The organism is Hymenobacter nitidus, from assembly GCF_020447315.1.
Lineage (GTDB): Bacteria > Bacteroidota > Bacteroidia > Cytophagales > Hymenobacteraceae > Hymenobacter > Hymenobacter nitidus.
Genome location: NZ_JAJADQ010000005.1, coordinates 342,485 through 399,635, shown reverse-complemented (window position 1 = coordinate 399,635; position 57,151 = coordinate 342,485). Strand labels below are relative to the sequence as shown.

The 57,151-nt window shown below is 61.0% G+C and carries 50 protein-coding genes and 1 tRNA gene (2 of these 51 cut by a window edge); 24 read left to right on the top strand and 27 right to left on the bottom strand.

Translation table 11 applies throughout. From position 1 onward, the window contains the following. The 4 genes from LGH70_RS12245 to LGH70_RS12230 all read right to left on the bottom strand — a co-directional run. Window positions 1–337: the 5' portion of an adenylosuccinate synthase gene (locus LGH70_RS12245; RefSeq protein ID WP_226185950.1), read on the bottom strand. The gene continues 935 nt to the left of window position 1, outside the view; the window shows 337 of its 1,272 coding nt (coding positions 1–337); its start codon is at window positions 335–337; the stop codon falls past the left edge of the window. Further along, on the bottom strand, window positions 337–684 hold the full coding sequence (locus tag LGH70_RS12240; protein WP_226185949.1) for an STAS domain-containing protein: 348 nt from the start codon (window positions 682–684) through the stop codon (window positions 337–339). Before LGH70_RS12240 ends, LGH70_RS12245 begins: the two co-directional genes overlap by 1 nt. Then, the gene (locus LGH70_RS12235) at window positions 681–1,154 is read right to left on the bottom strand and encodes a Fur family transcriptional regulator (protein ID WP_262905317.1); all 474 of its coding nucleotides are present in this window, start codon (window positions 1,152–1,154) and stop codon (window positions 681–683) included. Before LGH70_RS12235 ends, LGH70_RS12240 begins: the two co-directional genes overlap by 4 nt. A gap of 149 nt (window positions 1,155–1,303) precedes the next feature. Next, a complete protein-coding gene (locus tag LGH70_RS12230) occupies window positions 1,304–3,511 on the bottom strand; it encodes a RelA/SpoT family protein (RefSeq protein WP_226185948.1) in 2,208 nt (735 codons plus the stop codon). Window positions 3,512–3,842: 331 nt separating this feature from the next. Here LGH70_RS12230 and LGH70_RS12225 point away from each other — a divergent pair. The 4 genes from LGH70_RS12225 (at window position 3,843) to clpX (ending at window position 7,607) form a co-directional block, all read left to right on the top strand. Further along, window positions 3,843–3,924 (top strand) — tRNA-Leu (locus tag LGH70_RS12225). A 101-nt stretch (window positions 3,925–4,025) separates the two neighbouring features. Continuing rightward, the gene (gene tig, locus LGH70_RS12220) at window positions 4,026–5,357 is read left to right on the top strand and encodes a trigger factor (RefSeq protein ID WP_226185947.1); all 1,332 of its coding nucleotides are present in this window, start codon (window positions 4,026–4,028) and stop codon (window positions 5,355–5,357) included. Between the two features lie 115 nt (window positions 5,358–5,472). Then, on the top strand, window positions 5,473–6,180 hold the full coding sequence (locus tag LGH70_RS12215; RefSeq protein ID WP_262904531.1) for a ClpP family protease: 708 nt from the start codon (window positions 5,473–5,475) through the stop codon (window positions 6,178–6,180). Between the two features lie 197 nt (window positions 6,181–6,377). Further along, window positions 6,378–7,607, top strand: coding sequence for an ATP-dependent Clp protease ATP-binding subunit ClpX (gene clpX, locus LGH70_RS12210; protein ID WP_226185946.1), 1,230 nt, complete (start codon window positions 6,378–6,380; stop codon window positions 7,605–7,607). A 154-nt stretch (window positions 7,608–7,761) separates the two neighbouring features. Here clpX and lpxB read toward each other — a convergent pair whose 3' ends face one another. The 4 genes from lpxB to LGH70_RS12190 form a co-directional block, all read right to left on the bottom strand. Further along, on the bottom strand, window positions 7,762–8,871 hold the full coding sequence (lpxB, locus tag LGH70_RS12205) for a lipid-A-disaccharide synthase (protein WP_226185945.1): 1,110 nt from the start codon (window positions 8,869–8,871) through the stop codon (window positions 7,762–7,764). Between the two features lie 149 nt (window positions 8,872–9,020). Beyond that, window positions 9,021–9,437, bottom strand: a complete 417-nt coding sequence (locus LGH70_RS12200) for a 6-pyruvoyl trahydropterin synthase family protein (protein WP_226185944.1) — start codon at window positions 9,435–9,437, stop codon at window positions 9,021–9,023. A gap of 95 nt (window positions 9,438–9,532) precedes the next feature. After that, window positions 9,533–10,540: a FecCD family ABC transporter permease gene (locus LGH70_RS12195; RefSeq protein ID WP_226185943.1), complete on the bottom strand. Its 1,008-nt coding sequence runs from the start codon at window positions 10,538–10,540 to the stop codon at window positions 9,533–9,535. Continuing rightward, window positions 10,537–11,463, bottom strand: a complete 927-nt coding sequence (locus tag LGH70_RS12190; RefSeq protein ID WP_226185942.1) for an ABC transporter substrate-binding protein — start codon at window positions 11,461–11,463, stop codon at window positions 10,537–10,539. The genes LGH70_RS12195 and LGH70_RS12190 overlap by 4 nt, the downstream gene beginning before the upstream one ends. Window positions 11,464–11,651: 188 nt before the next feature. Here LGH70_RS12190 and rfaD point away from each other — a divergent pair, with 188 nt between their 5' ends. Further along, complete coding sequence (rfaD, locus tag LGH70_RS12185; protein WP_226185941.1) at window positions 11,652–12,617, top strand: ADP-glyceromanno-heptose 6-epimerase; 966 nt, start codon at window positions 11,652–11,654, stop codon at window positions 12,615–12,617. A 33-nt stretch (window positions 12,618–12,650) separates the two neighbouring features. Then, window positions 12,651–14,204, top strand: a complete 1,554-nt coding sequence (locus LGH70_RS12180) for an FAD/NAD(P)-binding protein (RefSeq protein WP_348533747.1) — start codon at window positions 12,651–12,653, stop codon at window positions 14,202–14,204. Window positions 14,205–14,402: 198 nt separating this feature from the next. Here LGH70_RS12180 and LGH70_RS12175 read toward each other — a convergent pair whose 3' ends face one another. The 3 genes from LGH70_RS12175 to LGH70_RS12165 all read right to left on the bottom strand — a co-directional run bounded on the left by LGH70_RS12175 (window position 14,403) and on the right by LGH70_RS12165 (window position 16,307). Then, window positions 14,403–14,672, bottom strand: coding sequence for a hypothetical protein (locus LGH70_RS12175; RefSeq protein ID WP_226185939.1), 270 nt, complete (start codon window positions 14,670–14,672; stop codon window positions 14,403–14,405). Window positions 14,673–14,780: 108 nt separating this feature from the next. Continuing rightward, window positions 14,781–15,785 carry a quinone oxidoreductase family protein gene (locus LGH70_RS12170; RefSeq protein ID WP_226185938.1) on the bottom strand — a complete coding sequence of 335 codons (1,005 nt, stop codon included), beginning with the start codon at window positions 15,783–15,785 and terminating at the stop codon, window positions 14,781–14,783. A 111-nt stretch (window positions 15,786–15,896) separates the two neighbouring features. Then, window positions 15,897–16,307 (bottom strand): thiol-disulfide oxidoreductase DCC family protein, encoded by a 411-nt coding sequence (locus LGH70_RS12165; RefSeq protein ID WP_226185936.1) that lies wholly within the window; start codon window positions 16,305–16,307, stop codon window positions 15,897–15,899. 223 nt (window positions 16,308–16,530) lie between these two features. Here LGH70_RS12165 and LGH70_RS12160 point away from each other — a divergent pair, with 223 nt between their 5' ends. The 5 genes from LGH70_RS12160 (at window position 16,531) to LGH70_RS12140 (ending at window position 21,701) form a co-directional block, all read left to right on the top strand. After that, window positions 16,531–16,947 (top strand): hypothetical protein, encoded by a 417-nt coding sequence (locus LGH70_RS12160; protein WP_226185934.1) that lies wholly within the window; start codon window positions 16,531–16,533, stop codon window positions 16,945–16,947. Between the two features lie 237 nt (window positions 16,948–17,184). Next, window positions 17,185–17,841: a hypothetical protein gene (locus LGH70_RS12155; protein ID WP_226185932.1), complete on the top strand. Its 657-nt coding sequence runs from the start codon at window positions 17,185–17,187 to the stop codon at window positions 17,839–17,841. A 114-nt stretch (window positions 17,842–17,955) separates the two neighbouring features. After that, entirely contained in the window at window positions 17,956–19,521 is a 1,566-nt protein-coding gene (locus tag LGH70_RS12150) for an HTTM domain-containing protein (protein ID WP_226185930.1), read from the top strand. 114 nt (window positions 19,522–19,635) lie between these two features. Beyond that, window positions 19,636–20,652, top strand: coding sequence for an MBL fold metallo-hydrolase (locus tag LGH70_RS12145; protein WP_226185928.1), 1,017 nt, complete (start codon window positions 19,636–19,638; stop codon window positions 20,650–20,652). Between the two features lie 182 nt (window positions 20,653–20,834). Further along, window positions 20,835–21,701, top strand: a complete 867-nt coding sequence (locus LGH70_RS12140) for an RES domain-containing protein (RefSeq protein ID WP_226185926.1) — start codon at window positions 20,835–20,837, stop codon at window positions 21,699–21,701. A 13-nt stretch (window positions 21,702–21,714) separates the two neighbouring features. Here the strand turns inward: LGH70_RS12140 and LGH70_RS12135 are convergent, their stop codons facing one another. Beyond that, a complete protein-coding gene (locus LGH70_RS12135; RefSeq protein WP_226185924.1) occupies window positions 21,715–22,413 on the bottom strand; it encodes a Dph6-related ATP pyrophosphatase in 699 nt (232 codons plus the stop codon). Between the two features lie 153 nt (window positions 22,414–22,566). Between LGH70_RS12135 and LGH70_RS12130 the strand changes: the two genes are divergently transcribed. Next, window positions 22,567–23,010 (top strand): hypothetical protein, encoded by a 444-nt coding sequence (locus LGH70_RS12130; protein ID WP_226185922.1) that lies wholly within the window; start codon window positions 22,567–22,569, stop codon window positions 23,008–23,010. A 67-nt stretch (window positions 23,011–23,077) separates the two neighbouring features. Here the strand turns inward: LGH70_RS12130 and LGH70_RS12125 are convergent, their stop codons facing one another. Beyond that, the gene (locus tag LGH70_RS12125; protein WP_226185920.1) at window positions 23,078–23,641 is read right to left on the bottom strand and encodes a DUF4126 family protein; all 564 of its coding nucleotides are present in this window, start codon (window positions 23,639–23,641) and stop codon (window positions 23,078–23,080) included. 84 nt (window positions 23,642–23,725) lie between these two features. Next, window positions 23,726–24,379 carry a flavin reductase family protein gene (locus tag LGH70_RS12120; RefSeq protein WP_226185918.1) on the bottom strand — a complete coding sequence of 218 codons (654 nt, stop codon included), beginning with the start codon at window positions 24,377–24,379 and terminating at the stop codon, window positions 23,726–23,728. Between the two features lie 312 nt (window positions 24,380–24,691). Between LGH70_RS12120 and LGH70_RS12115 the strand changes: the two genes are divergently transcribed. Beyond that, entirely contained in the window at window positions 24,692–25,327 is a 636-nt protein-coding gene (locus LGH70_RS12115) for a hypothetical protein (RefSeq protein WP_226185916.1), read from the top strand. A gap of 157 nt (window positions 25,328–25,484) precedes the next feature. Here the strand turns inward: LGH70_RS12115 and LGH70_RS12110 are convergent, their stop codons facing one another. Continuing rightward, window positions 25,485–27,362 (bottom strand): DUF885 domain-containing protein, encoded by a 1,878-nt coding sequence (locus LGH70_RS12110; RefSeq protein WP_226185914.1) that lies wholly within the window; start codon window positions 27,360–27,362, stop codon window positions 25,485–25,487. Between the two features lie 332 nt (window positions 27,363–27,694). Between LGH70_RS12110 and LGH70_RS12105 the strand changes: the two genes are divergently transcribed. Next, window positions 27,695–28,414 (top strand): 3-ketoacyl-ACP reductase, encoded by a 720-nt coding sequence (locus LGH70_RS12105; protein WP_226185913.1) that lies wholly within the window; start codon window positions 27,695–27,697, stop codon window positions 28,412–28,414. Between the two features lie 127 nt (window positions 28,415–28,541). On the opposite strand, the gene LGH70_RS12100 is transcribed toward LGH70_RS12105, so the two are convergent. Next, window positions 28,542–29,837 (bottom strand): carboxypeptidase-like regulatory domain-containing protein, encoded by a 1,296-nt coding sequence (locus LGH70_RS12100; RefSeq protein ID WP_226185912.1) that lies wholly within the window; start codon window positions 29,835–29,837, stop codon window positions 28,542–28,544. Between the two features lie 243 nt (window positions 29,838–30,080). Here LGH70_RS12100 and LGH70_RS12095 point away from each other — a divergent pair, with 243 nt between their 5' ends. Further along, window positions 30,081–30,407, top strand: coding sequence for a DMT family transporter (locus LGH70_RS12095; protein WP_226185910.1), 327 nt, complete (start codon window positions 30,081–30,083; stop codon window positions 30,405–30,407). Here LGH70_RS12095 and LGH70_RS12090 read toward each other — a convergent pair. Further along, window positions 30,404–30,991, bottom strand: a complete 588-nt coding sequence (locus LGH70_RS12090) for a Crp/Fnr family transcriptional regulator (RefSeq protein WP_226185909.1) — start codon at window positions 30,989–30,991, stop codon at window positions 30,404–30,406. The genes LGH70_RS12095 and LGH70_RS12090 overlap by 4 nt on opposite strands. A gap of 63 nt (window positions 30,992–31,054) precedes the next feature. Here LGH70_RS12090 and LGH70_RS12085 point away from each other — a divergent pair, with 63 nt between their 5' ends. The 4 genes from LGH70_RS12085 (at window position 31,055) to LGH70_RS12070 (ending at window position 37,659) form a co-directional block, all read left to right on the top strand. Then, window positions 31,055–31,591, top strand: a complete 537-nt coding sequence (locus LGH70_RS12085) for a GNAT family N-acetyltransferase (RefSeq protein WP_348533746.1) — start codon at window positions 31,055–31,057, stop codon at window positions 31,589–31,591. Window positions 31,592–31,784: 193 nt separating this feature from the next. Further along, window positions 31,785–35,075 carry a serine hydrolase domain-containing protein gene (locus LGH70_RS12080; protein WP_226185908.1) on the top strand — a complete coding sequence of 1,097 codons (3,291 nt, stop codon included), beginning with the start codon at window positions 31,785–31,787 and terminating at the stop codon, window positions 35,073–35,075. Window positions 35,076–35,177: 102 nt separating this feature from the next. Beyond that, window positions 35,178–35,807: a hypothetical protein gene (locus LGH70_RS12075; protein ID WP_226185907.1), complete on the top strand. Its 630-nt coding sequence runs from the start codon at window positions 35,178–35,180 to the stop codon at window positions 35,805–35,807. A 217-nt stretch (window positions 35,808–36,024) separates the two neighbouring features. Continuing rightward, window positions 36,025–37,659 (top strand): 3-(methylthio)propionyl-CoA ligase, encoded by a 1,635-nt coding sequence (locus LGH70_RS12070; RefSeq protein WP_226185906.1) that lies wholly within the window; start codon window positions 36,025–36,027, stop codon window positions 37,657–37,659. A 368-nt stretch (window positions 37,660–38,027) separates the two neighbouring features. Here LGH70_RS12070 and LGH70_RS12065 read toward each other — a convergent pair whose 3' ends face one another. Both LGH70_RS12065 and LGH70_RS12060 read right to left on the bottom strand, forming a co-directional pair. After that, window positions 38,028–38,588, bottom strand: a complete 561-nt coding sequence (locus LGH70_RS12065) for a hypothetical protein (protein WP_226185905.1) — start codon at window positions 38,586–38,588, stop codon at window positions 38,028–38,030. Window positions 38,589–38,843: 255 nt separating this feature from the next. Continuing rightward, entirely contained in the window at window positions 38,844–40,010 is a 1,167-nt protein-coding gene (locus tag LGH70_RS12060) for an acyltransferase family protein (protein WP_226185903.1), read from the bottom strand. 155 nt (window positions 40,011–40,165) lie between these two features. On the opposite strand from LGH70_RS12060, the gene LGH70_RS12055 reads away from it, so the two are divergent. Continuing rightward, window positions 40,166–40,594 (top strand): Fur family transcriptional regulator, encoded by a 429-nt coding sequence (locus LGH70_RS12055; protein WP_226185901.1) that lies wholly within the window; start codon window positions 40,166–40,168, stop codon window positions 40,592–40,594. Window positions 40,595–40,731: 137 nt separating this feature from the next. On the opposite strand, the gene LGH70_RS12050 is transcribed toward LGH70_RS12055, so the two are convergent. The 6 genes from LGH70_RS12050 to LGH70_RS12025 all read right to left on the bottom strand — a co-directional run bounded on the left by LGH70_RS12050 (window position 40,732) and on the right by LGH70_RS12025 (window position 49,395). Further along, entirely contained in the window at window positions 40,732–42,390 is a 1,659-nt protein-coding gene (locus tag LGH70_RS12050; RefSeq protein WP_226185900.1) for a RagB/SusD family nutrient uptake outer membrane protein, read from the bottom strand. Window positions 42,391–42,429: 39 nt separating this feature from the next. Next, window positions 42,430–45,408 carry a SusC/RagA family TonB-linked outer membrane protein gene (locus LGH70_RS12045; protein ID WP_226185898.1) on the bottom strand — a complete coding sequence of 993 codons (2,979 nt, stop codon included), beginning with the start codon at window positions 45,406–45,408 and terminating at the stop codon, window positions 42,430–42,432. A gap of 426 nt (window positions 45,409–45,834) precedes the next feature. After that, complete coding sequence (locus tag LGH70_RS12040) at window positions 45,835–47,583, bottom strand: glycoside hydrolase family 10-like protein (protein WP_226185896.1); 1,749 nt, start codon at window positions 47,581–47,583, stop codon at window positions 45,835–45,837. Between the two features lie 229 nt (window positions 47,584–47,812). Beyond that, on the bottom strand, window positions 47,813–48,574 hold the full coding sequence (locus tag LGH70_RS12035) for an arylamine N-acetyltransferase family protein (protein WP_226185894.1): 762 nt from the start codon (window positions 48,572–48,574) through the stop codon (window positions 47,813–47,815). A gap of 135 nt (window positions 48,575–48,709) precedes the next feature. Beyond that, complete coding sequence (locus LGH70_RS12030; protein WP_226185892.1) at window positions 48,710–49,021, bottom strand: hypothetical protein; 312 nt, start codon at window positions 49,019–49,021, stop codon at window positions 48,710–48,712. A gap of 65 nt (window positions 49,022–49,086) precedes the next feature. Then, on the bottom strand, window positions 49,087–49,395 hold the full coding sequence (locus LGH70_RS12025; RefSeq protein WP_226185890.1) for a hypothetical protein: 309 nt from the start codon (window positions 49,393–49,395) through the stop codon (window positions 49,087–49,089). 162 nt (window positions 49,396–49,557) lie between these two features. On the opposite strand from LGH70_RS12025, the gene LGH70_RS12020 reads away from it, so the two are divergent. The 4 genes from LGH70_RS12020 (at window position 49,558) to LGH70_RS12005 (ending at window position 53,478) form a co-directional block, all read left to right on the top strand. Beyond that, a complete protein-coding gene (locus tag LGH70_RS12020) occupies window positions 49,558–50,436 on the top strand; it encodes a hypothetical protein (protein WP_226185888.1) in 879 nt (292 codons plus the stop codon). Between the two features lie 70 nt (window positions 50,437–50,506). Further along, the gene (locus tag LGH70_RS12015) at window positions 50,507–51,361 is read left to right on the top strand and encodes a rhomboid family intramembrane serine protease (RefSeq protein ID WP_226185886.1); all 855 of its coding nucleotides are present in this window, start codon (window positions 50,507–50,509) and stop codon (window positions 51,359–51,361) included. A 117-nt stretch (window positions 51,362–51,478) separates the two neighbouring features. Next, window positions 51,479–52,405 carry a T9SS type A sorting domain-containing protein gene (locus LGH70_RS12010; protein ID WP_226185884.1) on the top strand — a complete coding sequence of 309 codons (927 nt, stop codon included), beginning with the start codon at window positions 51,479–51,481 and terminating at the stop codon, window positions 52,403–52,405. Further along, window positions 52,402–53,478: a lipase family alpha/beta hydrolase gene (locus LGH70_RS12005; protein WP_226185882.1), complete on the top strand. Its 1,077-nt coding sequence runs from the start codon at window positions 52,402–52,404 to the stop codon at window positions 53,476–53,478. Before LGH70_RS12010 ends, LGH70_RS12005 begins: the two co-directional genes overlap by 4 nt. 654 nt (window positions 53,479–54,132) lie before the next feature. Here LGH70_RS12005 and LGH70_RS12000 read toward each other — a convergent pair. After that, window positions 54,133–55,164 (bottom strand): hypothetical protein, encoded by a 1,032-nt coding sequence (locus LGH70_RS12000; RefSeq protein WP_226185881.1) that lies wholly within the window; start codon window positions 55,162–55,164, stop codon window positions 54,133–54,135. Window positions 55,165–55,477: 313 nt separating this feature from the next. Beyond that, window positions 55,478–57,151, bottom strand: partial view of a glycoside hydrolase family 31 protein gene (locus LGH70_RS11995; RefSeq protein WP_226185880.1) — the 3' portion only. Its footprint extends 756 nt past the window's final position; only the last 1,674 of its 2,430 coding nucleotides appear in the window; its start codon lies off the right edge, out of view; its stop codon occupies window positions 55,478–55,480.

Genomic DNA, 57,151 nt, shown 5'->3' with positions numbered 1-57,151 from the left:
GGGCACGATGGGAAGGCAGAATTAGCTGAGCCTTCTTGGAGATGTGCAGGTTCTGAGCCCAGTTTACGCCCCTGTCGGTGAGCTTTTGCAGCTCAACCCGGAAAACGACCGGGTCGAGGACCACGCCATTACCGACGACGTTGATGATGTGCGGGTGAAAAATGCCCGATGGAACCTGGTGCAACACATGCTTGAGTCCGTCGAACGTGAGGGTATGGCCGGCATTGGGCCCTCCCTGGAAGCGGGCCACTACATCGTAGGTAGGCGCCAGTACGTCAACAATCTTTCCTTTTCCTTCGTCGCCCCATTGCAGGCCTACAAGTACGTCAACGGGCATTAGCTAGCGGATTTTAGGACTTCGGCGGCTGCCGTTTCGTTTTCAGCAATGGTGAAGATGGCGTTGAGCTTGGTCAGGGCCAGCATCTTGCGGGGGTGGTCGGCAGGGTTGATAAGCACCAGCTCACCGCCGCGGCTGCGGAACTTGGTGAGCAGGGAAACCAGAACGCCGATACCCGTACTGTTGATGTAGCGCACGCCCGATAGGTCAACGGCGCAGAGCATCACAGACTCGCCCAAGTGGTCATCGACGGACTGGAGAAGCTGTTGGGTGTCGGGGCTGCCGATCAGGTCGCCGGAAAGGCGCACGTGGAGGATGCCGTTGCTTACGGTAGATTCAGTTTTCATTCGCTGGCTGCGCGGGCGGCTGCTTTAGCGCGACAGTCGCCACAAACGCCGTAGAGGTTTAAAGAGTGATGCAAGATATGGAAATTCAAAAGCTCCCCGACCATGGTCTGGATGCCGTGAATGCGCGGGTCGCAGAACTCGACGACCTTGTGGCACTCGGTGCAGATGACGTGGTCGTGCTGCCGGTAACCGTAGGACTTCTCGTACTGGGCCAGATTACGACCAAACTGGTGCTTACTGACTAGGCCGTGCTCAACCAGCAGGTCGAGGGTATTGTAGACGGTGGCGCGACTGACCTGCAGGCCCTGCTCCTTCATGCCGGCATACAGTTCTTCGACGTCAAAGTGGCCGGTGCGGGAGTATATTTCTTCCAGAATAGAATAACGCTCAGACGTTTTGCGCAAGCCCTTATTCTCCAGGTAAGCGGTGAAGATCTTCTTTACTTCCTCGAACTTCTCTTTATCCAACATTATGTGACCTTATATATAAGGAGTACCAAAGGTAGTGAAAGCAAGGCGTTTCGAAGCCTATAACCGGCAGAGCCGACCATAGTTATTCCTGACCTTCCTATACTTTCCTGCCAGTTGTACCGCTTAATACTTTTTAAACTTTTTAGTACTTAAGAAGCAAACCGCTCCACCATCAGCACGCCGTTGACCTTAGACAGTCGGTGAATCATCTTGTTGAGGTGGTCGGTATCGTTGACGAACACCATAATCTGTCCTTCGAAGAACCCGTCGTTGGAGTCGATGGTGATGGAGCGCATATTCACCTTAAGACTGTTGGAAATGATGCGCGTCACGTCGTTTACCAATCCCACCCGGTCGGAGCCTTTGATGCGGATGCCGGCCAGAAAAGCCAGTTCCAGCTGGTCGGTCCACTTGGCCCGCACAATGCGGTTGCCGTAGTTCGACATCATCTCCACGGCCTTGGGGCAGGAAGTGCGGTGAATCACGATGCCTTTTTCCGTTTCGAAGCCGAACACGTCGTCGCCGGGAATCGGGTTGCAGCAGGGTGCGATGGTGTAGTCAAACTTCTGGGTCTCCTCCCCTATTACCAGCATATCGGCCCGCACGCCGCGAATCTTCTGCACTTCCTGGTCGAAAGCCTTGGGTTCGAGCATAGAGGGAATGCGCGGCACCTCAATGGCCGGATCGAAGAGGCTTTCCTTGATTTCGCGCCCGTCGAGCTGCCCGAGGGCAATGCGGTAGTAAAAATCCTGGGGGTTGTACATGTTGAAGTGGGCCAACATGCGGTTCAGGTTGTCCTGATTGTTTTCCACCCCGAGCAGTTCCAAGCGCTTTTCCACGATGAAGCGGCCATCCTCGGCTTTGTTGCGCTTGTCGTCGCGCAGCCAGTCCTTGATTTTGGTGCGGGCCTTGGACGTAATAACGTACTGCAGCCATTCTTCGGTGGGGCGCTGCTTCTGAGAAGTTAGGATTTCGACCTGGTCGCCGTTGCGCAACTGGTAGCTCAGGGGCTCGAGCTTCTGGTTGACTTTCGCACCCAGGCACTGCAGGCCGATATGGGTATGAATTTCGAAGGCGAAGTCGAGGGCTGTAGCCTTGTCGGGTAGAATCACCAGCTTGCCCTTGGGCGTAAAGGCGTAGACTTCCTTCACGAACAGGTTCTGACGGAACTCGTCCATGAACTCCAGGGCGCTGGAATTATTGGTTTCGAGCATTTCCCGCACCTTGGCAATCCAGGCTTCGAGCGTCGATTCGGGCTGCACCGAGCCGGTATCCTTGTATTTCCAGTGCGCCGCGTAGCCTTTCTCGGCAATGTCATCCATGCGGCGGCTCCTGATCTGCACCTCCACCCATTGGCCGGTGCGCGACATGACCGTGGTATGCAGGCTTTCGTAGCCGTTGGCCTTTGGCGTGCTCACCCAGTCGCGGAGCCGGTCAGGGTTGGGCTGGTAAAAGTCCGTAACAATGGAGTACACCTGCCAGCAGGCCGCCTTTTCCTGCTCTTGAGGTACGTCCAAGATGACGCGGATGGCAAACAGGTCGTAGACCTCGTCGAAGGTCACGTTCTGCTTGCGCATTTTGCGCAGGATAGAATAGATGCTTTTGGGGCGCCCTTTAATTTCGAAGCCGAAGCCCTGAGCCTTTAGCTCCTCATCGATGGGCGTGACGAACTCCTTAATAAAGCGGTTCCGGGCGCCGCGGCTCTGGCGTACTTTATTGGTGAGGTCGTTGTAGACTTCCGTGTCGGTATACTTCAGGTACAAATCCTCCAGCTCGCTCTTGATGGCGTAGAGACCCAGACGGTGGGCCAGCGGGGCGTAGAGGTAAATGGTTTCGGAGGCAATCTTGAGCTGCTTGTGGCGCGGCATCGAGTCGAGCGTGCGCATGTTGTGCAGGCGGTCGGCAATCTTGATCAGGATGACGCGCACGTCTTCCGACAAGGTGAGCAGCATCTTGCGGAAGTTCTCAGCCTGCTCACTGGTGCCATACTCGAAGACACCGGAAATCTTGGTCAGGCCGTCGACAATCTGGGCCACGCGGGGGCCAAACTCCCGCTCCACGTCCGAAATTTCCCAGGGTGTGTCCTCGACCACGTCGTGCAGCAGGGCCGCCACGATGCTGGTGGTGCCCAAGCCGATTTCCTCGACGGCAATCTGGGCCACGGCCAGCGGATGCAGAATATAGGGCTCCCCGGACTTGCGGCGCATCTCCTTGTGGGCTTCCAGGGAGGTGTTGAACGCCTTTTTGATCAGCTTGGCGTCGTTGCCAGATAAATAGGGCTTAGCGGTACGCAGCAGGCGCCGGTAGTGGCGAAGAATCTCGTTGCGTTCTACTTCGGGGTCAATCAGAGTGGCCATTATGCGGGGTGAAGCTGAGGGCTTCGGTATTTACTACGCTTACGAAAGTACGAAGGCCGGGGCGGGTTTTGCGTCCGGGCTGTATTTATAACAATGCCGAGCAGAAAATCCTTGCAGGCCTTCAACAGACTGAACGCTGTAGTCGGCTTGGCTGCCCGCTGCACGCGAAGCAAAACTGTAGTAACTCTCAACTTGCAAAACTCCGGCTTCCAGCGCTTTACCGGCACCAAAGCCGCTTCTGCCCTACTTTCTACACCGTTTTTACAGCTTGGTTTGAATATTCGCGATGCTTGCGTAGCTTTGCGCCCCCAAGGCAATAGGCCGAGGAACCGCGGATGTGGCGAAATTGGTAGACGTGCCAGACTTAGGATCTGGTGCCGCAAGGCGTGTGGGTTCGAGTCCCTCCATCCGCACAGATTAGTTTTTAACGAGTACCCTGAGCCCTCAACCCACCCGTTGGGGGTTTCTTTTTCGCCTGCCTTTCGATTCGTTTACTTTAACCGACGACCCCGTTTTGAATATCACCCTCGACAAAAACGACGATCAGCTTAGTGCCATCCTGACAGTACACCTGACGGAAGCTGACTACTCGCCCGCCGTGGACGAGAAGCTGAAAGAATACAGCAAAAAGGCACAGATCAAAGGGTTCCGCCCCGGCAAAGTGCCGGTTGGGCTGGTGCGCAAGATGTACGGCAAAGGCGTATTGGGCGAGGAAATTAACAACCTGCTCGGTAAAGCTGTCGACGGCTACATCAAAGACAACAACATCAAAATCCTCGGTGAGCCTCTGCCCGTGCCCAGCGACGTAAATTTTGATACCGATAAGGAGTTCGACTTCAAGTTTGAGCTGGGCCTGCTGCCCGACTTCGAGCTGCCCGCCGACCAGTCCATCACCATCGACCGTCACCAGGTGTCGGTTGACGACAGCACGCTGGAAGAAACCTACGACCAGATCGGTCGTCAGTTTGGCGAAAGCACCAACCCCGAGGTTTCGGAAGAAGGTGATTACCTGTATGGTAAGCTGAAGAAAGGCGACGACGAAGCTTCGGAGCGCCCCGTACTGCTGCCCATCAACAAGGTGAAGAACGGCGCCGACAAGTTCATTGGTGTGAAGCCCGGCGACGTGCTGACCTTCGACCTATCGGACGCTTTCGGCGGCGACGCTTCGGCCATTGCCAGCTTCTCGGGCCATTCCAAGGAAGAGGCGGCCAACATCAGCGGTGACTACACCCTGACGGTGGAGAAAATCAACCGCACCACCAAGCCCGAGCACGACCAGGAGCTGTTCGACAAGGTATTCGGCAAGGACATCGTGACTTCGAAAGAGGAGTTCGACGAGAAAGTACGTGCCACGGTACAGGAGAACTACGACCGCGAGGCTGAAAACCTGATGAACCGTCAGATCATCGACAAGATGGTAGACGCCACCACGGTACAGATTCCCACCGAGTTCTTCAAGAAGTGGCTCGTGCGGGCCAACGCCGGCAAGCTGACGGCCGAGCAGGTAGAAGAGCACTACTCGGACTACGAGAAGGAGCTGAAGTGGTCGATGATCCGCAACAAAGTCGTTGAGGAGCAGGAGTTGAAGGTGTCGAACGACGAAATTGTGGAGCGCACCATGCAGAAGATCATGGGCCAGTTCAACCTGCCCGAAATCAGCGAGGAGCTGCAGGAATCAGTACGCGGCTTCGCCGACAACTACCTGCGCCAGGACAACGGCAAGAACTACGTAAACGAGTACGAAGCCATTCTGGCAGAGAAAGTCATCGAAAACCTGCGCGGCAAAGTTGTTGTTAATGACAACCCGATTTCGGCCGAGGACTTCCGGACTCAGGGTGCCAGCTAAGCCTTAGCCAGCATCTTGGTTTTGTAACCAACAAAAAAGCCCTTACTTGCCAGTCAGGGCTTTTTTGTTGCCCGGCAGGTTTCGTTTCTAATCTTCTCTACCCTACATTTTTCCCATGCTGAATAAACAAGAGTTCCGCAAATTCGCCGTCAAAGGCCAGGGCCTGAGTGGCCTGGGTGTGGACCAGTATCTGAACCACGTGGAAGGCCAGGTGCGCTCCGGAATGATGCTGCCCACGGGCATGACCCGCTCGGTGATTGAGGAACGCCCCACGCGCTTCGCTGAAATTGACGTATTCTCCCGTCTGATCATGGACCGTATCGTGTTCCTGGGCACGCCGGTCGACGATTATATTGCCAACATCATCACGGCTCAGCTGCTGTTTCTGGAGTCGGCTGATGCCAAAAAGGACATTCTGCTCTACATCAACTCGCCCGGTGGCTCGGTGTATGCCGGCCTCGGCATTTATGACACGATGCAGTATGTAGGTCCCGATGTGGCAACCATCTGCACCGGCCTGGCTGCCTCGATGGGCGCCGTACTGCTGGCCGGTGGTGCCAAGGACAAGCGTTCGGCCCTGCCCCACGCCCGCGTCATGATTCACCAGCCCTCGGGTGGCGCGCAAGGCCAGTCGACGGATATCGAAATCACGGCCCGCGAGATTCTCAAGCTGAAGAAGGAACTGTACGACATTCTGGCCAAGCACAGCGGCAAAACCTACCAGGAAATCTACGACAACTCGGAGCGTGACTACTGGATGCGTGCCGACGAGGCCAAAGAATACGGTCTGATCGACGAAGTTCTGGAGAAGAAGACGGCGTAAGCTGCTCGTTTCCGCTTCTTGACAAGCCCTAAAAAGCCCGCTTTCAGTTGACAACCTGAAGGCGGGCTTTTGGTTCTTTTAAGTAGAGGCCCAACCGTTAGCAACTTTTTTTGCTGCGTACGGCGTTTGCGTTTTCGTACCTTTGGGGTGGCTTCGGGTAAAACGAAGCTTTCCTACCTATCCTGAGAGTCCTAGCAATGGCAGATATAACGTGCTCCTTCTGCGGTAAGAGCAAAAAAGATGTCTCGGTCATGATTTCCGGCATCAACGCCCACATCTGTGAGCGGTGCGTGGGTCAGGCCCAGCAGATATTGAACGAGGAGAACAAAATCCGCTCGAACTCCAAGACGCCTAAGTTTAACCTGGTGAAACCCCGGGAAATGAAGGAGTATCTGGACCAGTACGTGGTAGGCCAGGACGAGGCCAAAAAGGTAATGTCGGTGGCGGTATACAACCACTACAAGCGCCTGATGCAGCCCAAAACGGCGGGCAAGGACGAGGTGATGATCGAGAAGTCGAACATCATCATGGTGGGCGAAACCGGCACGGGCAAGACCTTCCTGGCCAAAATGCTGGCCAACATCCTGCAGGTTCCCTTCTGTATTGCCGACGCTACCGTGCTGACCGAAGCCGGCTACGTGGGCGAAGATGTGGAAAGCATCCTGACCCGCTTGCTCCAGGCCGCCGACTACAACGTGGAAGCCGCCGAGCGCGGCATCGTCTACATCGACGAAGTCGATAAGATTGCTCGTAAGAGCGACAATCCCAGCATCACGCGCGATGTGAGCGGCGAGGGCGTGCAGCAGGCCATGCTGAAGCTGCTCGAAGGCACCACCGTAAACGTACCGCCCCACGGTGGCCGCAAGCACCCCGAGCAGAAGATGATTACGGTCAACACCGAGAACATCCTCTTCATCTGCGGCGGTGCCTTCGTCGGCATCGACCGGATCATCAAGAGCCGTCTGAACACCAAGCCGATGGGCTTTGCCAAGACCCAGCTTTCGGAGAAAGTAGATACCAACAACTTCCTGCGCTACGTGACGGCCGTGGATCTGAAGGCTTTCGGCCTGATTCCCGAGCTGATTGGCCGCCTGCCGGTGCTGACTCACCTCAACCCGCTGGACCACGCCACGCTGCGCAAAATCCTGACCGAGCCCAAGAATTCGATTGTGAAGCAGTACAGCCGCCTCTTCGAGATGGAGAATATCGAGCTGACCTTCACCGAGGAAGCCCTGGAGTACATCGTGGTGAAAGCCGACGAGTACCGCCTCGGGGCCCGCGGCCTGCGCTCCATCTGCGAGAGCATCATGACCGACGCCATGTTCGACATGCCTTCGGACGCCGACGCTAAGGAACTGGTTATCGACCTGGACTACGCCCAGAGCAAGTTTGAGAAGTCGCCGCTGAAGCAGCTGCGCGCCGCCTAGAGTTCAATACGAGTCTAACAGAAAGCCCCGTCAGGATATCCTGCCGGGGCTTTCTGTTGTAACGACTCTCCTCAAAATTTGGGTAAATCCCCGACAGCAGGCATTCCGGGTACGGCTACAGGTTTGCCAGCCAATGATGCGGCCTTGCTCTCCCCTACTTTTTCAAATATCCCACCATCAGCTCGGCGGCTTTTTTGGCGGCGTTGTTGCGGCCCAGCTTCTCCTGCAGTTCGGCGTAGCCGGCTTTTTGTTGGGCAATAAACTCTTCGTCCTGCAGCACCTTTTTGAGCTCGGTCACGAGGTTGCGGGAGTTAAAGTCGCCCTGGATAAGCTCTTTCACGACTTCCTTACCGGCAATGAGGTTGACCAAGGAAATGTAGGGCACCTTGATAACGGCCTTGCCAATGGCGTAGGAAACGGCGCTGGTGCGGTAGCACACCACCTGGGGCACGTTGAACAGGGCCGTTTCGAGCGTGGCCGTGCCGCTGGTAACCAGGGCTGCTTTGGCATGGGTGAGCAGGTCGTAGGTTTGCTCGAAGACGATGCGGACGTTGTTGCGCTCGAAGTTAGCGTAGTAGTTCCGGTCGAGGTTTGTTACGCCGGCCACCACGAACTGGTAGTCCAGAAACGGTGGGATGATAGCCGTCATTTCGTAGAGCATCTCCTCGATTTCCTGCTTGCGCGAGCCGGGCAGCACGGCAATAATGGGCCGGGCGGGGTCGAGGTTGTTGCGCTGGTGGAAGTCGGTGCTGGGTACGTGCTCGGCAATGGCGTCCACGGTGGGGTTGCCGATGTAGTCGACTTTGTAGTCGAAGCGCTGGTAGAAATCGGCCTCGAAGGGCAGAATCACGAACATCTTATCCACCAGGGCCTTCACCTTGTGCACGCGGCCCTGGTTCCAGGCCCAGATCTTGGGCGAGATATAGTAGAATACTTTCAAGCCCTGCTGCTTGGCAAACTTGGCCACGCGCATGTTGAAGCCGGCGTAGTCGACCAGGATAATCACGTCGGGCTGGTAGGCCTCAATGTCGCGCTGGCACTCCTTGAGGTAACCCCGAAACTTCAGAATGCTGGTAGCCGCCTCCCAGAAGCCCATGATGGCCATTTCCTGGTAGTGGTGTACCAGCGTGCTGCCCTGCGCCTGCATCATGTCGCCGCCCCAGCCGCGAAACTCGGCCTCGGGGTCCTGCTGGCGCAGCTCGCGCATGAGGTGGGAGGCGTGGAAGTCGCCGGAACGCTCACCAGCAATCAGATAATATTTCATTCGATTGAAATGCGGCTTTTAGAGCCTATTCAAGAAATCATTACGTCATGCTGAGCTTGCCGAAGCATCTCTACTGCACTGGTAATCAACATTACTTTAACGGTAGAGATGCTTCAGCAAGCTCAGCATGATGCTACCAATTCTTTAACCTACTCCCCGTAGTATTCCACGAAGTTGCGCGGGGTTTCGTAGAGCTTGATGCAGTGCAGCTGGGCGGCGGAAATCTTGGGAATCTCGCGGTTTAGGATTTCCCAGAAGGCAACCACCAGGTTTTCGGTACTAGCCAGCTGACCGGCCATAAACGGCACATCAAGGTTCAGGTTTTTGTGGTCTACCTGGTCCACGACATGCTCGCGGATAAGCGTGCTGAGCTGCTTGAGGTCGATGACGAAGCCGGTTTCCGGGTCGGGCTGGCCTTTCACGGTCACGATCAGGTCGTAGTTGTGGCCGTGCCAGTTGGTATTGGCGCAGGGCCCGAACACTTCTTTGTTGCGCTCCTCGGTCCAGGAAGGGTTATAGAGCTTGTGAGCGGCGTTGAAATGCTCCTGCCGGCTGACGTAAATCATTCGTTGGGTACTGAAGTTGAGAAGATGCCTGGCACCGGCTCACATGGGAAACGCTCCTATCCGGGATAGAAGCGCACGGCCGGTAACATGCATCTTTAAAGCGCCACGCGCTTTTTGCGCAGCAAATATACGAAGAACGGTACGCCGAATAAGGCCGTGATAAGCCCAACGGGTAAGCCGGCCGGCGGATACAGCAGCCGGGCCAGCAGGTCGCAGCCCAGCAGGAAGTCGGCCCCGAGCAGAGCACAGAACAGCAGATTGGCCTTGCCGGTGACGCCCAGCAGCCAGCGCGTGAGGTGGGGCACCATCAGGCCCACGAAGCCCACGGGCCCACATAAAGCCACCACGCAGCCGGTAAGCGTAGCGGCCGTTACTACCAGAATCCAACGGGTGCGGGCTACCTGCACGCCCAAGGTTTGGGCCCGCTCCTCGCCCAGCAGCAGCACGTTAAGGTCTTTTTGCAGGAACACCAGCAGCAGCAGGGCCGCCCCGAGCGCCAGCGCCGGGTACGGCAGCACGTCCCAGCCGGCCCGCTCGAAGCTGCCCATCGCCCAAAACACCACCGTGCGCAGCTGCCCCTCGGAGCTGGACAGAAAGGACAGTAACCCGCCCAGCGCCGCCGTAAGCGAGCTAATGGCCACGCCGGCCAGCAGCAGCTGCCCCGGAATGAGCTGGCCGCGCTGACTGCCCAGCGCCACGACCAGCAGCGTGGTAAGCAACGCCCCGACCAGCGCGGCTAGGGGCGGCAGGTAGATACCGGCCACGGTAAGGTTGGACAGCAGGGAAAAGCACAGAATAGCGCCCAGGGAAGCGCCCGAAGCCGTGCCCAGCAGGTACGGGTCGGCCAGCGCATTATTGACCATGGCCTGCATCAGGTAGCCACTCACGGCCAGTCCCCCTCCCGCCAGCAAGGCCATAACGATGCGCGGCAGACGCAGCTGTACCAGCGCCAGCTGGGCCGGGTCGTCGGGGTTGTAATTGAGCAGCGTGCGGCCGATAAAGGCATAGTCGGTGGCGAAGCTGCCGATGCGCAGCCCCAGCACCACCAGCACCAGCATTAGCGAGAGGCTGGCCAGAATCCAGGGGAAGGCACGGCGGCTCATGGGGCGGGTGGGGCCCCGATAAGCCGCTGCAGTTCCCGCACCGACTCTACCACGCGCGGGCTGGGCCGCTCCATCAGGTCGCCGGTGATGCCGTAGACGCGGCGGTTCTGGTAGGCCTTTATCCGTTTCAGCTCGGGGTAGTTCTTGAAAAAGGTGCTATCCAGCTTCCCGAAGCTGCCGCCGATGAGCACGTCGGGATTGAGCTTGAGAATATACTCACGCGTTAAGGCCGGGTAAGGCTGGGCGAAGTGCTCCGTCACGGCATTTTGCCCACCGGCCAACCGGATTTTGTCCGTAAAGAGCGTATTCTCGCCGTAGACGTAAATCGGATCCTGCCAGGTAATGGCCAGCACCGCCGGTGGCCGGCTGGGGCGGGGCAGCTGCTGCATGGCCTGCAGCTCCACCTGCAACGAGTCAGTCAGTTTTCTGGCCTGGACAGGTCGGCCCAGCAGGCGGCCCAGGTCGGTGAGGCCGCGCAGAATATCGGCAGCGGTAGTATAGCGCTGGCAATACACCGGAATGCCGAGCTTTTCCAGGCGGGCAATGTCATCGAGCGAGGTAATGCCTTCCACAGTAAACACCACATCGGGGTGCAGGGCCACGAGGCCTTCCAGATCGAGCGGGTAGCTGCTGATAACGGGCTTACGCAAGGCCGCCCGCGGGTAGTCGCAGACCTGGGTGCGGGCCACGATAGTAGCGGTATCGGCCACGGCGTAGAGCATTTCCGTCATGGAGGCGGCCAGCGACATGATGCGCCGCGGCCGCGCCGGAATAGTAAGCTGATGGCCCAAATCGTCGGTGACGTGCTGCGGAGCGGCCGCGGTGGCCGTAGCTGTAGCCGCAGATTTATCATTGGACTGACACGCGGCAAAGAGGAAAAGCAGCGGCAAGCTGAAAAAGACGCTAGGGAGCAGACGAGACATAGCGCAAAGGTAGGCGCGGCGCCGGTTGTAGAGACGCATATTTGTGTCTCAAGCGGTGCGGATGCTGGAAGTGCTGCCTGCAATGGCCCTTACTACCCAACGACGGGGAGCAAATATGCGTCTCTACACCAGCCCGGCACCGGCTCAGCCCGCCGTTTTTCCCTACTTTTGGCCAAAATATCAGCCCTATGATTGTTGTCACCGGAGCGGCCGGCTTTATTGCCAGCTGCCTTGTTACCCGCCTGAACGCCGCCAACTTCAACGATATCGTGGTGGTGGATAATTTCGCCGTGGAGCGGAAGCTTGCCAACCTGAAGGGCAAGCACCTGCGCGAATACGTGGACCGCAACGAGTTTTTCGACTGGCTCGACCAGCATCATGAGGAAGTGGAATTCATCTTCCACCTCGGCGCCCGCACCGACACCACCGAGCAGGATAAGGCCGTGTTCGACCTACTGAACCTGGACTACTCGAAGAAAATGTGGCAGGCCTGCTGCCAGTATCAGCTGCCGCTGGTGTATGCCTCCTCGGCCGCTACCTACGGCTCGGGCACGCTGGGCTACTCCGACGACGATGCCCTGCTACCTCTGCTGCGGCCCCTGAACCCCTACGGCGACTCAAAGAACGACTTCGACAACTGGGCCGTGCAGCAGCCGGAAAAGCCTTTTTTCTGGGCCGGCCTGAAGTTTTTCAACGTGTACGGCCCCAATGAGTACCACAAGGGCCGCATGGCCTCGGTGATATTCCACGCCTTCGAGCAGATCCGGCAGACGGGCTCCATGACCCTGTTCCGCTCCCACAACCCCGACTATGCCGATGGGGAGCAGCAGCGCGACTTCGTGTACGTGAAGGACCTGGTAGAAGTGTGCTTCTTTCTGATGAACAACCGCCAGCATTCGGGTATTTACAACCTGGGCACCGGCGAGGCCCGCACCTTCCTGGATTTGACGCTCAACACGTTCAAAGCCCTGGGCCGCACGGCCGACATCCGCTTCCGCGACACGCCGGAGGACATCCGCGACACGTATCAGTACTTCACCCAGGCCGACATGAGCAAGCTGCGCAGCATTGGCTACACGCTGCCCTTCACCAAGCTCGAAGACGGCATTGATGACTACGTGCGCAACTACCTCGTGCCGGGGCAATATCTGTAGCAACACCCGGCATACGCGGGCTTTTTCCCGCCTGTGCTTCATCCATATTCCCGCCCGGCCGTATGCATTCTGCGGCCGGGCGGTTTGTTTTACAGTCCCCGGACGCAGCCGAGCAAAGCGCGCCGATTTTTCAGACCGGATTTTTTCGCGCATTTTCTCCCCGTAATTCTGCTCTGCCCTACTCCACAACCAGCCACGGTGTCACGAAGAACCATTACGATTCTGGGCGGAGGCTTCTCCGGCTCCATGCTTCTGGTCCAGCTTGCCCAGCTCCCCGGCTCCTACGCCTGGGACGTGCACCTGGTGGAGCCGCGGGCGTTGGCCGGGCCGGGGCTGGCGTACTCAGCCCGCCGCAAGGAATACCTGCTCAACGTACGGGCCCCTTTCCTGAGCGCCTTTCCGCAGCAGCCCGACCATTTCAGCACCTGGCTGGGCGCGAGCAAGGCTCCGCCCTGCGCGGGCGGCTTCTGCACCCGTCAAACCTACGGCCGCTACCTGCAGCAGCTGACCGAAGAAGTGCTGGCCTGGCCCTCTGCCAACGGCATGCGCTTTTTTCGCCACCACCAGAAGGCCGTAGCCGCCGTGCCGCACCCCGAAGGCCGCGCCGCCACCGTACGCTTAGCCGACGGCCATGAAATACCGAGCGAGCTGGTAGTGCTGGCTTTGGGCAACTTCCCACCCGCGCCCGACCTTCGGCTCAGCTCCGAGGTGCGGCATCACGCGCGCTACCACAGCAACCCCTGGGGGCCACTGGCGCTGCAGAATATTGCCCCCGACGACACCGTGCTGCTCATTGGCTCGGGGCTGACGGCCGTGGATGTGCTGCTGGGCCTGGCTGCCGACGGCCACCATGGACAAGTGACAGTAGTGGCCCGCAATGGCCGCTGGCCCACGGTACACGGTCCGCTGGGCCACACCTACCCCAGCTTTTACGCCGCCGAACTGGCTGGCCTGACGACCGTAGCGGAAGTCGTGCGCGTCGTGCGGCGCCACGTGCGGGCGGCCCTGGCTCTGGGGCTAGACTGGCGCCCGGTTATCGACTCGCTCCGGCCCGACTTGGGGCGCATCTGGCAGGCCTGGTCGGTGGCCGAGCAGGCTCGTTTTCTGCGCCACGTGGCCTCTATCTGGTCGGTGGTGCGGCACCGCAGCCCGCCCCAGAATGCGGAAGCCGTGCAGAGCATGTTGGACCAGGGCATCGTGCAGATGCAGCTGGGCAAGGTGCAGCACATAGAAGCTAGCGGCCCCGATTTACAGGTCAGCATCAGTCGGCGGGGGCAGCAGGAGCAGCTGACGGTGCAGCACGTTATTTCCTGCACCGGCCCTTTGCTGGATTACAGCCGCATTCCGGACCCGCTGGTGAGCGGCCTGCGCAACGCCGGCCAGCTGGTGCCCGACGCGCTGCACCTGGGTATCGTTACGGACGCGCACGGGGCCTTGCAAAACACTCAAGGGGAAGTATCAGAGGTGTTTTTCACTCTGGGCCCCAGCCGCCGCCCGGCTTACTTCGAGTCGACGGCGGTGCCCGAGCTGCGGCAGCAGGCCCTGGCTCTGGCCCAGCATCTGCAGGGCCGGCTGGCACAGGCGTAAAGAACTGCCACTTACACCGATTAAGGTAAAATGAGCTTGGTGCCAAGCCCGCCGTAGCCCCGCAGCCTTAGTAAGCTACTACCCCTTCGATAGTAGCAGCCGGTACGTTTTTAGCGTCAACCTGTCGGCGCACAAAAAACGGGTGACTCCACTACTGGAATCACCCGCTGAAGCTGGCTGAATTGTACAACGCCACCTTTAAGCGGCCTGCTCCTGCTCGGCGGCGTCGGGGTACATCGGTAGCACCGGCGTGGCGGCCCGGGCCGCGGGCGTGAATACGACGCCGTTGACGTCGTCGGCGTGACGGCGCAGGGCGCGCATCAGCAGATACTTGTATTTTTCCGCGTCAGCCAAAGCTTGCTCAATAGCCTGCACGGCATCGGAATACGCTACTACCGGCTGCAGATCCTTGCGCGGACGACGGGCTTCAAAAACGTGACTTTCCAGGTATTCGGCGGGGTTTTTCATAGTCTTCAGCGGCTTGCTTATCGTGATACTCTCAGCTGTTGAAATAACAAAACACCCACTCGCAACATTCAATTTCACCCGAAAAAATCTTACATTTTTGCCTGATTGTTACTCTTTGATTTTCAGCACGATTTTCCCGAACTGCTGCCCCTGATCCATACGGCGCAGGGCCGTTTCGCCCTCGGCCAATGGGAATACTTGGTCGATAACTGGCACCAGCTGGTGCTGCTCAAACAGGTCGACCATAGCGGCAAAGTCCTGCTCGGTGCCCATAGTAGAACCCAGAACGGACAGCTGCTTCCAGAACACTTTGGCCGGGGGCAGTTGCGGAATAGCGCCCAACGTGCCGCCGTAGAACACGATGCGGCCACCCGGCGCGGCGGCATCGAGCAAGGCTTCGAACCCGGGACCGGCCGCACTGTCGATGATGACATCGAAGGCCCCCCCCGCCTGCTTCACCAGCTCCGAAGCCCACTTTTCCTGCTGGTAGCTGATGCCGCCTTTGGCCCCCAGCTGCCGCGCCCGCTCCAGCTTCTCCGCCGAGCCCGACGTGACCCAGACTTCGGCTCCCACGGCCACGGCCATCTGCAGGGCCAGCAGCGCCACGCCGCCCCCAATGCCGCTGATAAGCACCCGCTCCCCGGCCTGCAGACCCGCCCGCGTGAAGGCGGCCCGGTAGGCCGTAACCCCGCCCAGCGGCAAGGCAGCGCCCTGCTCGAAGCTCAAATGCCGGGGCAAAGGATGCACGTAGCGGGCCTCCACGCACACGTATTCGGCAAAGGTGCCCTGGGCCGGCAGCCCCAGAATGGTGAAGCTGCGCCCCTGGGCCCGTGGGTTGTCGCCCCAGTTGTGGCCGGGGTTGATGACGACGGCCTGCCCCTGCCAACCAGCATCGGCACCCTCTCCTACTGCCATAATAACGCCGGCCCCATCAGAGCCCAGGATGCACGGGAACTTCAGCCCCGCGTACTGCCCCTTCTGAATCCAGACGTCGCGGTGGTTGAGGGCAGCCGCGTGCAGTTGCACCAGCACCTGGCCCGGGCCAGGCGTGGGCGTAGTTACTTCCTGAAGATGAGCGGGTTCGTTGATGCCGTCGATTTGGAGCGCTTGCATGCGGTAGGCCATAAGGTGATGTGGGAAGGAAAAAGGCACAAAAAAGCCGCCCGTGAGCAGCAGCGAGGCGGGCAGCGTAAAATTAGAATCTCCGTCTAAATGCAGGCCGAACTAGCCCAGAAACCGCCCGCGTAGCTCGGAGCTGGGCAGCAGACAGGCGTGCTGCTGGCCAAACCAGCGGTAGCGGTTGCGGGCGACGAAGCGGTAGGCCGCATCGCGCAGAAAAGCGGGTATCAGCCGGAAAGCGTAGAGTAGCGGCCAAGCGCCGCCCAGGTGGCGGGCAATGCGCAGCACGGCGGTGGAATGGGTGTACACCCGGTTGTCTTCCACGAGCATTACCGTTTCCGGGCCGGTGCCGGCCAGGGCCAGGCCATGCTCGGCCAGCAGCGCCCGGCCGGCCTCCGACTGCAACGATGCAAACCGGAAGTAGCCGGCCGGGTCGCGCCGGATGATAAACTGCACAAACCCGTTGCAGAGGTTGCACACGCCGTCGAAGAGAATGGTAGCTGCCGGGGTAGCCATGGGGCCAGGAGTAGGTAAGTGAGAGGCTATAACAACGTAACCGCTGAAAAGTAGGCTACCGGCGGCAGCCAACTTCGGAATTTTAGGGGGTTGCGTACTTACCGCATCCGGGTTTGTTTTGCAAAATCCGTATTTATTCTTGTATTAATTCTCGCTTGTTATTCATAATCAACCGTATAGAGAAAGCAAAACTATCTTTCACTGTTCTTTCGTTCTGAATTTTATGTACAAACCACGAATAACACTTCTGGCCGCGGCCCTCTGCGCAGGCGCTCTTACCCTTAGCTCCTGCGGCGACAATAACGGTAGCGGCACGGCCGAAAACGGCGGTGGCTCCAGCATGGCTACCGAAGAAGCAACCAGCACCAACGACGCCTCCATGAGCTCTGACACCAGCGGTATGGGCGGCGGTAGCACCTCCGGTACCGGCGACATGGGCGGTAGCTCTACTGGTGGCGACATGGGCAGCACCAGCGGCACCGGCTCTACTACCGGCGGAACTACGGACGGCACTACCACCGGCGGCACTACGGCGGGCACGACGGCCGGTACTGGCAGCACGGCCGGTACTACCACGGCAGGTGGCAGCACGGCGGGCGGCACCGGCTCTACCGGAGGCGGCACCACGGGCGGCCAATAGTCCTGGCTCTGATGCCTGAAACCAAAAGGGTGATTGTCAGCTTGGCAATTGCCCTTTTTTGGTGGCAGACTCAGCTGATTCTGTAGAACTATTACAAAGTTAATCATAGCACCCAACTTGTTAATAGACAAATTTTTCCTGAAAACATATCAGTTTATTCACAATAGCGTATAGCACTAACTCTGTGGCGTTGACTTTGACGTTTTCTCACTTTTCACCCTGCTTACTCCACCTGCTATGAAAAAGAACACGCTTGCTCCCTGGACCCTGCTGCTGGCTACGGCTTTGCTTGGCGGCAACCTCGCAATGACTGGCTGCAACGCCAGCAAAACCGGCACTGGCAGCTCTACCAGCGGTTCGTCGGATATGAACAGCTCGGGCACGAGTGGCTCTACCTCCGGATCCACCAGCGGCAGTAGCACGGACACGTATGGCACCACCAGCGGCTCGACCACCAGTGGTACCACTACCAGTGGCACTACAACCACCGGCACTACTACCACGGGCTCCACTTCCGGCTCCATGACCAGTGGCTCGACTTCAGGGTCTATGACCAGCGGTTCAACCTCCGGCTCGATGACCAGCGGTACAACTTCGGGCACAACCAGCGGCACCATGACTAGCGGCACCGGAACCACGTCTGGCTCGATGACCAGCGGCTCGACCAGTGGCACAATGACCAGCGGCAGCACTTCGGGCTCGACTTCGGGTTCTACCTCCGGTACGACTTCGGGCTCGACCAGCGGCACGACCTCGGGCCGCACAACCAGTGGTACTACCTCCGGCCGCACTACGTCGGGTAGCACTACTTCCGGTCGTACCACTTCCGGCACGACTTCGGGTACCACTTCCGGCACTACCAGCGGCAGCACCAGCGGCTCGACCACCCGGTAAGCCAAGTTTGTCGCTGTTTCCCGTACGGCTACGTAAGGCGAACAGGGGCGCCGTTCAACCGGACGGCGCCCCTGTTCGCCTTTTCCTTTCACCTCTCACCCGAAGCGGCAGTCTATGCCCCGGATTCTTAGCTTACTCCGCCGCCCGTTTGTAGTCGACCTGCGCGCCTTGGCGTTGCTGCGCATAGGCGTGGCCGCCGTCGTTCTGCTCGACGTCATCATCCGCAGTACCGACCTAGAAGCGCACTATTCCAACATGGGAGTGCTGCCCCTGCACGTGCTGTATCAGTACTGCTGGAGCCCCTACCAGTTCTCGCTGCACGCGGCCAGTGGGCTGTGGCAGATGCAGGGTGTGCTTTTCCTGCTGGAGGCCCTGGGAGCCGTGGCTCTGCTGCTGGGCTACCACACCCGCCTGGCTACGTTCATTACCTGGCTGCTGCTGGTATCGGTGCAAAACCGCAATCCCCTCATTGGGCAGGGCGGCGACGATTTGCTGCGCATGCTGCTGTTTTGGGCGTTGTTTCTGCCCTGGGGCCGCATGTATTCCTTGGATGCCCGCGGCCGGGAGCGGCCCGCCCGCCTTACCTACTTCAGTGCCGCCACGGTGGCCTACATCGTCCAGATTGCCCTGGTTTACTGGTGCACGGCCCTGCTGAAAAACGCGCCCGAGTGGACCACCGAAGGCACGGCCATCTACTACGCCCTCAGCCTCGACCAGGTGCTGATGCCGGGCGGGCGGCTGCTGTACCCCTATAGCAAGCTGCTCTACTGGCTCACGTTTGCTACCTACTACACCGAGTGGCTCTTGCCATTTGCGCTGTTTATTCCATTCCGGGTGACGTGGTGGCGGCTGTTCTTTGTGGGCGTGATGTACCTGTTTCACTTCGGCATCAGCCTCACGCTGTTTGTCGGGCTGTTTTTCCTGATCAATATGGCCTCGGTGCTAGGCCTGCTGCCGCCCGTGGCCATGAACTGGCTGGATAAGCGCCTGGCCCTGGGCACCCAACGCCTGGGCCCGCAGGTAGCGGCCCGCTTCGAGCGGTTGCGGCCCCATCTGGCCCGGCTTCGTCTGCCGCTGCGGGTGCGTATCGAGCCGGCCTTTCAGCTCACGGAACGGCGCTGGGTGCTGCTGCGCAACCTGCGCAACGCGGCCGTAACCGTGCTGCTGGGCTACGTCATCTGGTGGAACCTGGACAGTGTGAACCAGCCTTCCCTGTACATGTCGCAGCCGTTGCGCTGGTTTGGCTACCTGTTCCGCATCGACCAGCACTGGGGCATGTTTGCGCCCGCCGTGTTCAAGGACGACGGCTGGTACATTCTGGACGGCACTACCACCCAGGGTCAGCACCTCGATTTGAACCGCCGGGGCCGGCCTACTACCTATGCCAAGCCGGCCTCGGTGGTTTCGCTGTTCAAAAATGACCGGTGGCGCAAGTACAGCGAGAATTACCTGTTCGTCAGCAATGAGTACATGCGGCCCTACTACTGCAACTACCTGCTGCGCATCTGGCACGAAGACCCCGCTAACCCGCCCCTGCGCCGCCTGGAGGTCATTTACATGAAGGAAGTTTCGTTGCCAAACTACCAGGTTTCCACCCCCAAGCGTGAAGTTCTGTGCGTGTGTGAAGCAGAACAGCCAGTGGCCTCGAACCTCAACCGTACCGCCGAAACGGCGCCGTAAATCAGGTTTTGGCTTTATCCTAAGTCTGGAAAGCTGCGTATTTCAGACTGAAGGTAACCGGCTTATCGGGCTCAGGCTCCTTCTTTCCTCTCCACTCTAGCCCACCTAACTGCTATGCCAAACACCGCAAACCGCGCCAATACCCCCGCGCTTCAGGCTGTCGTGCCCGGAGTCTGGGGCCTGCGCAACGTTTTTGTCAATCTGTATTTCGTGCGCGACACTTCCTCGCCGCTGGAGCCCTGGGTGCTTGTGGATGCGGGCCTGCCGGGCTCGGCCGAGAAGATCAAGCACAACGTTGAACAGATTTTCGGGCCCGACAACCCACCGTCGGCCATCATTCTGACCCATGGGCACTTCGACCACGTCGGGGCCCTCAAAACGCTGGCCGAGGAGTGGAATGTGCCCGTGTATGCCCACCCGCTGGAGCTGCCCTACCTCACGGGCCGCTCGTCCTATCCGCCACCAGACCCCACGGTGGGCGGGGGCGCCATGGCGGCCATGTCGTTTCTCTACCCCAAAAAGCCCATCGACCTGGGCTCCCGCGTGCAGCCCCTGCCTCTGAACGGCACGGTGCCCTTCCTTTCGGAATGGCGCTGGGTACACACGCCGGGCCACACGCCGGGCCACGTCGCTTTTTTCCGCGAATACGACCGGACGCTGCTCAGCGGCGACGCCTTCGTAACGGTGAAGCAGGAATCGGGCTCGGATGTGTGGGAGCAGCGCCAGGAAGTGCACGGCCCGCCCGCCTACTTCACCCCCGACTGGCTGCAGGCCCGCGCCTCGGTGGAAAAGCTGGCTGCTCTGGAGCCGCAGATTGCGGCCACCGGCCACGGCATCCCGATGCACGGCGCCGAGCTGCGCCGGCAATTGCACGAGCTGGCCCTGCACTTCGAGCAGCAGGCCGTGCCCGCGCAGGGCCGCTACGTGGGCCACCCCGCCGTAGCCGACGAAACCGGCGTGGTGTCGGTGCCGCCCGCCACGGAAAGTCCCCTGCCCAAGTGGGTTATCGGGGCAGCTTTGGTGGGTGGTCTGGGCTACCTGCTCCTGCGCGACAAGAACAAATACCGGCACAGCCACCACGAATCGTCGGAGCGGTATGCGCGCCGCAACCGCGACTCCTACGAGTTTTAAGCCCTGAATCCGGTGTTGTAAGCAGGCCCCGCTACCGGCGTTATTCGGTGTGGCGGCCTGCTTATTTCACTTCTACGCCGCTCTGTTTTTTCCGCCCCAGTCTTTTTCTGCCCCTCTTTGCCTACCACCCAACCACCGCATTCATGGCTTTATTCCAGCCTAAGGTTTCTCACAAACCTTCCTTGGACGAAACCAGACATAAAATAGCGTCGCTGCAGCACCTGGATTTGCGCAAGCACTCCATCGACGAGCTGGTTGCGCGCGTGCAGGACTTGCTACAGGGCCACCCGCTGCGGCTTATTGAATTCAACCCGGGCCTGCTGCTTTACCGCGGCAAGGCCTGCCAGGAGCTTCCCACCCACTTCCGGCAGGTTTCGCACCCGCCGGCGGAGTGGGTAACCGACGACCAGCGGGCCAACCGGGCCGGCGCCTCCATGTTCTACTGCAGCGCCACCTGGCACCCGCCGTTTTTTGAGGCCGGCGTGCAGCCCAACGACCGGATTATCATCAGCCGCTGGCAAAGCCGCCAGCCCCTGCGTCTGGCTAGCTTTGGCTACGCCGACATCTGCACCGACGACCCGCACTCCGACCGGGAAAAGGTACTGGAGAAGGCTCTGGAGCAGCTGCCGGGTGAAACAAGGCCCATTGCCCACTTTCTCACCAAGGCCTTCACCCGCTCGGTGCAGGATGATAACCAGCACCATTACCGCCTCTCCATTGCCATTGCCGAGGCCTGCCAGCTGGGCCAGGCCTTCGACGGCCTGCTTTACCCCTCGGCGGCCATGCCCAGCCCGGCCCACAACCTCGTGCTGCACCCCAGCTGTATTGAGCAAGGCAAGCTGCAGCTGCAGTACGTGGAATACCTGACCGTCAACCGCGTCGAAACGGAAAGCATTGCCGTTTGCTCCCACGACTTTGCCAACTCGGTGCTGCCCGATGGGCGCCTGCAGTGGCTGGGCCGGCCCGGCAACTGGGTGCTGCGCGAGGGCGGCCGCAGTTCCGACTGCTACCTGGAGGCCAGCTGCTGGCAAACTTCCGGTGACTCCTGAGGCGGCGACGCAGTTATTCCGCGGGCAGCAGGTCGCAGTACCAGAAGCCGGCCGGCGCGGCGCCGGCGGGAGTCGGGTAGGTACGCCGCACGATTTCGCCCCGCGTGAAGGCAATGGGCTGCCGGAAATACGGCGCCTCAAACACAAAGCTGTGGTACTCGCCATTCTCGCCGCAGGGGTCTACACCGGGCGGCAGGTCGCGCAGGAACGCTTCGTCGAGCAGGCGGCCGCAGAAGCTGGCGTTGAGGTGGGCCTCATTCACGCAGACCACCACGGCCCGAAAGCCCAGGGCTAGATACTCGCGCAGAATGTCGGCACTGCTGCGCTGCCACAGCGGAAACACGGCCTGCATCTGCATTTTGGCCAGCTGCTGCTCACGGTAAGCGCGCAGGTCTTCCAGAAAAATATCCCCGAAGATGGCGTGCTGCATACCCTGGGCCTGCAAAGGAGCCAGCGTGGCGCGCATCTGCTGCTCGTAGTGGGCCATATCGGGGGCTTCGGGCAACTCCAGCTTGGTCAGCGGCAGGCCAATCTGCCGGGCCTGGGCTTCGAGCAGGGCCACGCGCACGCCGTGCATGGAAACGCGCTGGTAGTGGCTGCTCACGCTGGTAAGCAGGTGGCGCACCTCATAGCGGGGGTCATGCAGGGCGTGGTAGAGCGCCAGGGCTGAATCTTTGCCCCCGCTCCAGTTCATCAAGGCTGGAAACGACATGGGGCAAAGCTAGGACTTTGGCCGCGGTAGTAGCCCGCCGCTGCTGCTGCACTAGTCCCGCTGCTACTTAGCGGGCCCGTACTTCAGCTATTCGGGGCCGGTTTGCCGTATATGCTTCACCTAGTCTAACCTGAACTCCAAACACCTTTTCCTATGAAACTCACTCAGCGCTTTGTGCTGGCTGCTGTGCTGGGCGCCGCGGCTTCCCTGACCACGGCCTGCGACCGGGCCGGTACTCCCGGCGAAGACCGCCAGAACATCAACGACTTCTCGACGGCCCCACCAGCCCGCACCATCGAAACCGAGATGGACAGCGTGAACAACCAGCAGAACGTGCAGCCTCCAGGAGGCGAAGGTTCGGCCGTCGACCAGGCCCAATCGACCGACAACGCGCTGAACTCGTCGCCGGGCGGCAACAGCGCCACGTCGCCCCAGGCTGCTTCGGGCGAGCCCAACTCGGTGGATAAGGTGACGTCGAATAATAGCCTGAACGCTACCAAGGCCCCGTCGCAGAACAGCACCACGCCGACCACCTCGGCCACCGGCGGGGGCTCCACGAATACCACCAACAAAGGCGGCTCTACCGGCAACCAGTAAGTAGCTCTTTACCGCAAAAAGCCCCGCAGCCAACTGGCTACGGGGCTTTTTCGGTTTTCCGGCGGTGCTAGAAAAGGGACGGATAATTGGCGTGGCGGGAAGGCGCCGAAGGCAGGTGCCGCGGCACGAAAGCGTCGCGGTGGCTGCGCGTGGGCCGGGCAGCATCCTGACTGGCGGCTTTACTGCTGCTGAACACGGTGGCATCTTCCAGCAGGGCCCACACGGTATCGGGCACCTGGGTTTGCTGACCTAGTTGCTTGCGCAGGTAGTAGCTGCCATAGGTGCCGGCCACTGCCGCCAGGCCGCCCAACAACCCGCCGCCCAGCCAGGAGCGCCGGTTCGACTTGTAGAGCATGGCCCCCATCAGGGCGCCCGATAGGCTGCGGCCCAATAAGGCGGTGGGTGTAATCCGGTCGGGCATGCCGGGCATTTTGTCGGCCACCATTTCACCGGCGGCCAGCACCTTCAGCCCCGTAGCCGCCGCGCCCGACTGTAGCAGACGGAAGGGCGAAGCCGCAATGGCATCGGAGTTATGCCTGGAAAAAGAACGACTCAGTAAGGCCAGCGGCGTCATACTGCGCAGGCCGGCCAGGGTGCCCAGGCGCAGGGTTTGCCAGAAAGGAGTTGTCATAGCGAAAGAGGTAGCGTGCGAATGAAGTTGGCTTCTTAAACGCACGCCGGCAGCCCGCGTTGGCGCCACCGAGCGCATTGCCGCTTATTTCGGCTGTGGCCCCTGCCCGGGCCGGGCGTAGGCAAAGGAAGCCAGCGGCGCCACCTGGTGGTAGCCGTCGAGGCCGGAAATGCAGACGGCCCCGGCCTGCTGCAGGTCCAGGGTGCCATCGGGGCGCAGCACCTCTTCGGGCAGGTAGATGTGCTCCACAGTGCCCACCAGCAGTACGGTCCCATTGTGAATGGGTAGCTCCTCGCGCAGGCGCAGACCCAGCCCGATGCGACTTTCGGCCACGTAGGGCGCCGGAAAATCGTCGCGGTAGGCGGGCGTGAAGCCGCACTGCGCAAACTCGGACTCGTCGCGCCCAAACTCGGCCGAGGTGTAGTGCGCCGCTCCCACGAAGTCGGCCACGACGTGGTTGATGGTGTAGCAGCCGGTGGCCTTGATGTTCTCGTAGGTGTGGCGCGGCACGGTGGCGGGGCGCGTCACGATGCCCAGCACCGCCGGGGCCGAGCCCAGGTGAATGACGGAGCTGAAGATAGCCAAGTTGGTGGTGCCCTCGGCCGAGGTCGTGCCGATAAGGTTGGCCGGCTTGTAGCCCGTGATGGAGTTAATCAGGTTCAGGCGGTAAATCTTGTCGAAAGCGGCAATGTCGGCGGTAGTCAGGTGGCGCATGGGCGAGGAAGTGGTGCGGTTCAAGGACCGGTAACCCGGCGGTTTGTTCAGTTTCGGCCAATGAAAAGCCAGCAGCAGAGCACCTGGGCCTGGCCACGGCTCAGAGGCTTCACTCTGGCGGCCGTTGCCGGAGCTTTATCCCGATACCCAAATTATGTATGCAGAATCCTGATAACCACGGAAAAACCGGGTGCGGCAAGTGCGTAGACTGCGGCTTTTGCCTAGTAATTTCCGTGTTTCTTCAGCGGTTTTTGCTGGCACTTTTCTCATAAACGATTGATTGATAAGCGCATAAAACAGCCCTTGCCAACCTATCACCAAAAACTGATTCAGCTTATGAAAAAGTCCTGGCTTCCTTTGCTTACCGCTGCGTTAGTCTGCTCCTCGCTGGCCTTCACTGCCTGCGATGACGATGACGATGACGATGACGACACCCCTTCCACTACCTCGGGTACTACCACCTCAGGCACTACTACTTCGGGTACAACCTCGGGTTCCACAACCGGCACCACCTCCGGTACGACTTCCGGCTCGACAACGGGTACGACCAGTGGCACTACGAGCGGCTCCACCACGGGTACAACCAGCAGCACTACCTCCGGCACCACGACCAGTGGCACAACCAGTGGTAGCACGACCGGTACTACCTCCGGCACCACGAGTGGCAGCACCACCGGTACGACTTCCGGCACTACCAGCGGCAGCACTACGGGCACGACCAGCAGTACTACTTCGGGCTCTACGACCGGTACGACTTCCGGCAGCACGACCGGCAGCACTACTGGTACTACGTCGGGGACAACCAGCGGTAGCACCACCGGTACCACATCAGGAACCACCAGCGGCTCGACCACGGGTACTACTTCCGGCACGACGGGTGGCTCCACCACGGGTACGACCAGTGGTACTACCGGTGGCTCCACTACTGGCCCGACAACTGGTGGCTCGACGACGGGCGGCTCCACAACCTGACTTGTTGCCCCACGGCTCACTGGCTAGTGCCAGCGCGCTACCTAAACCGGCGGCTAGTACTGCCTTGACTGCCGCCCCACGAATGCAAACTGCCTCATTCCCGGTCGCTGGTGTGGCCGGAAATGAGGCAGTTTTTATGGTAGGCTTACCGAGGTTTTTACTTCTGGTCGGTGGCCCAGTCGTCCATTTTACGTTCCAGCACCGAGAGCGGCATTACGCCGTCCTTGAGCAGCTCGTCGTGGAAGGCGCTGAGGCTGAAGTGCTCGGAGTTCTGGCGCGGATACTTTTCGCGCAGCTTGCCCGAAGCCCCGGCCGCCAGCTGAGTATGATATTTGTCGCGCAGCTCCCGGATCTTAAGCTGGCCGATTTTGTAGCTCAGGGCCTGGCCCGGAATGGCCATATACCGCTCAATTTCGGCTGTAGCGCCCTGCTCCCCGATGGCCTCGTTGTCCATCATATACTTGATGGCCTGCTCGCGGGTCATGTTCTTGGTGTGCATACCCACATCCACTACCAGCCGGATGGCGCGGTGAATTTCGTCGCCCAGCGCCCCCATGTACTGGTAGGGGTCGGTGTAGAGGCCCAGCTCCTTGCCCAGGCTTTCGGTGTAAAGCGCCCAGCCTTCGCCCATGGCACCGTACCAGGCAAAGCGGCGGAACTTGGGCAGGCTTTCATTTTCCTGCTGCAGCGACACTTGATAGTGGTGGCCCGGAATGGCTTCGTGCAAGAACAGCGACTCCATGCCCGAAGTCGTGTTGAAGGTAGTAGCGTCCAGAATCGGGATGTAGAAGATACCGGGGCGCGAGCCGTCGGGTGTGCCCTGATTGTACTCGGCCGAGGCCGAGGCGGCCCGGAATGCCTCCGTCTGGCGAATCTCGAAGCCGGTTTTGGGCGTGCGGCCGAACATCTTTTTCAGGTTAGGGTCAATCTTGGCCTGGATGCTGCGGAAGGCGCCCAGCACCTCGGCCGGCGTTTTGTAGGGCATGAATTTTTTATCGGTCTTCAGGTAGGCGAAGAAAGCCGGCAAGTCGCCTTTAAAGCCAACCTGGGTTTTTACCCGCTCCATTTCGGTGCGGATGCGCTTCACCTCGGCCAGGCCGGTCTGGTAAATCTGCTCGGGAGTTTTGTCGGTCGTCGTCCAGTATTTGGCCAGAAACGCATACTGGGCCGCACCGTTGGGCAGGGCACTGATGCCCGTGCTGGGGCGGGACTTGGGCAGGTATTCGGTTTCGAGGAAGTCGGCCAGCTTCTTATACGTGGGGGCCAGGTCGGTGAGAATAGCCTGCTGGTAGGCCGTCGTCAGGCGCTGCTGGTCGGCCGCGCTGATGTCCTTGGGGAAAGCCTTGACCGGGCCGTAGAACAACGACTGGCTGGCATCCGTCACGACCAGGTCGCGCATCTGCGGAATCATCTTTTGCACCAGGGCCCGGGGCAGCACCACGCCGGCCTTCATGCCCTGGCGGAAGTTGCTGATGGCCGAATCGGCCCAGGCCGGAAAGCTGTGCACGCGGCCCAGCCAGTTGTCGTAGTCTTTGGCGGTTTTGAACGGTTGCGCGCCCGAACCCGAGCCAAACTGCCCCAGCGAAATGGGCAGGCCGCCAAACTGGCTGAAGGGAATCATCCAAGTGTTGGGGTAGTCGCCGCCCACCACGATACCGAGCTTGAGCCCGTCGAGGCGGGTTTGCAGGTCGTACTGGAAGATGTCGTAGCTGATCTTGTCGTTCTCGGAAAGCGTGGCCCGGTCGAACTTGCCGAGCTGAGTGAGGTAGCGCTGATAAAACTCCTGCAGCCCGTCGCGGAAAGCTTTGGTCTGGTCGTTGGGCAGTTGGTCGTTGTAGCGGTTGTCGCCCTGGGCCGTGGCGCTCAGCGGAAACAGCTTGGTCTGCTCTTCCCAGTAGTTGGTAAACAGGGTGGCGAGGTCTTTCACGTCGGCGGCGCCGGTTTCGGTGGCGGCGGTACCGTCGGCGTTCTTCTGCTGGTTGCAGGAAGCCAGCAGCGCACAGGCGAGCAAGCCGCCCAGAGCAAGTTTTTTCATTCCGAAAGAATGTGTAGTGGTTGAGGGGGGAAGGTAAAGCGTTTGGCCGGAAAAGACACCGCCGCCCCCGGAAAGCTGCCGCCGGCGTCTTTTCCCGTTTGTCATCCTTTATCTGGCGTCTGCCGTGCGAAGGACCTTATCACGCTGGCACGAGTCGTATAAACGCTAATCGTGCCTATCCTGTAAGGTCCTTCACTCCGCTTCGCGCCGTTCAGGATGACATGCAATAAGTGAAAGACAACGGCCGGTCCTACCCTATTTCTACCTTGCTTCGCAACCTGTAACCGCTCTTGCGGTTATACAACCCAATCATTCACGACAACACCCGCAGTATGCAAGAAATAGCCGGAAAGACGGCCCTGGTAACGGGCGCAGGCAAAGGAATTGGTCGGGCCGTAGCCCTGGCTCTGGCCCAGGAAGGCGTAAACGTGGCCCTGCTGGCCCGCACCGACAGCCAGCTGCAGGAAGTGGCCCGGGAAATCGAGGCGCTGGGCAAAGGCAAGGCAGTGGTGGTAACGGCCGACGTAGCCGACCGCGCCGCCGTAGAAGCTGCCGTAGCCCAGGCCCTGGCAGCCCTCGGCTCCATCGACATCCTGATCAACAACGCTGGCATCGGCACTTTCGCCAAGCTCGTCGACATGGACCCGGCCGAGTGGGAGCACATCATTCAGGTAAACCTGATGGGCACTTACTACGCCACCCGCGCCGTGCTGCCCCAGATGATAGAGCGCCAGGGCGGCGACATTATCAACATTGCCTCCACCGCCGGTCAGCGCGGGGCCGCTACCACCAGCGCCTACAGCGCCTCGAAGTTTGCCATTCTGGGCCTCACCGAGTCCCTGATGCAGGAGGTGCGCAAGCAGAACATCCGGGTGTCGGCCCTCACGCCCAGCACCGTAGCTACCGAGCTGGCCATCAGCAACAACCTCACCGACGGCAACCCCGACAAGGTGATGCAGCCCGAGGACCTGGCCGAATTCATCATTGCCCAGCTCAAGCTCAGCCGCCGCATCTTTATCAAGGAAGCCGGCATGTGGAGCACCAATCCGTAGTTGGGTAAAGATCCGACCGTGAAAAGAACGTCCTGCCAAGCTTGTCGAAACAGGACGTTCTTTTCACAAAAAAAGCCCCGGAAGATATTTCCGGGGCTTTTTTTGTGCATAAGCGCAAGCCGAAAAGCTACTTCAGAATCCGGCCGTCGTTGCTGATGCGCACGTCGGGTTTGGCTTCGGGCTTGGGCACCATGGTACCGAAAGCACCTTTCTTCTCGAACGACTGAATCACCTCGTCCTCCACCGGGGTGCGCTTCACCACGGGGTTATTGACCCAGAATTCGGGGTCGTACTTGATGCTCTTAATGGCCTCCAGGTCGCGGTCCTGTACGCTCACGCGGGCATAGGGAATACTGGTGGGCGTGGTGCTGGTATCGTAGAAAAAGGTGAACGACGACACGGTGAGCGGTGTAGCCGGCTTGCCGGGCGAAGTCAGGTCGGCGGCCAAGTTCACCTTCATGTATTCGAGCGGGGCCACTTCGCCGTCGGTGTTCTGGAACGACATTTCAATGTCGAGCTTGGTGTTGCGGAATTTCTGGTTGGCGTTGGACGTCGAGGCCGTGAAGTTGGGCGTCGTCATGCGGTAACGCACCACTTTGTAGGAGTCCACGTCAATCCAGATGGTGCCCTGGGCTTTGTATTTGGTTAGCTCGGGGCGGGTTTCGAAGTCGATTTCGGCAATGCCACCCTTGGTGCTGTCGGGGCCGGCCACTACGCCTTTGAGCTCCAGCAGATAGTTTTTCACCGCATTCGGGCTCAGCAGCGCCAGCGACTTGAGCGTGTCGGCGTTGGCGTCATACAGGCCATAGGATTTGGTGTAGAGCGAGAAATTGCTGAAGCTGGTCAGGCTTTGCTTGGCGGCGTAGCGGCCCTGGGAAATGGCCGTGCCCTCGATACGGGCCGTGGTCGACTTCACATTCCAGACCACTTCCTGCAGCTCAGTCGGCTCGCCGCCGATGCGGGTGGTTTGGCGGTAGAAGGCCTTGCCGTAGAACTTGCGCCCGTAGTTGCGCTGCAGCTGCCGGAAAGCCCGATCCACGAGACGGAAGGCGTAGCTGCCCACTTTCACCTCGGGCAGCGTGATGTTGGCCGAGGCCAGGGACACGCGCAGCAGCTCGGAGTTGGTGGTAACGCGCAGCGTGTCGCGCACGTGGCCCAGCTCCGAAATCAGCAATGTCACGGGCAGCTTGTTCACTTTCAGGGTAAACTCGCCCTCGGTATTGGTGGTGGTGCCCAGCGTGGTACCCGGCACCGAGACGCTGGCAAACGGCAGCGGCTGGTTGGAATCCTTATCCAGCACTATGCCCCGCAGCTGCTGGGCCTGGGTGAATTGGGCCAGCAGCAGGCCCAGCAACAGCAGCAAGCCAGCTGGCCACAGCCGTACGCGGGTGGCGGGAGAAGAAGTGAGAGCAGCGGAAGTCATCAAAACGGCAGGTATTAAGAAGTGAGGAAAGGCGCCTGGCCCTACAAACGGCCGCGGAACCCGGGAGCGTATGCGGCCGTGCAAAAGTAGGACCGCTCTGGTTGTAGACAGGGAAAGTTTTCCAGGATAGTTCAAAGCAGCCGGTCTAAATCCTACAAAATCGGGCGTCAGCGTTTTTAACATTGGTAAAAAGAAACGAGCGGCCGGCGCCAGACCTTTGCCTCCACACGTTTCGTTTTCACCATGCATTGGTTGTTTCTGGTACTGGGAGGGTTGGCCGAAGTGGCCTTTGCGTTTTGCCTGGGCAAGGGCAAGCTGACTGCCGGCATGGAGTCGGCGGGCTGGTACGCGGCCTTTGGGAGCAGCGCGGCCCTGAGCTTTTATCTGCTCAACCTGAGCTTGGCCCGGGTGCCGCTGGGCACGGCCTACGCCGTCTGGACCGGCATCGGGGCCGTGGGTACCGTTGGGCTCGGGGTGCTCGTCTTCGGCGACCCGCTGACCGGGCCGCGCCTGTTTTTTCTCACCACCCTGGTTGGCTCCCTGCTGGGCCTGAAAATGGTGTCGGCCTAAGGGTGCGGCGCTTTTTTCAGCTGCGCCCGGACCCGGCTGAGCGTGACCTGGGTAATGCCGAGGTAGGAGGCAATGTGGCCCAGGGCCACGCGCTGCAGCAGGTGCGGGCTGTGCTGCAGCAGATCCGCGTAGCGTTCCGCGGCGGTACGGAACTGGCGGGCAATGAGCTGCTGCTCGGTTTGCAGCCAGACGCGCTCCACCATTACCCGCCCCCAGTTGGCCAGGTGCACATCCAGCCGGTACAGCTGCTGGAGCGCGTGCATGGGCAGGCGAAACAGGGCGCTGTCTTCCAGCAGCTCGATGGTTTCGTAGCTCACGGCCTGCTCGGTGTAGCCGCGAATGGAGGCCAGAACCGCGCCTTCGGCGGAAAACCAGAAGGTTACCTCCCGCTCCTCCCGCTGGGCATAGGCCCGGGCCAGGCCGCGCTGCAGCACGTAAATGTGGTGGGCCAGCTGGTCGTCGCGAAACAGGCGGGTGCCTTTGGGCAGCTCCACATACTCGGCCAGCGCCAGCACCTTTTCCAGCGAATCGGGCGGCAGCGGATAGGTGGCTTGCAGAATCTGGGGTAGGGTCAGGGGCGGCATTGCAGGGACGAAAAAAAGGGGTTGACACCCAAAAACCGGGCACCCCAGAACTCACAAAGGAAGATGAATATGCACCAGATTACCATCAGACCAGCCACCACCCAGGACGTGGAGTACCTGCAGCAGATTGGCCGCCACACGTTTTTTGAAACGTTTGGCGCCAACAATTCCGCGGAGAATATGAGCGCCTATCTGGCCGAAGGCTTTGCCCGCGAAAAGCTAACGGCGGAGCTGCAGAACCCCGACTCAGGCTTTTACTTTGCGGAGCTGAACCACTCGGTTATTGGCTACCTGAAAGTAAACACCGGGCCGGCCCAAACCGAGCCCCAGGATGCCGATGCGCTGGAAATAGAGCGTATTTACGTGTTGCAGGACTACCACGGCCAGAAAGTAGGCCAGCTGCTCTACGATAAGGCCCTGCAGCTGGCCGCCGAGGCGCAGGCCCGCTACGTATGGCTGGGGGTGTGGGAAGAAAACCCGCGTGCCATCCGCTTCTACCAGAAAAACGGCTTCGTCGAGTTTGGCCGGCATGTGTTTACTCTGGGTGACGACGAGCAGACCGACATTCTGATGAAGCGTCCCCTGCTAGATGCCTGGTAGGTTTCGTTGTGGAGCCGCTATCCAGGCACTTTTGCCTTGGGAATAGCCGGAAGTCAGCGGAAATCCGGTGCTCGGGGCTTTATCGGCCACCAGGGCCGGTTGGCGGCGCGGCAGCGGGCTTGCGCCGGAGCCGGCACGCCCAACAGCCCACATTCCCCTAAATTAGCAGCCCAACCCCTGGCTAACCGCTCTTTTGATTTTGTCATTCGCCCGCTTCCTCTCGTTTTTATGGCTGCTGCTGGTGCTGCTGAGCCCGGCCGACACCACCGCCCAGCGCCGCAAAAAGTCCGCCGCCAAGAAAAAAACCGCCACTGCCCGGCGCGGCAAGCCAAGCGCAGCAGCCCGGCGGCGCCAGGAAATCATTGATTACCGCGAAGCCCAGGCTGCGGCCGCCAAAGCCCGGGCCCGCAAGGCCGCCGGGGCCGCGGCCGCAGCAGGCAACCCCGCCGCGCCGGCCACCGCCAAAGCCGCGGCTACCCGGCCACGCGGCGCTCAGCCCGTGCCCTTCGCGGCTCAGCTGGCCTCCTCACGCTGGGTCGATTCGGTGATGAAAACCCTGACGCCCGACCAGCGCGTGGCCCAGCTCTTTATGGTGGCGGCCTACTCCAACCGCAAGCGCATCGACGAAGACTCGATTTCCACCCTGATTCAGCAGTACGGCATCGGGGGGCTCATCTTTTTCCAGGGCGGACCGGTGCGCCAGAGCAAGCTGCTGAACCGCTACCAGAGTCAGAGCAAAGTGCCGCTACTGGTGGCCATGGACGGCGAGTGGGGCGCGGGCATGCGCCTCGACAGCGTGGTGCGCTTCCCGTACCAGATGAGCATGGGCGGCATCCGCGAAAACCAGCTCATGTACGACATGGGCCAGGAAATTGCCGGACAGTTTAAGCGCCTGGGCATGCACGTCAACTTCGCCCCGGTGGTGGATGTGAACAACAACGCGGCCAACCCCGTCATCGGCTTCCGCAGCTGGGGCGAGCAGCGCGAAAACGTGACCGAGAAAAGCTACCTGTATATGCGCGGCATGCAGGACGCGGGCGTGCTGGCCGTGGCCAAGCACTTCCCCGGCCACGGCGACACCGACACGGACTCTCACCTGGCCCTGCCCCTGGTGCGCGTGGACCGGCGCCGCCTCGATACGCTGGAGCTGTTTCCCTTCCGGGACTTGATGCGCCGCGGCCTGGGCGGCATCATGATTGCCCACCTCAACATTCCGGCCCTCGACAGCACCGGCATGCCCAGCACACTTTCCAAGCCCATTGTGACGGGCATGGTCAAGCAGCAGCTGGGCTTTCAGGGCGTGATTTTCACCGACGCCATGAACATGAAGGGCGTCATCAGCAAGTACCCGCCCGGCGAGGCCGACCTGCGCGCCCTGCTGGCCGGCAACGACATTCTGGAGTTCTCCAAAAACATTCCGCTGGCCCTGCAGATGGTGCGGGCCGCCATCAACGCCGGGCAGCTGAAGCAGGAAGATATTGATGCCCGCTGCCGCAAGGTGCTGGCCCTGAAGCAGTGGGCGGGCCTGGACAAGTACCGTCCCATCGAGCTGCGCAACCTGCACCAGGATCTGAACTCGGTGCACGCCCAGGCCCTGAGCCAGAAGCTTTCCAGCCTGAGCGTGACGGTGCTGCGCAACCAGAAAAGCTTTTTGCCCCTGCAACGCCTCGACACCCTGCGCCTGGCCACGCTCACCATCGGCACCAAGGATACCACCGACTTCCAGCGCCTCACCGCCGACTATGCTGCCGTGGACCATTACTGGCTGTCGGCCACCGCCACCCTGGACGAGCTGACCCGCATGCGGACCGCGCTGCAGCGCTACAATACCTTGCTGGTGGGCGTGAACAACCTGGGCCGCCTGCCGGCCACCAACTTCGGCGTGACGCCCGAAACCAACCTGATGCTACGCGAGCTGACCAGCGCCCGGCAGCGCGTCGTGGTCAGCATATTTGGCAATGCCTACGCTGTGGCCAAGGTGCGCGACCTGGACCGGGCTGATGCCGTGCTGCTGGCCTATCAGGAAAGCAAAAACGCCCAGGAAATAACGGCCCAGGTGATTTTCGGCGGCCTCGGCGCCACCGGTAAGCTGCCTGTCACGGTCACCGACAAGTACAGCCAGGGCTTCGGCCTGACGACCACCGGCGGCTTGCGCCTGCGCTACGGCTTCCCCGAGAATGTGGACATGAGCAACAAGCTCGAAGCCCGCGTCGACTCGGTGGTGGCCCGGGCCATGGCCGCCCGTGCCATGCCCGGCTGCGAGGTACTTATTGCCCGGCGCGGCACGGTGGTGCTGCGCAAAAGCTACGGCACGCACAGCTACCCCGATGCCCCCGCCCAGGCCGGCAAGCCCGGCCGCGCGGTGCGCAACACCGACCTCTACGATCTGGCCTCCGTCACGAAAGCAGCAGCGGCCATTCCGGCCCTGATGAAGCTGCAGGAACAAGGCAAGTTCAGCCCCGACAGGACGCTGGGCGACTATTTCCCGCAGTTCAAGGGCACCAACAAGCAGGATCTGAAACTGCGCGACGTGCTGGCCCACCAAGCCCGCCTGAAAGCCTGGATTCCGTTTTGGCAGGGCTATACGCAGCCCAAAGGCTTGTTTGCCCGCCTGTTTGCCGGCTTCCGTAAGCCCGACCCGACTAAGAAGCCCGCCGCCGATGCCCAGCTCAGCCGCCGCTTTTTCCGCCCCGATTCCTCGGCCCGCTTCCCGCTGCAGGTGGCTACCCGGCTCTGGGGCCGGAAGGATTTGCCCGAGCAGCTCGTGAAGCAAATTGGCGAGTCGCCGCTGAACGACAAGCCCGGCTATGTGTACTCCGACCTGTCGTTTTACCTGTACCCGCTGCTGGTAAAGCAGATTACCGGCCTGCCCTTCGACCAGTTTCTGCGCCAGGAAGTGTACGGTCCGCTGGGCGCTGCCACCCTGGGCTTCAACCCCACGCGCCGCTTCGCGCCCGGCCGCATTGCGCCTACCGAGTACGACTCCGTGTTCCGGCGCCAGCAGCTGCACGGCACCGTGCACGACGAGGGCGCGGCCCTGCTGGGCGGCCTCTCGGGCCACGCCGGCCTGTTTGGCAACGCCAACGACCTGGCCAAGCTGGCCCAGGCCTACGCCTGGAAGGGCAAGTACGGCGGGCAGCAGCTGCTCAAGCCCGAAATCCTGGCCGACTACACCCGCTGCCAGTTCTGCGACCAGGGCAACCGCCGCGGCCTGGGCTTCGACCGGCAGGCCGCCAAGCCCGCCGGCAACACGGCTGCTGCCGCCTCGGCCGGCAGCTTCGGCCACTCGGGCTTCACCGGCACCTTCTTCTGGGTTGATCCGGAGCAGGAGCTGGTCTACGTGTTTCTGTCGAACCGCGTGAACCCAACGCGGCGCAATAACAAGCTGGGCGAGCTGAACGTGCGCACCGATATTCTGCAGGTAGCCCTGGAAAGCATCCGCAAAGCCCAGACCCAGGAAGTGGAAACGACGGTGGAAGAGTAAACGCCAGGTTCACGAAGGTGGCGTTGCAACCATTCCGGCCTGAGCAGGCTCTTCGGCTTTGAACCACTCTTAACCGGTTTGTTTCCAGCTATTCTTTCTTCTATGCGTCTTTGCTTTATGCTTCCGCTGGCCGTGCTGGCCACCGTGCTGCTCTCGGGCTGCGAAAAAGACCCCGAACAGCACCGGCTCACCGACGACCAGCTGGCCTGGCAACCTTACCGCGTCAATGAGGAGCTGCGCTTTGGTCACGCCAAAGACAGCCAAGTACGCACTTACCGTATTACGGAAGTGAAAGACGAGCAGGAGAAACAATACATGGGACTCAACTTTTTGCCTTTCCCCTCTCGCGACGTTTTTGGGCAGCATATTACCGTAACTGTCCAACGCACCGACACGGTAGCACAGCCCCGCACAGTCTTGGATTTAGGCTTGTTTTACAGTTCCCTGGATGGCGGAATGGTGCTGGAGGCCAACGCAGAATGGGAAGGCATTATAAGTGCCTCGCTGCCGATTGGCTTCATCAATGCTGGCCTCCCCATCGACACTGTGCGCTTTCCGGACGCCGAACTGCTGTCCACGGCAGCGTTTGGGCCCACTGCTTACTCCCAGGTTATTCACGTAGCCTTCCGCTACCCCACCAACGGACCTATTCAAGGCCACCTTTATTACGCCCGGCAAAAAGGCGTCGTTGCTTTCGAGGAAAAAGGCAGCCTGTGGTACCGACTCCCTTAACCCTTCCCGGGAAAATTATCCGGCCGCTGCGCAGTACGGAATGATCTTTACCCAGAAAGCCCTGACGTCAGCGCAACGTCGGGGCTTTTCAATTTACAACGCCCGGCCTATTGCCGCGGCGGACTATCCGGCCGCTGGGCCAGCCTACGCGCCGGTAGCTTTCCGCTTGTTATATTCCGTAGCTTAAAGCTCCGACCTAAAACCCCACCCCAGAAGCATGCACGGATTAATGATGAACGAGCCCCTGCGCATCGCCGGGCTGTTGCAGCACGCGGCCAAGTGGCACGCCGATACCGAAATCGTGACCCGCCTGACCGAGGGCGGCTTCCACCGCTACACCTACCACGCCGCCCACCTGCGGGCCAAGCAGCTGGCCAATGCCCTGCTAGAGCTGGGCGTGCAGAACGGGGACCGAATCGGGACGCTGGCCTGGAACAACCACCGCCACTTCGAGCTGTATTATGGCGTGTCGGGCATCGGGGCGGTGTGCCATACCATCAATCCGCGCCTGTTTGCCGAGCAGCTCATCTACATCATCAACCACGCCGCCGACCGGTTTATCTTCTTCGACCTGACCTTTCTGCCGCTGGTGGAAAAGCTGGCTCCCCACTGCCCCAACGTCGAAGGCTGGATACTGCTGACCGACCGCGCCCACATGCCCGAACCGAGCAGCCTGCCCGACATCCGCTGCTACGAAGACCTGCTGGCCGCCCACAGCTCCGAGTTCGAGTGGCCTATTTTCGACGAAAACACGGCCTCCTCGCTCTGCTACACCTCCGGCACCACCGACCAGCCCAAGGGCGTGCTCTACTCCCACCGCAGCACCGTGCTGCACAGCTACGCGGCGGCCTTGCCCGACTGCTTCAACTGCTCGGCCCGCGACGTGATTCTGCCCGTAGTGCCCATGTTTCACGTCAACGCCTGGGGCATCCCGTACCTGGCACCCATGATTGGCTGCAAGCTGGTGCTGCCCGGCCCCGGCCTGGATGCGGCCAGCCTGCACGAGCTGTTCGAGAATGAGGGCGTGACCTTCTCGGCCGGCGTGCCCACCATCTGGTTTGGGTTGCTGACCTTCATGCGGGAGAAAAAAGCCCGTTTCCGCACCCTCACCAAGATGATTGTGGGCGGCGCTTCCTGCCCGCCGGCGTTGCTCAAGGCCTTCGATGAGGAGCTGGGCGTCACTATCCGGCACGCCTGGGGTATGAGCGAAACCTCCCCGCTAGGCACGGTGAACACCCCGAAAAGCAACCAGCTCAGCCTGAGCGCCGACGAGCAGTTTGCCATCCGCACCAAGCAGGGCCGCAGCATTTTCGGCATCGACATGAAAATCGTGGACGACGAGGGCCGGGAGCTGCCCCACAACGGCCTGGCCTTCGGCGACCTGCTCGTGCGCGGCCCCTTCGTGGCGGGCGGCTACTATCAGTCCGACAACCGCACGCAGTTCACCCCCGACGGCTGGTTCCGCACCGGCGATGTGGCCACCATCGACCCCGACGGCTTCATGAACATCACCGACCGTTCCAAGGACGTTATTAAGTCGGGTGGGGAGTGGATCAGCTCCATCGACCTGGAAAACCTGGCCGTGGCTCACCCCGGCGTGGCCGAAGCCGCCGTCATTGGCCTGCCCCACCCCAAATGGAGTGAGCGGCCCCTGCTGGTGGTGGTGCGCAAGCCGGAAACCGACGTCAGCAAAGAGGAGCTGCTGGACTTCTTCGAGGGCAAAGTAGCCCACTGGTGGAAACCCGACGCCGTGGAGTTTGTGGACCAACTGCCTCATACGGCCACCGGCAAGCTGCTCAAGACCAAGCTCCGCCAGGACTTTGCCGGCTACGAGTTTCCCGTGGTGCAGTAACCAACCACCGGTCCTTGCTTCGGCGTACGCCGAAGCAACCTGCAGGACAGCATAGCGAATCCGTCCTCGCCACAGCACGACACTCTGTTTAACCGGAAAGTCCTTCCCTACACGTGCGGGGAAGGACTTTCCGGTTACCAGCCCCTCCTACTCCGGTGGGGAAGGTTCTTCGTTACGCTGCGTCCCAGATGCACCGGGCTACTCAGACAAGTTGGATATTTCGTATAAGCTGCCTCTAGGGTGCTCCTAGGGTGCTTCTAGGCTCGCTCTAGGCTTTAAGGCAGTAAGGCTTAGGCCGGCCGGCTTCTAAAGTTGAACGAAACCCAGAGGCCGCCTGTGCGAAGGTAGCCAGTGGAGGCTGGCGGCGGCTACAGGGTAAAGCTCCAGTGGGTTTTGTTGCCGGGCCGGTCCTGTGCTTCTACCTCGATGCGGGTGCCGGGCTGGTAAGGGCCGGCCGTGAGCGTATGGTAGAGCCAGCTGGTATCGGGCTGCAAGGTAGCGGCGGCCTCGGCGGCCAGCTTGCCCAGGGGCGTGTAGAGGCGAACCAGCACGGCCGTTACGGCAAAGTCGTCGGTGGCCCGGATGCGGATAGAGTCGCCGGCCTGGCCATGGTATCCACTCAGGTCAACGGCCGTAACTACGGGGGCATTCATAAAGTCGGTAATAGCGACCAGGCGGGCGTTGTTGAGGCGGGTAGTAATGCCAGTGGCATACAGGGCCTTCGTGGCGGGGTCCAGCAGCTGGGCCTGGGCATAGAGGCGGGCCAGGTGCATGCGGCCGCGCTGCTCCTGCTGCTTCGGCGAACCGGCGCCCCGCTTTTGCCCTTCCGCCGCCGATACGATGGTCTGGTTGCCGACCTGTCGCACGGTGATGCTGCCTATCTTCCCGCTGATGCCGCGCAGCAGGCTGTTTCCGGTAACGCGTGCCATAATAAACTGGTAGTAAGCGGATAGTGAATACTCAGCCGTGATTTCGGAGTCAATGCAGAGTAGCGCAGCACCCTCGAACAGGAATGCGGGCTTTAGCCGCGACGCCACCGTACGCGCGTTCCGAAACCGTTCTAAGATGAGCACTTAAGCGCAGAATAGCTACTCCCCGGCTGCCGCCTCCCGTAGGCGCCCGGGCCGTTTCTCCGGCCGGCCCGGCCATGTGGCGCGGTAGCTCTGCCCGGTGCCCAAGCCACCTCAGACTTTGATAATGATGCGCCGCTCGTACATTATCCAGAGCACCGCCAGCCAGATCAGGACGCAGGCCACGCCTCCGGCCAGGGAGGCCAGGTAAGGATCGGGGAAAACGGGCACGAGCAGCGTCTGGTAGAGGAAGTCCTTCATGCTGACCGGGCCGCCGGGGCCGGCTACCTGCCACATGTTCAGGCTCCGGGCCAGCAGGCTGGACAGGAAAAACACGGTAATGGCATTGACGCCGTAGGCCAAGAAGGGCTTGAGGCCGCGCCGGTAGCCTTGCACGTCGCAGAGCCAGTAGAGCGTGGCCAGTCCCATGCCGGCCAGCCCGCCGGTGTAGAGCACGTAGGAGCTGGTCCACAGGCTTTTGTTCAGCGGCAGCCAGCTGCTCCAGATGAGACCCAGCAGCAGGGCCGCACCCGAAGCCACAAACAGCCAGGCGACCTTGGTAGCGGCATCGGGGCCGGAGCAGCGCAGCCAGCGGCCGGCCAACAGCCCCAGCAGGCCGGTACCAATGGCAGGCAGCGTGCCCAGTATGCCTTCCGGGTCCCAGGTTTTACTGATTTTCCAGAGGTGCGCCTCACCCAGCAGCAGCCGGTCGAGCCAGGCGCCCAGGTTGGTTTCGGGCCCTAAGCTGGCCGCCCCAACGCCGGGCACGGGCACCAGCTGCAGCAGGAGGTTGTAGCCAATCAGCAGCACGGCCAGCACCCCGAGCTGCTGCCGCCAGGTGGTTTTCAGAAACAGTATTCCGCAGCCCAGAAACACCAGCGCAATACGGGCCAGCACGCCCGGAATGCGTACCGTGGCCAGTTCCCAGTACAGAAACAGCGAGGCAAACAGGCCCAGCCCAAACAGCACCGCCGCCCGCCTGCCGATGCGCCGCAGCAGCGGCCCGTGGGGCTGGGTGCGCCGCGCCGAATCCAGGGCATACACGATGGAAACGCCCACAATAAACAGGAAGAAGGGAAAAATCAGGTCGGCCGGGGTGCAGCCGTGCCACTCGGCATGGGCCAGCGGGGCGTAGATGTGGCCCCAGTCGCCGGGGTTGTTGACCAGCAGCATGGCCATAACAGTGAGGCCCCGAAAAACGTCCAGCGACACCAGGCGCGGGGCCGGCTGGGTGGTGGGCAGACTAGTACTGAAGACGGCAGTCGGCAGAGAACCGGGCATGGGCAGCAAGGGAAGAAAGCAGTGCTCAAGATGGTGAAATTTGCCGCTTCCAGCACCTTGCGCACTTTTTGGCGGCTGGCTTGTTAGTAGCTAGCTTTTCATTTGCCCGCGGCGCGGCTGAGCTTCGGCGCCAACCTCGTACTTTTGAACCCATCATGGCAACAACCGACCACATTTCGCTGACTCTTGCCCGCCACGGCCTGCGCCACACGCCCATGCGGCGGGCCGTGCTGGAGGTGCTGTTCAGCAAGTCGTTTGCCTTGTCGAGCAATGATATTGAGCAGGCCCTGGAAGCCGGCACCGACCGGATTACGCTCTACCGCACCCTGCGCACCTTCGAGCAGAAGGGCGTGATTCACCGGGTGCTCGACAGCTCCGACGTTATCCGGTTTGCGGCCTGCTCAGCCACCTGCACCGAGCAGGCCCATGCCGACGACCATGTGCACTTCAAGTGCTCGGTGTGCCAGCACACCTACTGCCTCAACCAGGTGGCCATTCCGGTGGTGCAGCTGCCCGGCGGCTTCCAGGCCACCCACCGCGACTACCTCATGTCGGGGGTATGCCAGCAATGCCACGCGGAGTGAACTAGTGAAATGGTGAAGTGATGAGCATTCTTTTGAGCGGACCGCACTACGGGTAAAATTCCCGCAGCCAGTCAGACCACAAAAAAGGCCCGCCCGGAACTCCGGGCGGGCCTTTTTTGTGTGGGCAAGCCTCTCTCCTACCGGTACACGGGGTTCTGGATAAACTCGCTCTTGTTGGTCACGGCATCGAGCTGGCGCTGCGGAATGGGCCGCACGATGTGGTGGGGCAGAATGCTGGCACCGGCCTCGGGATTGTGGGCCTTCACCCGCTCGATGAGCTTGCCGGTGCGCTTCAAATCAAACCAGCGCAGCTGCTCGCCGGCCAGCTCCCGGGCCCGCTCATCCAGGATAAAGTCGAGCGAGAGGTTGGCGGCCGTGATGCGCATGTCGGCCACTTTGCCGGGCAGGGCGGCCCGTTCCCGCACCGCGTTGATCTGCTTCACGGCGTCGTCGGTCTTGCCCAGCTTGAAGTTGGCTTCGGCGGCCATCAGGTACACGTCGGCCAGGCGAATCACGTAGGCGTCGCGGCTGCTTTGCTCCTCCTGAATGGTGGGCCGGGTAGGATCTTCAAACTTGCGCAGGCACACGTACTGCAGGCGGTTTTTGCCCGTGCCGTTGGCGTTGTAAATGTCGTTGACGTCGTAGATGCGATACTTCTTGGCGTTGCGCACGGCCGTCGAAACCACCTTCTTAGTGGCCAGAATGGCCGTGTCGCCGACGGCCAGGGTTTTCGTGCCGGTGGTGACGGCCGTGTTGGCCAGCCACACCGTGCGGAAGGAGGCGGCGTAGCGCGAGTCCTTGGTCTCGTCGAACAGGTTGAGCAGGAATTTGGTGGGCATGAAGCGGTTGAAGGGCCGCCCGTTGGCCACGTCGCGCACCATACCGGGCTGGTCGTCGTACTTCATCAGCCAGAGCAGGTGGCCGTTGTTGCCCCCGCGCGAGTGCCCGTCCGGGTACAGGCCCGTATCCAGCCGGTCGTTCAGGGTCAGGTCGCGGGAGTAGTTCACGGCCCACACGATTTCCTTGTTTTCCAGGTTGTTCATCTGCCACAGGCTGGCGTAGCTCTGCTGCAGCGAAAAGCCATAGCCCGTAATAACTTTCTGGAACAGCTCGGCGGCTTTCTGATTGTCGCCGCGAGTCAGGTACATCTTGGCCAGAAACGCCTCGGCGGCCGGCTTGGTCACGCGGCCGTAGTCGGCGGTGGTGGTGGGCAGGTTGGCGACGGCAACGCCGAGGTCCTCGAAAATCTGCTTGTAGAAGGTGTCGGCTGGCGTCAGGTTGGCCGTTTTCACGGCGCCCAGGGTTTCTTCGGTGGTGAAGTGCACGTTGCCCCAGCTTTCCACGATGTGCCAGTAATAAAAGGCCCGCAGGAAGCGCAGCTCCCCTTCCCGGGTCTTTTTCAGCGCGTCGCTCATGCCCGACTGCCCGATGCGGGCAATGCCGGCGTTGCAGACGTTGATGCCGATGTAGAGCTTGCTCCAGAGCGACTCCACGGCCCGCGAGCTGGACTGCAGCGTGGTGTAGTCGGTCAGGTCGGGGTTTACGTCGCCGGCCCCGCGCAGCCACAGGTCGGTACCCATTTCCGACATACTGATGCCGTCTTCCTTGCCGTACCACCAGCGGTTGTAGGAATAAGCCGCGTTGACCAGGTTTTCAAACCCGGCCGGCGTGGTGTACACGGCTTCGGGCGTGAGGCCCGAGGGGTTGTATTCTTCCAGCTGCTTTTCGCAGGAGGTCGTCAGGCCGGCCAGGGCAGCGGCGGCCAGCAGCGTATATATCTTCTTCGAGAATTTCATGATGCGTGTCTTTGAGGTGGAAAACTGCGACCCGGCGGCTTAAAAGCCCAGGTTGATGCCGGCCAGCACCACCCGCGGAATGGGCGTGGTGATGGGGCCGCCCCGCTCGGGGTCGTAGTTGTCGATTTTGCTCAGGGTCACCAGGTTTTTACCCTGCACGTAGATGCGGGCCGAGCCCACGCCCAGCTTGCTCAGCAGGCCCTGGGGCAGGTTGTAGCCCAGCGTTACGCCGCGCAGCTTGGCAAACGAGCCGTCCTTGTACTGCAGCGTGGTGCCAAACAGGCTGTTCTGCATCGTCGACTTCGACAAAGCCGCGTCGGGGCGGGGGTAATCGTTGCTGGGGTTTTCGGGGGTCCAGTAGTTGTGCACGCCGCTGTTTTCGATGCCCTGGGGGTCGAAGATCTGGGCGTACTCGTAGTTGATCATCTGGCCGATGCGGGCGAAGATCTGGAACGAGAGGTCGATGCCCTTGTAGCTCATGTCGCTGTTGAAGCTGCCGCTCCACTTGGGCACGGCCGTACCCAGCACGCGCCGGTCGTGGGCGGCCGTAATCTTGCCGTCCGGTACGCCGTTGGGGCCCGAAATATCCTTCACCTTAATCTGGCCGGGCTTCTGGCCGAAGGCTTTGGCCTCGTCTACCTCGTTGCTCTGCCAGATGCCGATTTTCTCGTAGTCGTAGAACACGCGCACGGGGTAGCCCACGAAGCGGTTGTTCAGCAGGTCGTCGGCCCCGCCCAGCGCCAGAATCTCCTCGTTGTTCTTAAACCAGGTGGCGCCCACGTTCCAGCGAAAATCCGGGGTTTCCACGGCCAGGGCGTTCAGGCCCACCTCTACGCCGCGGTTGCGGGTTTTGCCGATGTTCTCGATGATGTTGCCGCGGCCCGTAGTCGAGGGCAGGTTGTTATCAAGCAGCAGGTCGCTGGTCAGGGTTTCGTACACGTCCAGGGAGCCGGTAAGGCGGTTCTGGAACAGGCCAAAGTCCAGGCCCACGTTCTTGGTCCAGGATATTTCCCAGTCCAGCTCCGTGTTGCCCACGCGCTTATCGAAGCCGTAGCCCGCGGCGCCGGTTTCGCCGAAGCTGAAGGGAATGCGCGTCAGCAGGCTCTGTGACGAGTAGGGCGCCACGTCGTAGTTGCCGGCCCGGCCGTAGCTCACGCGCAGCTTCAGGTCAGTTACCGGGGTGAAGTCCTGCATGAAGCTCTCATCCACGATGCGCCAGGCCACGGCGGCCGAGGGAAAGAAGGCGGCCTTGTTGCCGGTGTAGAGCTTAGAGGAAGCATCCTCGCGGGCCGTGAGGGTCAGCAGGTAGCGGCTCTTAAAGCCGTACTGCACGCGGCCGGTCAGCGAAATCAGTTTGCTGCGGGTCAGGTTGGTGTAGGGCTGCACGGGCTGCGAGGCGTTGGCCAGGGCGTAGAACTGCTGGTAGGGCACGGGCACGCCGCGGCCCTGGGCCACCGAGTTTTCCAGGTTAAAGGTCAGCAGCGAGGTTACGCCGGTCACGTTCAGGGAATGGTCGCCGAAGGTCTTGTTGTAGTTCAGGATGTTTTCCCAGCTCCAGTTGGTTTCGAAGCCGGTGCCATACGCCGCCTGGTTTGCCTGCCCGTTCCGGTCGATGGAGTACTGCCCCTGAAAAAGGCCGTTGCGCTCATTCGACAAAGTCAGGCCCAGGTTGGAGCGCAGGTTCAGGTTGGGCAGAATCTGGTAGCTCACGTAGGCCGTCGAGAAGGTGCGGGTGCGGCGGGTGTTGTTGGCGTAGGTATCGGCCTGCTCGTCGGCCAGAGGGTTGAGAAATGCCTGGTTGTTGGGGTAGTTCACGAAGTTGCCGTTGGCGTCGTAGGGCGTGCTCAACGGGTTGATTTTGTTGGCCATGTTCGTGGGGTCGCGGCGCGCGTCGAGGTTGTAGTAGGTCAGCTGGTTTTGCAGCCCCACGCTCACCTTGCTGTTGATGGCCTGGTCGAGGTTGACACGGAAGGAGTAGCGGTTCAGATCGTCGTTGCGGAACAGGCCCTGCTCGTTGTAGTAGTCGCCGGAGAGGTAGAACTTGGTTTTCTCCGAGCCGCCCGAAATGCCGATCTGGTGCTCCTGCTGCACGCCGTTGCGCAGGAGCAGATCGGCCCAGTTGGTGGAGGTGCCGCTGGCAATGGCCTGCAGCTCACTGGGCGTAAATATCTTGGCGTCGTCGGCGGGACTGGCCCAGGCGCCGGTGGTACGGTTGGCCTCGCGCTTCTGGGCCACGTACTCGGTGCCGTTGTTCACCTTGGGGTAAAAGGCCACGTCGGTGCGGCCGTAGTAGGAGTTGAGCGTAACCTTCGTTTTGCCCGACGCGCCCTTTTTGGTGGTTACGATGATAACCCCATTGGCGCCCCGGGCCCCGTAAATAGCCGTGGAAGCCGCGTCTTTCAGCACTTCCATGTTCTGAATGTCGTTGGGGTTAATGTCCTGAATAGAGTTGTACTGCACCCCATCCACGATAAACAGCGGCCCGTTGCTGGCCAGAATCGAGCGGTTGCCGCGCACGGTGATGTTCACAGCTGCCCCGGCCGAGCCGCCGGCGCTGGTAATATCCACGCCGGGCAGGCGGCCCTGCAGGGTTTCCATAACGTTGGCGGCCGGAATCTTTTTCAGGTCTTCTTCTTTCACCGACACGATGGAGCCGGTCACGTCGCTCTTTTTCACCTGGCCGTAGCCGATTACTACCACTTCATCCAGGGCCTTCTGGTCGGTTTTGAGGCGCACTTTCAGGGTGTTGGAGTTGTCGGCCGTCACGGTGCTGGCCACGTAGCCCACGTAGCTGAAGACGAGCGTGGGCTCGGTGCCCTCAGGTAGGCTCAGCGAAAAGTTGCCGCTGCCGTCGGTACCCGTGCCGATGGTCGTGCCTTTCACCACCACCGTTACCCCGGGCAAGCCCTGGCCGTTGGCATCATCGAGTACTTGTCCCGTCAGTTGGCGGGTTTGCTGGGCGCTGGCGTGCCCGGCCCAGCCGAGCAGCAGCACAATCACTAGTAACCAGTTTTTCATGAGGTGGGAAGTATGATGGAAAGTTGATGGCCAAAGTAGAGCCGGCCAAATGCGCCGGCCTTGCTTCCTCTTAAGGTTGCGGTATTCAGATAGAAAGGACAGGATATGGCCGGATAATTTTATGCAATCGTTATCGGGAACGTTGCCAATTAGGACCGGTCGCCCCTTCGGATGAGTAACTACTCACTTCCTATTCCCGTTTCAAGCCGGTTTCGCCGTAAATACCTGCTACTAAGCACCAAGCCAATAATTGCATTATCTATATATAACACGCCGATTATTCCGGGCGTAGCAGCGGTAAGCCCGGAATCTTCCCGGTCCGGAACACAATCGATAACGGTGCTGCTTTCCACGAAAAAGCCCGGCCGCTCACAGGGAGCAGCCGGGCTTTTTCGTGGAAAGCAGCGCCTCGCGCCAACAGGCGGGCTAGCGCCGGCCAAACAGGCGCCGGAAGAAGCCGCGCTTCTTCTTGACTTTCACTTTCTCCTTGGTTACGGCGGCGGTTTCGGGCTTCATCACGGCCGGGCGCGGCGTGGGCACGGGTCGGGCGGCGGGTGCCGGAGCCGCGGGTGGGCGCACGGGCGTAGCGGCCGGCGCCTGGGCCACAATCACCTCAGCGGCCTTGCCCTGGGTGCTGACGCGCACCGGCGTGCTTTCGTTGTGCAGCCGGTCGACGGCCGTGAGGTAGTAGGCGTAGTCGGTGCCGGGCACGGCGCTGGTATCTACCAGGGTCGAGGACATGCCGGGGCGGCTGGGTACCAGGGCCAGAATATTGCGCGGGTCGTCGGGGGTGGGCTGCTGGTCTTTGGTAAAGCGGTAGACCACGAAGTAGCGGGCCACGTCGCCGTCGGCAGCCACGGGACCGGTCTGCCAGGTAAGCGTAACGACCGACGTGGCGCGGGTCAGGACCAGGTTCTGGGCCGGGCGCGGCGGCACGGCATCGAGCCAGGGCATGGTGGGCACCAGGGCCGGATAGCGGAACAGGTTCTGGCGCAGCGAGTCGCGGGTGTGCAGCGGGTTCGACATCAGGGAGCGGGCACTGAAAAACACGCTGCCGCTAACCTCGGTCGGGTACGAGCGGTTCAGGCGTACCTGGCGGGGCAGCTCGCGCGGGTTGCGCCAGGTGGTGTCGGAGCGGGTGTTTTCCAGCATGCGGTAGGCGCCCTGTCCGATGTAGAGGTGGCGGCCGAAGTGGTTGCGCGTCCACCACTCGAGCAGCGTGGCGTAGGGCACCAGCTTGAAGTTGGTGCTCCAATACAATTGGGGCACGATGTAGTCAATCCAGCCTTCCTGCAGCCACAGGCGCGAATCGGCGTAGAGGTTGGCGTAGCTGGGCTGCCCGGCGCGGGTATCGGAGCCGTCGGGGTGGGCCGACTTGTTCATCCAGACGCCGAAGGGCGAAATGCCGAATTTCACCCAGCGCTTGGTGGCCTGAATTGTGTCGTGCAGGCCCTCGATGAGCTTGTTCACGTTCTGGCGGCGCCAGTCGGGCAAACTCAGGTTGTCGGCATTGTACTGCTGAAAGGCCACCTCGTCCCGGATTTTCAGGCCCGGCTCGGGATATGGGTAGAAGTAGTCGTCGAAGTGTACGCCGTCGATGTCGTAGCGCCGCACCACGTCCAGAATCACCTGGGTGATGTAGCTGCGCACCTCCGGCAGGCCAGGATTAAAGAGCAGCTTGCCGCCGAAGCGCAGAAACCACTCGGGGTGCTGCCTGAACGGGTGGTTGGGGGCCAGACGGCGCGTCACGGAGTCCATGCTGGCGCGGTAAGGGTTAAACCAGGCGTGAAACTCCATGCCCCGGGCGTGGGCCTCCTCAATGAGGAAGGGCAGCGGGTCGTAGCCGGGCGCCTTGCCCTGCTGGCCGGTCAGCCACTTGCTCCAGGGTTCCAGCTCGCTCTGGTAAAAGGCGTCGGCGGCGGGCCGGATCTGCACGAATACGGCGTTGATGCCGTTGCGCTGCTGCACGTCCAGGATGCGGCGGTACTCGCGGCGCTGCTGCTCGGGCGTGAGCGTGCGGCTACTGGGCCAGTCGATGTTTTCGACGGTGGCAATCCAGACGCCGCGCAGCTCGCGCTTGGGCGGGCCATCCTGGGCGCGGGCCGAGAAGCTGAAGAACAGCAGAGAAAAAATCCAAAAACAACGCAGGCAAGCCGCCGGAAACAATCGAAACATCAGCACAGAAACGGGGAAAACGTCCGCAAATTACGCAGCCAAGCGCCGCCAATTGCTGCCGCCGGTGCAAAAACCGGTCCGTCCACGGGTATATTCACTCAGGGCAGCCCCGCTGCCGGCGTCTGCCCAATCGGATTCAAGCCAGCGGCTTACCTTGCTTACGACAGCCGGCCAACCGCATAACGGGCCGCCAGAAGACGTACGCCCGGCTCTGGATTCGGCCCGGGATTCAGGCCTGGATGCCAAAGTGCTGGGCTAGCGCCCGGGCAAAATCGGCCTCTCCGGCCAGCGCGGTTTCCGTAACGGTTTCTCCCGCCTTTATTTTCAGGGTGTTGCCCGAAATCGTGACGCGGCCCTGCGGGGTAGCCCGGGAGCAGAGGCGCTTGCGGGTGAAGTGCGAGGCCGGGCTGGTCTGGTGGAAGTGGCACATGGCCTGAAAGTCGCTCAGCTGCCGGCTCGTGTCGGTGAAAAGATATTCCGGCACGAAGGTTTCGCCGTTGAATTTCTTCACTACCCGGTAGTCCGCATCGTACTGCTCCACCACGAACCGGCTCTGCTGGTCCGTTTGCACCACATCCAGCCGGTTTTCCAGTGGCTCCCGGCTGAATTCGCCAAAGCCCACATCCACCAGGTAGTCGCCTTCGGGCAGCGCTACAAGAATAGCCATGTGGTCGAATTCCGGCCCGAAGCCCGTGGCGGAGCTGAACACGCGGGCGGATATCAGCCGGGCCGAGAAGCCCAGCGCGGTCAGCAGCTCCTGAAAGGCGCCGTTCAGCTCGTAGCAAAAGCCTCCCCGCCCGGCCGTTACCACTTTGGCGTAGCTGTGGGCCAGCTCGATGCGGCGGCCCCAGTGAATGTCCAGATTCTCGAACGGCACCCGCAGCAGGTGGGCCGCCTGCAGCTCCCGCAGCGTCGGCAACGTCGCCGTCGGCACCCCCGCGTACCCGATTCGGTCCAGGTAGTGCTGATATTTGGGCTCAATGCGCGTCATGGTTCGGCTAGGTTGGCGGCAGCAAAAATAGCAGGCGACCGATAAAAGAGCACCGCCTGGCTTCTACATAAAAGAGCCGCCCGCTACCAATGGCAGCGGGCGGCTCGTTCGTATTCAGGACGGCTGAAGCCGGCCCTAGTTGTGGTTCTGGCGGGTATCGTTTTCGTCTTTGTTGCCGGCGTTGCTGCCGCCTTCCATGCCGTTGGTCTGGCTGGCGTCGCCGTACTCACCCCGGATACCGTCGCCGTTGCCCATGTTGCTCTGGGTACTGGTGGTGGCGTTGTTCTGGCCGCCGTTATTCTGGTTCTGCTCTTCCTGCTGGGCTTTTTGCGCGGCGGCGAAGGCCTCGTTTTTCGAGGTGCCGTCCTGGCCGTGGTTGGTGGTGCTCACGCGCTTGGCGCCGCTGTCTTCGGACGTATTGCCGGGATTATTGGGTTGGTTCGACATGATGAGAATAGGTAAGGTGGGTTGGAGTAAATAGCCGCCCGTAAGCGGCCGGTAAAAAGATAGGGCTACAGCTGCGGTACCTGCCCCGTTTCGCCGCCCGATACGCCGGTGCCGGCCGAGGTGGAGCTGCCGCCCACGTCGCCGTCGGCCGCGTTGCCGGGCTGGTCGTAGTTGGGGCCGGTGCTCACGCGCTTGCCTTTTATTTCGTGGCCGCCTTCGGTGCCGCCGCTGCCCGAGTTATCATCGGCGTTGAGGCCGCGCAGGGCCTCGGTGCCGGTGGCCTGCCGGCCCTCGGGCTGGCGCTGCTCCGACTGCGAGGTGGTAGCCTGCTGCATGTTGCGGCCATCGGTGGGAATTTCCTGTGGATCTTGCATACGAGTAAGTGGCTAAGTGAGAAAGCCAGAGCCCGTCAGGCCCCCGGCTACTACCAGGGCTATACGCCAGCCCAGCGGGGTGGTTGACAACTAAGCACCGCTTTTCCGCGCCTTTTCCCCAACTTACGACTTGCCTACTACCCCTATTGTTCAGCTTTCCGCATGTCTGCCCCGCTTCCTCCCAGTTCCGATTTCCTGCTGTCTAAAACGGATGCTGAGCTGCTGTTTCTAACCCAAAACCCCACGTTTTACCAGCCCGGCCTGGTGCTGGCGGCCCGCCAGGAGCTGCTGCGCCGCGGCGTCACACTGCCGACGGCTGATGTGCCACCCCTACCCGCCGGCCCTACCGAGGTTGACGAGTTCGACGAAGCGCCCAGCCGCCGCTGGCTGATGCCGGGCTTGCTGCTGGCTTTGCTGGGGCTGGCCGCAGTGCTGTACTGGTGGCCGACCGGCAACAAAAACTGGAAAAACAAGCGGGGGCCCGTACCCCGCCGGGCGCTGGTTGCCGTGCAAACCCACGTGCTGCCCTCCTTCGACTCGCTCACAACGGCCCAGCTCGGGCAGATGCCGGCCCGGCTGCCCGCCACCGAGCGGCTGGATACCACGGCCCAACGTAAGTTTCTGCTGCTGGCCCGCCGCTTCTGGGACGCCGAAAACCAGTCGGCCTACCTGTATCAGGAAGCGCAGGCAGCCCGCATCGACTCCACGTTTCCCGGCCAGGTCGACCTTACCCTCGACAAGTGGAAGCGCCTGACCAGCGCCTTGGTATACAACCACAAGCTGCAGCCCACGATGAGCGAGCAGGTGGCCCTGATGCACAGCGCGGCCCTGGTGCGGCGCCAGGCCCTGACGGTCATGAAAAACATGTACCTCTACGGCCAGCCCCCGCTCGACCAGAGCATGCTGTACCTCAACGATTCGGTGACGGTGATGCGCCAGACCCTGCTGGGCGTACCGACCGCACAGCGCATCCGGCCGCGGGAGGAGCTGCTCAAGCGCATCATTGCCGAGGACGCGCGCAAATCCCTGCCGCGGGCATAAATTCCGCGCTGGCGCTTACATTTCGGCGGCGGCCGGGTTTAGCTCCCATTCTACCTTGCCGCTTACTGTTATGGCTGCCGATTCGAAGCTGGCTGCGCTTTTCGCCCAAAAATCAGACGCTGAGCTGCTGTATATGGCCCAGCACGCGCGCCGCTACCCGCCGGCCCTGGGCGAGGCCGCCGTGCGCGAGCTGCAGCAGCGCGGCCTGGTCCCGACGGAGCTGGCCCCACCCCCACTGCAGCCCCCGGCTGAGCCGGCTCCCGACGAAGCGTGGCACCAGTTGGCAGCTGGGACACTGCGGCAGCTGCTCTGGCCCAGCGCCGGCAACGTTATTACCCCGCTGCTGCTGCTGCTCAACGCGCTGGTATTCGGGCTGATGGTAGCCGATGGCGCCCACATCTTCCAGCCCCAGGCGCGCATTCTGGTGGCCTGGGGCTCCAACTTTTCGCCTCTCACCCTGCACGGCCAGCCCTGGCGGCTGCTGACCAGCTGCTTTCTGCACGGCGGCCTGGCGCATCTGCTGCTCAACTCCCTGGCTCTGCTGTTTTTGGGCCGCCTCACCGAATCGATGGTCGGGCCGGGCCGGCTGCTGCTGGTCTACCTGCTCAGCGGCGTGGGCGGCAGCGTAGCCAGCGTGTGGTGGCACGCGCAGGGCGTCAACTCCGTGGGAGCCTCCGGGGCTATTTTCGGACTCTACGGCTTACTGCTGGCCCTGGCCGTGACGGGGGCCGTGCCCCTGAGCCGCCAGCAGCGCTACGGCCTGCTGTGGCTGGTGCTGCTGCTGGTACCCAGCCAGCTGGAGGCCGGCCTGCTGGGTACCAACACCACCGACAACGCGGCCCATCTGGGCGGACTGCTCACGGGTTTTTTAGCGGGGCTGATCTACGCGGTTTCCTCGTTGTGGAAGCCCCGCAAACAGCTATAATAATAGTATCCCCCAAAGATGTGGTTGTACTTACGACCAGCCCGGTTGTACCTTTGGGCCAGTTGGCAACCATCCGGCTAGTTTCTGTATCTACTTTCCAAACCTTTCCTACATTCTATGAAAAAGATATTTGTACGCTTTTGCTTAACTGCTCTGGGAAGCTTTACCGCCCTTACAGCGGCTAATGCTCAAACCCTGCCCAATGGCACCCTCGAAACCTGGTCCACCCGCAACTCGGCCCTTGCTCCTACCGGCTGGTTTACGTTCGACGACCTGCTGGCCTCCATAGGATTTCCATTCCCAACGGCCACGACCACCCGCAGCACCGACAAGCACGCGGGCACCTACGCGGCTCAGCTCGAATCCAAATCCAATCCGCTGCTGCAGGCCGTTATTCCCGGCATACTCGGCATCGGCTCCAACCCCACCCTCGAATCTGAATTCCCCGGCGGTATTCCGTTCACGGCACGGCCGGCCAGCATGCAGTTCTACTACAAGCTCACTGGCACCGGTGCCGCCGACGAAACCGCCGCCGCCCAGGTGGTACTCACCAAGTGGGACGGCACGCAGTCGAACCCCGTGGCCGGCGCGGCCATCGAGCTGACTCCCTCGGCCGGCTACACGCTGGTTACCCTGCCCCTGGATTATCTATCCTCGGTAGCTCCCGACTCCCTCCGCATTCTGTTTGTGTCCAGCACGGCCGATGAGCCCACAGTGGGCCGGGTGCTGCTGATTGATGACGTGGTGATGACCGGCACGGCCCTGCCCGTGCGCAATGCGGCCCGCAACGAAGCGGTTTCGGTGTACCCTAACCCCAGCGCCGACGGCCTGTTTATGCTCACCCACACCAAGGAAGCCAGCTGGAGCCGCGCCGCTTACACCGTCACCGATGCCACAGGCCGCGTAGTGCTGCGCCAGGCCGCCGCTTCGGCCAACTCTTTCGGCCCGCGCCGCGTAGATTTGCGGGGCCAGGGCGCAGGCGTCTATACCTTGCGCCTGGAAACTCCCGAAGGACCGGTTGTTCAAAAGCTCCTCATTCCGTGACCGAACCTACCTCACCTACCGGTGATTCTGCTGACCGCCCTTCGCGCTGGCGCCGTTTTTCGGCCGCTGCCCGAAGGGCGGTTTCGCTTCCGGTGCAGGGCCTCGACTACCTCTACCAAACCGGCCAGGCCTACCGCCACTTTACCCTGCCCATCCTCAACGGGGCCATCGGCGACCAGCTGGCGGCCCGCCAGGATTACCGGGCTATTCAGATGAGCTTCCGCCAGCTCGGCGCCGACATTGCCGTAGCCGACCTGGCCCTGACGGGTCCGCCGCTGACGACCGTCGTGTTTTTGCACGGCCTGATGGGCGACGAAATGATCTGGCAGACCGGCTCGCCCGATACCCCGCGCTACGGCCCGTTGCTGCAGCGTGAAGCCGGGGTGCGCTGCCTGTATGTGCGCTACAACAGCGGCCTGCACATTTCCGAAAACGGCGAGCTGCTCACCCGGCTGCTCACGGAACTGTGCGCTATTTACCCCGAAGCCGTGGGCCCGCTGGTGCTGGTGGGCCACTCCATGGGCGGCCTCGTGATTCGCTCGGCCGGTTACTACGGCACGCACGGCCCCGACAGCCCGGCTCCCTGGATTAGCCGGCTGCGGTCGGTGTTTTTGCTGGGCGTGCCCAACGACGGGTCGTTCCTGGAGCAAAACAGCCACCTGACCTCCGTAATGCTGCGCAAGATCAACGTGGCCCCGACGCGCTTTCTGAGCAAGGCCATGGATCAACGCAGCAACGGTATCAAAGACTTACGCCACGCCTTACTGGTGGCCCAGGACTGGCAGGACCCGCACGCCGATGATGTACTGATGCCACCCCGCACTGTGGTACCGCCCCTGCCAGGGGTGCCCTATCATGTGTTGGTGGGCTCCCTGCTCAAAACGGCGGGCTCGGCCCTGCATCACTATTTCGGAGATGGGCTGGTGGGGGCCGGCAGCGCGGTGGGCCGCATCTTCGGCGACCCGGCCCCGCCCCCGGACGCTCAGGTGTATACCCGGGTGTTTGCCCAGCAAAGCCACGCCGGTCTGCTCTCCAACCCGGAAGTGTACCAGTACCTGCGGGAGCATCTGTAGGCCGATAGTCCTATTGCATGCCGCGGCTACTCACCGGCCAAAAAAATAACCCGACCAATGAAGGCACGGGTTATTTTTTTATAAATAAAAATACTGATAAATAAATTATACTAGAATAAAATAATGATTAAAATAAATAACAATAGTTCTATCCCCTTTTTTTCTTGATATGATAAAGACCCACACGCAATAATTTTGTAACACTCAATAATTTCTTGTTGCCTAATTACTACTTCTGTTAATCACTATGTTCTTCTTTGCTGCCGTTCTGATGATGTAAACATACTACTATCAGTAGCCGGTTCGAAATATATTACACCAACTCCGCCTTGCGCGGGACCAACTCCCCATTGAGGCCTACCTAGTAGTTATCAGAACGTTAAACTTGCTCTGCGGCCAACAAAAAGCGTGTCTAGTCAGGTGTATTCAGCTTTTTACACTTACGACAATCCTGCCAAGCTTAACTCGGGAGTAACAGGCTACACGTGGTCCGGTTGTCTGCTTCCAGGCCTATTCATTGCCGGGCCTTAATATCCTAAGCGCCCAAAAGGCCAGCCCTGCTTACGCCTGGCTGGCCTTTTTATAGAATAACTAATGCAATAAAATAACTATCAACCTGTAACAATGATTAAATAAGAATACAATAGGTAACTATTAGCGGCGCTTGTAGCAGAAGTACACGTAGTCGCCACCGGCGCCTTTGTTCAAATCAACGCCCTGGCCGTTGGAACCATCTACTTTCACCCAGCCGGCGGGCGGCGCTACACTGCTGCTCGAACCGTATAGCACTCCAACTTCAATTGGATTACCATCCCGGGCATCTTTCGACTGATAACCGTAGATATAGTCGCCACCGGCGCCGTCGTTCAGGTCGGGCTGCTTCCAGCCGCCTACGCCATTGGGGGCCCAGGTGGGGAAGGTGAAGCCGGGCCAGGCGTGAAAGGCGCCGCCACTGTTGTAGGCCTGCGACCAGATGCCCCGTACCGGCCCTACTACTTCCCGGCCGTTGCAGACGCTGAAGCTGCCATTCATGCAGTAGGGGTCCCACTCCGAGCCTTTCTGCACTTTGCTGGGGTTGCGGGTGAAGGTGAGGTAGATGTACTGGCCCCCGGCACCGCGGTTGAGGTCGACATCAATTTTGGTGTAGCCATCCAACGGACCGTCACCGCCTTTGGTAATTTTCAGGTCGTAGATGTGGCCGGCGGGGTTGTCGGCGCCCGAGTAGGCGGCTACGTTTTCGCTGCTGATAAAGCCCTGGTACGGAGTAGAGCCGCCACCACCACCACCATAGCCCCCGCCCCCGTCGCCGGGTTCTTCCAGATCGATGGGCTGTACGTACTGTTGCTCATTGCCGGAGCCGAAAGGCATGGCGGCAAAGGTCTTCATGTCGCGGCGCTGCATGTCGAACTTGGGACGCTGCAAACGGGCACTTACCCCGTCGCTGGGGACGATGGTACCATCCTTCACGTACTGGCCCTCGGGGTCGACCTGAACGCCGGCCCGCACATCACTCACAAACTTACCCCACGCAGCCCGGGCCTCGGCAATAGACGTATCAACTTCATTTTTTGGGCTGCCTTTGCCCGGCTTCATATCATGCAGTTCTTCTTTGCTGCAGCTCGACAAAGCCATAACGCCGGCACCCAAGACCAAGGCTGACAGCTTGAAACGTACTGGAAATTTCATAAAGTGATGGTAATAAGAAGGTGTGTAGAAAAATGAAAATATGTTGCTAGACGGTACACTAGCACGGAGTCGTGAGCTGTAGCCCGCTGGGTGGCAATAGTTGCTGTTGGATGATACAAACGTAGCCCCTGCCCTCGCCAGCTTATAATTTATTACACCAATCTGCCTTTTGGCAGGATAACCCCGCCGTTAGTCGGTAGCTGCGGCATGTTCTGGACCAGTAGGCACCGGGCACAAAAAACCCCGCTGCCACAAACAGGCCAGCGGGGCTTCAAAAGAAATAATGCAAAATATCTTACTTGGCAGCGGCCAGTTACCCCACGGTAATTTCCGTGAATGAGCTGCTCACCACCACTTCTTTCAGTGCGAGGCCCAGGTCCGAGGTGGCCTCGGTCAGTGGGCTGGCTTCGCCGTTCACCGTGGCCTGGCTGGCCGCAAAGCCTAACCCGTGGAACACCAGCCGGTAGGTAGCGAAGCTGGGCTGATAGTCGCCTTCGATAGTCTGCACGATGGTCAGGCTGCCAGGCGTGCCCGTTACGGTGAAGCGGCGCGTGGTGCTCTGGCCCTGCTGGTAGCCGTAGCCTTCGCCGCCGTCGTCGTAAACCACGCTGGTCTCCGAGCCGTTCTTATAATACACGTGCAGGATTAGCTCTTCCACCTTTTTCTCGCCCACGTACTGCATCAAAGGGTACATTGGAATAACCGCGCCGGCCTTTACGAACAACGGAATCCGGTCGAGGGGGGCGCTGGCCCACACTTCGGCGCCGCCCTCTTTGGCTTCGTCGGTCCAGTAGTAGAACCAGTCGCCGCGGGGCAGATACATCCAGCGACCATCGGCGCCGGCCTGGGTGATGGGGCACACCAGCAGGTGGTCGCCGAGGCTGAACTCGGCCATGCGCAGGTAGGTTTCCGTGTCGTTCTGGTCCAGGAACGTGAGGGGCCGCAGCACGGGCGTACCCTGCTGCACGTACTGCCAGAACGTGGTGTACATGTAGGGCAGCAGGCGGTAGCGCAGCTCGATAAAGCCGCGGGCCAGATCCAAATACTGCTCGCCGAAGCTCCAGGGCTCCTGGTCGCCGTGGTCACCGCTGGAATGGGTGCGAAAGAACGGGTGGAAGGCCGCCAGCGCCACCCAGCGCACATACAGCTCGCCGTCCGGTGTGTCGATGAAGCCGCCCACGTCGGAGCCTACGAAGCTGAAGCCCGAGATGCTCAGGCGCTGGCACTGGATGTTGGCCAGCCACAGGTGCTCCCAGCTGGCGATGTTGTCGCCGGTCCAGGCCGAAGAGTAGCGCTGCCCGCCGGCGTAGGTGCTGCGGGTGATAGTGAAGGGCCGGTTGGGGTAGCTGAATTGCTTGACGCCCGCCGCCGTAGCCCGGGCCATCTGCATGCCGTAGATGTTGTGGGCTTTTTTGTGGGAAGCTGAGTGCCCGTCGTAATTAAAGCGCACGTCGTCGGGGAAGGTGCCCTTCTCAAACACGGCCGGCTCGTTCATATCGTTCCACACGCCCCGCACGCCATCTTCCTGAATCAGGCCCTTGAACAGGCCGGCCCACCACTCGCGCACGTCGGGGCGGGTGTAGTCGGGAAAGTTGCACAGGCCGGGCCACACCGAGCCCTTCATCAATGGCCCGTCGGCGCGGCGGCAGAAGTAGTCGTTTTCGAGGCCCTCCTTATAAACGCTGTAGTTGGGGTCAATCTTGATGCCCGGGTCGATAATGACGATGGTTTTGAAGCCATCCTCAGCCAGCTCCTGCACCATCTTCTTGGGGTCAGGAAAGTGGGTGGGGCTCCAGGTAAAGCACCGGTAGCCGTCCATGTAGTCGATGTCCAGATACAGCGCGTCGCAGGGGATTTTCCGGTCGCGGAAGCCCTTGGCGATGCCGCGGAAGTTGCTTTCCGGGAAGTAGCTCCACTTGCACTGGTGGTAGCCCAGGGCCCACAGCGGGGGCAGTTCGGGCGGGCAGGTCAGGCGGGTGTATTCCTG

Coding starts and splice junctions, on each gene's coding strand:
- LGH70_RS12155 (WP_226185932.1), top strand. CDS start 17,185: ATGAAAAAGAACACGCTTGCTCCCTGGACCCTGCTGCTGGCTACGGCT.
- LGH70_RS12170 (WP_226185938.1), bottom strand. CDS start 15,785: ATGCAAGCGCTCCAAATCGACGGCATCAACGAACCCGCTCATCTTCAG.
- LGH70_RS12100 (WP_226185912.1), bottom strand. CDS start 29,837: ATGACTTCCGCTGCTCTCACTTCTTCTCCCGCCACCCGCGTACGGCTG.
- LGH70_RS12105 (WP_226185913.1), top strand. CDS start 27,695: ATGCAAGAAATAGCCGGAAAGACGGCCCTGGTAACGGGCGCAGGCAAA.
- LGH70_RS12190 (WP_226185942.1), bottom strand. CDS start 11,463: ATGTCTCGTCTGCTCCCTAGCGTCTTTTTCAGCTTGCCGCTGCTTTTC.
- LGH70_RS12195 (WP_226185943.1), bottom strand. CDS start 10,540: ATGAGCCGCCGTGCCTTCCCCTGGATTCTGGCCAGCCTCTCGCTAATG.
- LGH70_RS12145 (WP_226185928.1), top strand. CDS start 19,636: ATGCCAAACACCGCAAACCGCGCCAATACCCCCGCGCTTCAGGCTGTC.
- LGH70_RS12035 (WP_226185894.1), bottom strand. CDS start 48,574: ATGACGCGCATTGAGCCCAAATATCAGCACTACCTGGACCGAATCGGG.
- clpX (WP_226185946.1), top strand. CDS start 6,378: ATGGCAGATATAACGTGCTCCTTCTGCGGTAAGAGCAAAAAAGATGTC.
- LGH70_RS12000 (WP_226185881.1), bottom strand. CDS start 55,164: ATGAAATTTCCAGTACGTTTCAAGCTGTCAGCCTTGGTCTTGGGTGCC.
- LGH70_RS12130 (WP_226185922.1), top strand. CDS start 22,567: ATGAAACTCACTCAGCGCTTTGTGCTGGCTGCTGTGCTGGGCGCCGCG.
- LGH70_RS12050 (WP_226185900.1), bottom strand. CDS start 42,390: ATGAAATTCTCGAAGAAGATATATACGCTGCTGGCCGCCGCTGCCCTG.
- rfaD (WP_226185941.1), top strand. CDS start 11,652: ATGATTGTTGTCACCGGAGCGGCCGGCTTTATTGCCAGCTGCCTTGTT.
- LGH70_RS12065 (WP_226185905.1), bottom strand. CDS start 38,588: ATGGCACGCGTTACCGGAAACAGCCTGCTGCGCGGCATCAGCGGGAAG.
- LGH70_RS12095 (WP_226185910.1), top strand. CDS start 30,081: ATGCATTGGTTGTTTCTGGTACTGGGAGGGTTGGCCGAAGTGGCCTTT.
- LGH70_RS12010 (WP_226185884.1), top strand. CDS start 51,479: ATGAAAAAGATATTTGTACGCTTTTGCTTAACTGCTCTGGGAAGCTTT.
- LGH70_RS12235 (WP_262905317.1), bottom strand. CDS start 1,154: ATGTTGGATAAAGAGAAGTTCGAGGAAGTAAAGAAGATCTTCACCGCT.
- LGH70_RS12020 (WP_226185888.1), top strand. CDS start 49,558: ATGTCTGCCCCGCTTCCTCCCAGTTCCGATTTCCTGCTGTCTAAAACG.
- LGH70_RS12015 (WP_226185886.1), top strand. CDS start 50,507: ATGGCTGCCGATTCGAAGCTGGCTGCGCTTTTCGCCCAAAAATCAGAC.
- LGH70_RS12135 (WP_226185924.1), bottom strand. CDS start 22,413: ATGTCGTTTCCAGCCTTGATGAACTGGAGCGGGGGCAAAGATTCAGCC.
- LGH70_RS12215 (WP_262904531.1), top strand. CDS start 5,473: ATGCTGAATAAACAAGAGTTCCGCAAATTCGCCGTCAAAGGCCAGGGC.
- LGH70_RS12045 (WP_226185898.1), bottom strand. CDS start 45,408: ATGAAAAACTGGTTACTAGTGATTGTGCTGCTGCTCGGCTGGGCCGGG.
- lpxB (WP_226185945.1), bottom strand. CDS start 8,871: ATGAAATATTATCTGATTGCTGGTGAGCGTTCCGGCGACTTCCACGCC.
- LGH70_RS12150 (WP_226185930.1), top strand. CDS start 17,956: ATGCCCCGGATTCTTAGCTTACTCCGCCGCCCGTTTGTAGTCGACCTG.
- LGH70_RS12115 (WP_226185916.1), top strand. CDS start 24,692: ATGAAAAAGTCCTGGCTTCCTTTGCTTACCGCTGCGTTAGTCTGCTCC.
- LGH70_RS12085 (WP_348533746.1), top strand. CDS start 31,055: ATGAATATGCACCAGATTACCATCAGACCAGCCACCACCCAGGACGTG.
- LGH70_RS12175 (WP_226185939.1), bottom strand. CDS start 14,672: ATGAAAAACCCCGCCGAATACCTGGAAAGTCACGTTTTTGAAGCCCGT.
- LGH70_RS12055 (WP_226185901.1), top strand. CDS start 40,166: ATGGCAACAACCGACCACATTTCGCTGACTCTTGCCCGCCACGGCCTG.
- LGH70_RS12070 (WP_226185906.1), top strand. CDS start 36,025: ATGCACGGATTAATGATGAACGAGCCCCTGCGCATCGCCGGGCTGTTG.
- LGH70_RS12075 (WP_226185907.1), top strand. CDS start 35,178: ATGCGTCTTTGCTTTATGCTTCCGCTGGCCGTGCTGGCCACCGTGCTG.
- LGH70_RS12110 (WP_226185914.1), bottom strand. CDS start 27,362: ATGAAAAAACTTGCTCTGGGCGGCTTGCTCGCCTGTGCGCTGCTGGCT.
- LGH70_RS12200 (WP_226185944.1), bottom strand. CDS start 9,437: ATGATTTACGTCAGCCGGCAGGAGCATTTCAACGCCGCTCACAAGCTC.
- LGH70_RS12040 (WP_226185896.1), bottom strand. CDS start 47,583: ATGTTTCGATTGTTTCCGGCGGCTTGCCTGCGTTGTTTTTGGATTTTT.
- LGH70_RS12030 (WP_226185892.1), bottom strand. CDS start 49,021: ATGTCGAACCAACCCAATAATCCCGGCAATACGTCCGAAGACAGCGGC.
- LGH70_RS12230 (WP_226185948.1), bottom strand. CDS start 3,511: ATGGCCACTCTGATTGACCCCGAAGTAGAACGCAACGAGATTCTTCGC.
- LGH70_RS12025 (WP_226185890.1), bottom strand. CDS start 49,395: ATGCAAGATCCACAGGAAATTCCCACCGATGGCCGCAACATGCAGCAG.
- LGH70_RS12240 (WP_226185949.1), bottom strand. CDS start 684: ATGAAAACTGAATCTACCGTAAGCAACGGCATCCTCCACGTGCGCCTT.
- LGH70_RS12160 (WP_226185934.1), top strand. CDS start 16,531: ATGTACAAACCACGAATAACACTTCTGGCCGCGGCCCTCTGCGCAGGC.
- LGH70_RS12060 (WP_226185903.1), bottom strand. CDS start 40,010: ATGCCCGGTTCTCTGCCGACTGCCGTCTTCAGTACTAGTCTGCCCACC.
- LGH70_RS12090 (WP_226185909.1), bottom strand. CDS start 30,991: ATGCCGCCCCTGACCCTACCCCAGATTCTGCAAGCCACCTATCCGCTG.
- LGH70_RS12125 (WP_226185920.1), bottom strand. CDS start 23,641: ATGACAACTCCTTTCTGGCAAACCCTGCGCCTGGGCACCCTGGCCGGC.
- LGH70_RS12165 (WP_226185936.1), bottom strand. CDS start 16,307: ATGGCTACCCCGGCAGCTACCATTCTCTTCGACGGCGTGTGCAACCTC.